This window comes from Streptomyces sp. ALB3 (genome assembly GCF_044385685.1).
In the GTDB taxonomy this organism is placed as follows: Bacteria; Actinomycetota; Actinomycetes; order Streptomycetales; family Streptomycetaceae; genus Streptomyces.
Map to the genome: position 1 here is coordinate 114,148 of NZ_JBISCE010000009.1, position 42,188 is coordinate 156,335.

25 protein-coding genes and 1 riboswitch (1 of these 26 running past the window's edge) are annotated in these 42,188 nt (G+C 71.8%); of the genes, 21 read left to right on the forward strand and 4 right to left on the reverse strand.

The features are described from left to right. From hpnE to ACHFIV_RS11050, 8 genes are all read left to right on the forward strand, one after another. Positions 1–116: the end of a hydroxysqualene dehydroxylase HpnE gene (gene hpnE / locus ACHFIV_RS11015; RefSeq protein WP_398966266.1), read on the forward strand. The gene continues 1,273 nt to the left of window position 1, outside the view; 116 of the gene's 1,389 nt are visible here — the last part of the coding sequence; its start codon lies off the left edge, out of view; it ends in the stop codon at positions 114–116. Next, positions 113–1,216 carry a polyprenyl synthetase family protein gene (locus ACHFIV_RS11020; protein WP_398966268.1) on the forward strand — a complete coding sequence of 368 codons (1,104 nt, stop codon included), beginning with the start codon at positions 113–115 and terminating at the stop codon, positions 1,214–1,216. Before hpnE ends, ACHFIV_RS11020 begins: the two co-directional genes overlap by 4 nt. 104 nt (positions 1,217–1,320) lie before the next feature. Beyond that, a complete protein-coding gene (shc, locus tag ACHFIV_RS11025) occupies positions 1,321–3,333 on the forward strand; it encodes a squalene--hopene cyclase (protein ID WP_398966270.1) in 2,013 nt (670 codons plus the stop codon). 4 nt (positions 3,334–3,337) lie between these two features. Further along, complete coding sequence (locus ACHFIV_RS11030; RefSeq protein WP_398966272.1) at positions 3,338–3,997, forward strand: phosphorylase family protein; 660 nt, start codon at positions 3,338–3,340, stop codon at positions 3,995–3,997. Positions 3,998–4,003: 6 nt separating this feature from the next. Continuing rightward, entirely contained in the window at positions 4,004–5,023 is a 1,020-nt protein-coding gene (hpnH, locus tag ACHFIV_RS11035; RefSeq protein WP_398966275.1) for an adenosyl-hopene transferase HpnH, read from the forward strand. Positions 5,024–5,194: 171 nt separating this feature from the next. Continuing rightward, positions 5,195–6,589, forward strand: coding sequence for an aspartate aminotransferase family protein (locus ACHFIV_RS11040; protein WP_398966278.1), 1,395 nt, complete (start codon positions 5,195–5,197; stop codon positions 6,587–6,589). A 62-nt stretch (positions 6,590–6,651) separates the two neighbouring features. After that, on the forward strand, positions 6,652–7,269 hold the full coding sequence (locus tag ACHFIV_RS11045; protein WP_398966281.1) for a helix-turn-helix domain-containing protein: 618 nt from the start codon (positions 6,652–6,654) through the stop codon (positions 7,267–7,269). A 99-nt stretch (positions 7,270–7,368) separates the two neighbouring features. Beyond that, positions 7,369–7,557, forward strand: coding sequence for a DUF6126 family protein (locus tag ACHFIV_RS11050; RefSeq protein ID WP_398966283.1), 189 nt, complete (start codon positions 7,369–7,371; stop codon positions 7,555–7,557). Positions 7,558–7,566: 9 nt separating this feature from the next. On the opposite strand, the gene ACHFIV_RS11055 is transcribed toward ACHFIV_RS11050, so the two are convergent. Further along, on the reverse strand, positions 7,567–8,391 hold the full coding sequence (locus ACHFIV_RS11055; protein ID WP_398966286.1) for a tyrosine-protein phosphatase: 825 nt from the start codon (positions 8,389–8,391) through the stop codon (positions 7,567–7,569). A 408-nt stretch (positions 8,392–8,799) separates the two neighbouring features. Continuing rightward, positions 8,800–8,957: riboswitch (cyclic di-AMP (ydaO/yuaA leader) on the forward strand. Between the two features lie 4 nt (positions 8,958–8,961). Here ACHFIV_RS11055 and ACHFIV_RS11060 point away from each other — a divergent pair. Beyond that, positions 8,962–9,894: a M23 family metallopeptidase gene (locus ACHFIV_RS11060; RefSeq protein ID WP_398966289.1), complete on the forward strand. Its 933-nt coding sequence runs from the start codon at positions 8,962–8,964 to the stop codon at positions 9,892–9,894. Between the two features lie 163 nt (positions 9,895–10,057). Then, a complete protein-coding gene (locus ACHFIV_RS11065) occupies positions 10,058–10,885 on the forward strand; it encodes an SGNH/GDSL hydrolase family protein (RefSeq protein WP_398966292.1) in 828 nt (275 codons plus the stop codon). A gap of 158 nt (positions 10,886–11,043) precedes the next feature. On the opposite strand, the gene ACHFIV_RS11070 is transcribed toward ACHFIV_RS11065, so the two are convergent. Further along, positions 11,044–11,655 carry a TetR/AcrR family transcriptional regulator gene (locus ACHFIV_RS11070; protein ID WP_398966295.1) on the reverse strand — a complete coding sequence of 204 codons (612 nt, stop codon included), beginning with the start codon at positions 11,653–11,655 and terminating at the stop codon, positions 11,044–11,046. A gap of 154 nt (positions 11,656–11,809) precedes the next feature. Between ACHFIV_RS11070 and ACHFIV_RS11075 the strand changes: the two genes are divergently transcribed. Together ACHFIV_RS11075 and ACHFIV_RS11080 are read left to right on the forward strand one after the other, a co-directional pair. Continuing rightward, positions 11,810–12,115, forward strand: coding sequence for a pyridoxamine 5'-phosphate oxidase family protein (locus tag ACHFIV_RS11075; protein WP_398966297.1), 306 nt, complete (start codon positions 11,810–11,812; stop codon positions 12,113–12,115). A 121-nt stretch (positions 12,116–12,236) separates the two neighbouring features. Further along, positions 12,237–13,433: an MBL fold metallo-hydrolase gene (locus tag ACHFIV_RS11080; RefSeq protein WP_398966299.1), complete on the forward strand. Its 1,197-nt coding sequence runs from the start codon at positions 12,237–12,239 to the stop codon at positions 13,431–13,433. A gap of 69 nt (positions 13,434–13,502) precedes the next feature. Here the strand turns inward: ACHFIV_RS11080 and ACHFIV_RS11085 are convergent, their stop codons facing one another. Together ACHFIV_RS11085 and ACHFIV_RS11090 are read right to left on the reverse strand one after the other, a co-directional pair. Then, positions 13,503–14,777, reverse strand: coding sequence for a PP2C family protein-serine/threonine phosphatase (locus ACHFIV_RS11085; protein WP_398966302.1), 1,275 nt, complete (start codon positions 14,775–14,777; stop codon positions 13,503–13,505). After that, positions 14,774–15,157 carry a hypothetical protein gene (locus ACHFIV_RS11090; protein ID WP_398966305.1) on the reverse strand — a complete coding sequence of 128 codons (384 nt, stop codon included), beginning with the start codon at positions 15,155–15,157 and terminating at the stop codon, positions 14,774–14,776. Before ACHFIV_RS11090 ends, ACHFIV_RS11085 begins: the two co-directional genes overlap by 4 nt. 703 nt (positions 15,158–15,860) lie before the next feature. Here ACHFIV_RS11090 and ACHFIV_RS11095 point away from each other — a divergent pair. The 9 genes from ACHFIV_RS11095 to ACHFIV_RS11135 all read left to right on the forward strand — a co-directional run. Further along, a complete protein-coding gene (locus tag ACHFIV_RS11095) occupies positions 15,861–17,024 on the forward strand; it encodes a DegT/DnrJ/EryC1/StrS family aminotransferase (protein WP_398966308.1) in 1,164 nt (387 codons plus the stop codon). Beyond that, positions 17,021–18,805, forward strand: coding sequence for an HAD-IA family hydrolase (locus ACHFIV_RS11100; protein ID WP_398966311.1), 1,785 nt, complete (start codon positions 17,021–17,023; stop codon positions 18,803–18,805). The genes ACHFIV_RS11095 and ACHFIV_RS11100 overlap by 4 nt, the downstream gene beginning before the upstream one ends. Before the next feature lie 272 nt (positions 18,806–19,077). Further along, positions 19,078–32,271, forward strand: a complete 13,194-nt coding sequence (locus ACHFIV_RS11105; RefSeq protein ID WP_398966313.1) for a type I polyketide synthase — start codon at positions 19,078–19,080, stop codon at positions 32,269–32,271. Between the two features lie 43 nt (positions 32,272–32,314). Beyond that, positions 32,315–33,937, forward strand: a complete 1,623-nt coding sequence (gene mhpA / locus ACHFIV_RS11110) for a bifunctional 3-(3-hydroxy-phenyl)propionate/3-hydroxycinnamic acid hydroxylase (RefSeq protein WP_398966316.1) — start codon at positions 32,315–32,317, stop codon at positions 33,935–33,937. Positions 33,938–33,971: 34 nt separating this feature from the next. Then, positions 33,972–34,865: an SAM-dependent methyltransferase gene (locus ACHFIV_RS11115; protein ID WP_398966319.1), complete on the forward strand. Its 894-nt coding sequence runs from the start codon at positions 33,972–33,974 to the stop codon at positions 34,863–34,865. A 62-nt stretch (positions 34,866–34,927) separates the two neighbouring features. After that, on the forward strand, positions 34,928–37,780 hold the full coding sequence (locus tag ACHFIV_RS11120; RefSeq protein ID WP_398966321.1) for a helix-turn-helix transcriptional regulator: 2,853 nt from the start codon (positions 34,928–34,930) through the stop codon (positions 37,778–37,780). Between the two features lie 43 nt (positions 37,781–37,823). Further along, the gene (locus ACHFIV_RS11125; protein WP_398966324.1) at positions 37,824–38,351 is read left to right on the forward strand and encodes a YceI family protein; all 528 of its coding nucleotides are present in this window, start codon (positions 37,824–37,826) and stop codon (positions 38,349–38,351) included. Beyond that, complete coding sequence (locus tag ACHFIV_RS11130) at positions 38,348–39,238, forward strand: ROK family protein (RefSeq protein ID WP_398966327.1); 891 nt, start codon at positions 38,348–38,350, stop codon at positions 39,236–39,238. The genes ACHFIV_RS11125 and ACHFIV_RS11130 overlap by 4 nt, the downstream gene beginning before the upstream one ends. Before the next feature lie 235 nt (positions 39,239–39,473). Then, a partial coding sequence (locus tag ACHFIV_RS11135; protein ID WP_458575928.1) for a type I polyketide synthase occupies positions 39,474–42,188 on the forward strand: 2,715 nt, incomplete at its 3' end.

Below are 42,188 nucleotides of genomic sequence, written 5' to 3' on the forward strand. Positions count from 1 at the left end.
CGACCGGCTGGCCCGCCACGATGGAGGGCGCGGTCCGCAGCGGCTCCGGTGCCGCGGACGCCGCGCTCCAGGCCCTCGGCCGCCCACACGAACATCCGCTGCAGGAGGCGGCATGAGCAGTACCACCGGAACAAGAGGAGAGTCTGTGACCCCGGCGAATCCGGCTTACGACACCGTGGCGGACACCACGGACGTCACCGCGCTTCTGGAGCGTGGAAGGGCCCTGTCAGCGCCGGTGCTGCGAGCTGCCGTGGACCGGCTGGCGCCGCCCATGGACACCGTCGCGGCCTACCACTTCGGCTGGATCGACGCCCAGGGCCGGCCGGCCGACGGCGACGGGGGCAAGGCCGTGCGCCCCGCGCTCGCCCTGCTGTCCGCGGAGGCCGCGGGCGCCCCGGCGGAGGCCGGCATCCCCGGCGCCGTGGCCGTCGAACTCGTGCACAACTTCTCGCTGCTGCACGACGACCTGATGGACGGCGACGAGCAGCGCCGCCACCGGGACACCGTCTGGAAGGTGCACGGCCCCGCCCAGGCGATCCTCGTCGGCGACGCGCTCTTCGCCCTGGCCAACGAGATCCTGCTGGAGCTCGGCACCGTCGAGGCCGGGCGCGCCGCCCGCCGGCTGACCACGGCCAGCCGCAAGCTCATCGACGGACAGGCCCAGGACATCTCCTACGAGCACCGCGAGCGGGTCACCGTCGAGGAGTGCCTGGAGATGGAGGGCAACAAGACAGGGGCCCTGCTCGCCTGCGCCGTCTCGATCGGTGCCGTGCTCGGTGGAGCCGACGACCGTACGGCCGACGTCCTGGAGGCGTACGGCTACCACCTGGGCCTCGCCTTCCAGGCGGTCGACGACCTGCTCGGGATCTGGGGCGACCCGGAGTCCACGGGCAAGCAGACCTGGAGCGATCTGCGCCAGCGCAAGAAGTCCCTCCCCGTCGTCGCGGCACTCGCCGCGGGCGGACCCGCCTCCGAGCGTCTGGGCGAACTGCTCGCGGCCGACGCCAAGAGCAACGACTTCGACAGCTTCTCCGAAGAGGAGTTCGCCGCCCGGGCGGCGCTCATCGAGGAGGCCGGCGGCCGTGAGTGGACCGCCCAGGAAGCCCGCCGTCAGCACGCGGTAGCCATCGAGGCGCTGCACGGCGTCGACATGCCGGAACGAGTGCGGGCGCAGCTCACCGAGCTCGCCGACTTCGTGGTCGTACGAAAGAGATGATCACCATCCAGATATGACTCGCAGTCGCCGGCGGGCGCCCCACGGGGCGCCCGCCGACGGAGACCCCAGCACAGCAGAGGACCAGACTGCACGAAGGGGAAGCCATGACAGCGACGACAGACGGAAGCACCGGGGCCGCGAACCTCCGCGCAGCCTCGGCCGGCGTTCCGACCGAATCAACCATCGCCGCGGACGACATCCTGGCCGTCGCGCGGCGGGCCGCGGAATGCTCGGTGGAGCACCTCCTCGGCAGGCAGGACGAGCAGGGCTGGTGGAAGGGCGACCTCGCCACCAACGTCACCATGGACGCGGAGGACCTGCTGCTCCGCCAGTTCCTGGGGATCCAGGACCCGGACACCGTCAAGGCCGCCGCCCGCTTCATCCGGGGCGAGCAACTCGGCGACGGCACTTGGAACACCTTCTACGAGGGACCACCCGACCTCTCCGCCACCATCGAGGCGTACGTGGCCCTGCGGCTGGCCGGGGACCGGCCGGACGACCCGCACATGAGACGCGCGGCAGGCTGGGTCAGGGAGCAGGGCGGCATCGCCGAGGCCCGGGTCTTCACCCGCATCTGGCTCGCGCTCTTCGGCTGGTGGAAGTGGGACGACCTGCCGGAGCTCCCGCCCGAGCTGATGTTCTTCCCGAAGTGGGTGCCGCTGAACATCTACGACTTCGGCTGCTGGGCCCGCCAGACCATCGTGCCGCTCACCATCGTGTCCGCGATGCGGCCCGTACGTCCGGCCCCCTTCACCCTGGACGAACTGCACACCGACCCGGCGTGTCCCGGCCCGGCCAGACCCGCCGCTCCCGCCGCCAGCTGGGACGGCGTCTTCCAGCGGCTCGACAAGGCGCTGCACCTCTACCACAAGGTCGCCCCACGCCGACTGCGGCGCGTCGCCATGAACAGCGCCGCCCGATGGATCATCGAACGTCAGGAGAACGACGGCTGCTGGGGCGGCATCCAGCCGCCCGCGGTGTACTCGGTCATCGCCCTGCACCTGCTCGGCTACGACCTGGACCATCCGGTCATGCGAGCGGGACTGGAGTCGCTCGACCGGTTCGCCGTGTGGCGCGAGGACGGCGCCCGCATGATCGAGGCCTGTCAGTCCCCGGTCTGGGACACCTGCCTCGCGACCATCGCCCTCGCCGACGCGGGGGTGAGCCCCGACCATCCGGCGCTCGTGCGCGCGGCCGACTGGATGCTCGCCGAGGAGATCGTGCGCCCCGGCGACTGGTCCGTACGCAAACCCGGCCTGGCGCCGGGCGGATGGGCGTTCGAGTTCCACAACGACAACTACCCCGACATCGACGACACCGCCGAAGTCGTCCTGGCGCTGCGCCGTGTGCGCCACCCCGATCCCGCCAGGGTGGACGCGGCCATCGAGCGAGGAGTGCGGTGGAACCTCGGCATGCAGTCACGCAACGGCGCCTGGGGAGCCTTCGACGCGGACAACACCAGCCCCTTCCCCAACCGGCTGCCGTTCTGCGACTTCGGTGAGGTCATCGACCCGCCGTCGGCCGACGTCACCGGTCACGTGGTGGAGATGCTCGCCGTCGAGGGACGGGCGGCACACCCCCGTACCCGGCGGGGCATCGAGTGGCTGCTCGCCGAACAGGAGCCGAGCGGCGCCTGGTTCGGCCGGTGGGGCGTCAACTACATCTACGGGACAGGCTCGGTGGTGCCGGCGCTCGTCGCAGCCGGTCTGCCGGCCGCGCACCCCTCGGTGCGGCGGGCCGTCCACTGGCTGAAGTCCGTGCAGAACGACGACGGAGGCTGGGGCGAGGATCTGCGTTCCTACCGTGAGGAGAAGTGGATCGGACACGGCAGCTCGACCGCATCCCAGACGGCGTGGGCGCTGCTGGCCCTCCTGGCCGCGGGAGAGCGGGAGAGCAGGTCCGTGGAACGGGGGGTCGCCTGGCTGGCGAAGACCCAGCAGGCCGACGGTTCCTGGGACGAGCCGCACTTCACCGGGACGGGCTTCCCCTGGGACTTCTCCATCAACTACCACCTGTACCGGCAGGTCTTCCCCCTCACCGCACTCGGACGGTACGTGTTCGGTGACCCCTTCGCCACCGCCACGGGTATCGGCGCCGGCACGGGCAAGGGGGCCTGAGCCGATGGGTGGTGCGCCGGGGCCGCCCGGTCCCGCCACACCACTGCTGATCGCCTGCGCGCTGGGCATCGAGCGCCTGGCGCTGCGTACCGGCAGGAGGGGCGGTGCCCCGGGGCCCGGCCCCGTGAGCATCATCAGGTCCGGGATGGGCCCACGCGCCGCGGAGAGCGCCGTCCGCCACGCGCTGGGACGGGACGGGGCCGGCGGCACCGCGGTCATCGCCTCCGGCTTCTGCGCCGGTCTCGAACCCGGCATGCACCCGGGCGACCTCGTGGTGGCCGAGGAGACCCGGGACGCCGGCGGCACCACACCCTGCACGGCCACGGGCCTGCTGGTCGACGCCCTCGTCAGGGCGCTGCCCGGACGCACGGTGCACACCGGACCGCTCACCGGCTCCGGCCATGTCGTCCGGGGGCCGGAACGGGCCGGGCTCCGGGCCACCGGTGCCATCGCGGTGGACATGGAGTCCGCCGCCACCCTCCGCACGGCGGTGCGGACGGGTCCACGCCCGGTTGCGGCCGTACGGGTGGTCGTGGACGCTCCAGAGCATGAGCTGGTCCGTATCGGCACGGTCCGCGGTGGAATATCGGCATTCCGTGTTCTTCGTGCTGTCCTTCCGGCTTTCCATGAATGGCACCGATCTTTGCTGCTCCCCAGGAGGTGAGCCCAGATGGCCATGCCGCTCCGTCAGTCCATCAAGGTTGCGACGTATCTCTTCGAACAGAAGCTCCGCAAGCGGGAGAAGTTCCCGCTGATCGTCGAGCTGGAGCCCTTGTTCGCCTGCAACCTCGCGTGCGAGGGCTGCGGGAAGATCCAGCACCCGGCCGGAGTGCTCAAGCAGCGCATGCCGGTCGCGCAGGCGGTCGGGGCGGTCCTGGAATCAGGTGCCCCGATGGTCTCCATCGCCGGTGGAGAGCCGCTCATGCACCCGCAGATCGACGAGATCGTGCGCCAGCTGGTGGCGAAGAGGAAGTACGTGTTCCTCTGCACCAACGCCATGCTGATGCGCAAGAAGCTCGACAAGTTCACCCCGTCGCCCTACTTCGCCTTCGCGGTGCACATCGACGGGCTGCGCGAGCGGCACGACGAGTCGGTCGCCAAGGAGGGCGTCTTCGACGAGGCGGTCGAGGCGATGAAGGAGGCCAAACGGCGTGGTTTCCGGGTCACGACCAACTCCACCTTCTTCAACACCGACACCCCTCAGACCGTCATCGAGGTACTCAACTACCTCAATGACGAACTGAAGGTCGACGAAATGATGATCTCGCCCGCCTACGCCTACGAGAAGGCGCCCGACCAGGAGCACTTCCTGGGGGTCGAGCAGACCCGCGAGCTCTTCAAGAAGTCCTTCGCGGGCGGCAACCGCCGCCGCTGGAGGCTCAATCACTCGCCGCTCTTCCTCGACTTCCTGGAGGGAAAGGCCGACTTCCCGTGCACGGCCTGGGCCATCCCGAACTACTCGCTCTTCGGCTGGCAGCGGCCCTGCTATCTGATGAGCGACGGGTACGTCCCCACCTACAGGGAGCTCATCGAGGACACCGACTGGGACAAGTACGGCCGGGGCAAGGACCCGCGGTGCGCCAACTGCATGGCGCACTGCGGCTACGAGCCCACCGCGGTGCTCGCCACCATGGGATCGCTGAAGGAGTCCCTGCGGGCGGCGCGGGAGACCATCGGCGGGAGCCGGTGACGTCGTGACGACGGGCCGGCCGGCCGTTCCGGGGTGACCGGCCGGCCTTCGCGGAGCGCGGCCGTGCGCTCCGGGGCCGGGCCGGTGGGAGCAGCCGGGACGGGAGGCGTGCCGTGCGGTGCCGCGCACCGCACGGCGGCAGCGGAGACACGCCGACGAAGGGGAACGGCCATGAAGGACCAGCCGCCGGAATTCGATCTGGCGCGGCTCCTCGCGGAACGAGGCGCCGAACGCTACGAGCTGCACACCCGGCACCTGAACCACCAGTTGCCACGGATGCTGCACACCCTCGGTTTCGACAAGGTCTACGAGCGTGCCGAGGGCGCGTACTTCTGGGACGCGGAGGGCAACGACTACCTCGACATGCTCGCCGGCTTCGGCGTGATGGGGCTCGGCAGGCACCATCCCGTCGTACGGCGGGCGCTCCATGACGTCCTGGACGCGTCACTCGCCGACCTCACCCGCTTCGACTGCCAGCCGCTGCCCGGCCTGCTGGCCGAGAAGCTGCTGGCGCACAGCCCCCACCTGGACCGGGTCTTCTTCGGCAACAGCGGCACGGAGGCGGTCGAGACCGCGCTCAAGTTCGCCCGCTACGCCACTGGTAAGCCCCGGATCCTGTACTGCGACCACGCCTTCCACGGGCTGACGACGGGCTCGCTCTCCGTCAACGGCGAGAAGGGCTTCCGCGACGGGTTCGCGCCCCTGCTGCCCGACACGGCCGTCGCGCTCGGCGACCTCGACGCGCTGCGACGCGAACTGAGGCGGGGCGATGTCGCCGGACTGGTCGTGGAGCCCGTCCAGGGCAAGGGGGTCCATGCCGCGCCGCCCGGTTTCCTGCGGGAGGCGCAGGAGCTGCTGCGCCGGCACAAGGCCCTGCTCATCGCCGACGAGGTGCAGACCGGGCTCGGCAGGACCGGCGACTTCTACGCCTATCAGCACGAGGAGGGAGTCGAACCCGACCTCCTCTGTGTCGCCAAGGCACTCTCCGGCGGATACGTGCCGGTCGGTGCGACACTCGGCAGGGACTGGATCTTCAAGCGCGTCTACTCGTCCATGGACCGGGTCCTCGTCCACTCCGCGAGCTTCGGATCCAACGCCCAGGCCATGGCGGCCGGACTGGCCGTCCTCTCGGTGATGGAGCGGGAGGAGACCGTCGCGAACGCCCGCCGCACCGGTGATCTGCTCCGTGAACGGCTGGCCTCGCTCGTCGGCCGCTACGAACTGCTGCACGAGGTGCGCGGCCGTGGACTGATGATCGGGATCGAGTTCGGCCGGCCGTCCTCCCTCAAGCTCCGCAGCCGTTGGACGATGCTGCAGGCGGCGCGCAAGGGGCTCTTCGCGCAGATGGTGGTGGTGCCGCTGCTGCAGAAGCACCGGATCCTCACCCAGGTGTCAGGTGACCACCTGGAGGTGATCAAGCTGATTCCGCCGCTCGTGATCGGGGAACCGGAAGTCGAACGCTTCGTGTCCGCCTTCACCGCCGTCATGGACGACGCGCACAGCGGAGGCGGACTGATGTGGGACTTCGGCAGGACTCTCGTGAAGCAGGCCGTCGCCAACCGCTGAGGTGTGTTTGCCTCCGAGGCAAAAGATTTGCCTCAGAGGAAAGATCCTGGCCCAATGGAGGAATGAATCCTCCCGAAGCGGTGGCGGACGAGCTCCCGGGGATCGCGCCGCGCCTGCGCGACCTGCGCCGCAGCCGTGGCCTCACCCTGGAGACGGCGGCGGGACGCGCGGGGCTGTCCCCGGCCCACCTCTCCCGGCTCGAGACGGGCCGGAGGCAGCCATCGCTGCCGATGCTCCTCGGACTGGCCCGTGTCTACGGTACGACCGTCTCCGAGCTCCTGGGCGAGATGCCTACCGATCGTGACGCGATCGTCCGCGGCGGTCCGCCCGAAGGGGCGCCGCGCGGTACGGAAGCGGGCGGCTGGCTCTACCGGCAGGCCGGTGGGCCGGGCCGCGCCATGCAGGCCCTGCGGGTCCGTGTCCCGTACGGCGCTGAGGACGATCTCGTACGCGTGCATCCCGGCGAGGAATGGCTGTACGTCCTCGACGGCCGGCTGCGGGTGGTGCTCGGGGAGACCGTGCACGACCTCGAGCCGGGGGACAGCGCGCACTTCGACTCGCTCACCCCGCACCGCATCGCCGCGCTCGACGCCGACGGGGCGCGCCTGCTCTTCGTCCACACGCTGCTGCAGAGCCCGGCAGCCGAGCTGTGCCTGGGTGGCGGAACGCACCGGCTCTGATCCCGCACGCTCACCGCGCGCATTCCTCGCCACCCGCGCACCCTCGTCACCGCGCTCCCTTCGTCACCCCGGCCCGAGAGGCCGGAAGAGAGGAAAGCCATGTCGGATCCGGAGTACTACGACCCCGAGTACTATGACCCGCTCACGCCGCGCAGGCCGAAGACCGGGGACACGCAGGAACGCCGGATGCCCCGGGGGCTCGTGATCCGGCTCATCGCCTACCTGGTCGCCGGGCACGTCGTCGCGGCCTTCCTCTTCCTGCTCTTCACCGTTGCCGGCAAGGGATGATCCCCGGCGTCACGCGCCGTCGACGAGGCGCTCGCGCAGCTTCGCACGGGTCTCGTCGCTGATCTTCAGACCGTCGCGGAGGTAGCGGTCCGTGCTGCCCCAGATCTCCGCGATGGTGGCGAACGCCGCGTCCAGGTACTCGGCGCGGGCGCCGAAGAGCGGGTTGAGCAGTTCCATCACCTCGTCGGACATTCCTGCCGACGACATGTCGCTGCGACGGACCTTGTAGCGGCGGTGCGCGTCGTTCGACTTGAGGTAGTCGGCCTCGATGGCCTCCTTCTCGACCCCGACCGCGAGCAGCGAGACGGCGACGGACAGGCCCGCCCGGTCCTTGCCGGCCGCGCAGTGCATAAGCGCCGGGACGCTGTCCTCGGCAAGTGCGTGCAGCACGCGGCTGTGTTCGGCGGTGCGGTCCCTGATGATCGAACGGTACGAGGCGATCATGCGCTCCGACCCCTTGCCGTCGGCGAGGATCGAGCGCAGCTGCTGGATGTTCCCGTCGCGCACCAGCCGCCAGAACTCCGCGCCGTCGGCCGGGTCGGACAGAGGGATGCTGACATTCCGGACACCGGGGAGTTCCACGTCGAGTCCGTCGAGTTTGTGGTCCGCCGCGTTGCGGAAATCGAAGATCGTGTGCAGGCCGAGCCCGGCGAGGAACGCGGCGTCGGCCTCGGTGGCGTGGGCGAGGTGGCCGCTGCGGTAGAGGCGTCCGTAGCGCACGGTGCGGCCGTCCACCGTCGGAAGCCCCCCGACGTCACGGAAGTTGCGGACACCGGTCAGGCTGACCTCTGTCGGCTCGGGGCCGACCGGCGGGACCTCTGGCAGCTGCGTCACAAGGGCTCCTGGGGTGTCGGGCGCCGGCGCCGCTCGCCGACGGGGGCACGCCCGCGACGATACGACACGGCTGCAGTGGGCATGTGTCTCGGTCGCCCTTCGAGGCGTCAGGGGTGGCAGCCATGACATGTCCGTATTGGTGTATTTAGGCGAACATGCCCTGCTTGTGCGGCAGATGGTGTGAGGTGGGTGAGCGGGATCATATCCGTGACGGTGCGTGGTGAAGGCGCCGACGGGTATTCCTGATGCCGTGCGGAAATCCAAGATCCCTTATCCACGGAGTGTGACGGGAATTCCGTACCGGAAATGAAGCATGGATTCCGGTACGCATTCCGCGGCTTGTTCGTGGGGACCCGGCTCGCTTACGGTCACGGTCAATCCGGACGGAACGCCTAATCCTGCCGCCGCCCGGAATCCGCACCGACTCACGTGTGGCAGGAGCGGGGGAACCAGGTAGGCCGCCGGCCGGAGGGATCCGGACGGCTCGGGGTCAAGTCGCGCACCGCGCGGCCGGGCAGCTCCAGTCCGAACCCGACAGCTCACCTCGCAGGCGCCGGAGAGGAATGCCCCATGCCCGCAAAAGGCAAGCACCGTCGTACGAAGACCGGCCCGATCTCCCGTGGCGTTCTTGCCGCAGGGACCGGCGGCGCCGTTCTCGCCCTTCCGCTGATCGGCGCCACCGGCGCCCACGCGGCGGAGCAGGCGGCACCGGCCGCCACGTCCGTCGCCGCGCACAGCGCCCCCGCGTCGGCGGCGAAGGCCACCCCGAAGACCTATTCCGTGGTCTCCGGCGACTACCTGGCCAAGATCGCGGCCGACCAGAAGGTCAAGGGCGGCTGGCAGAAGCTGTACCAGGACAACCGTGACGTCGTCGGCGAGAACCCGAGCCTGATCTTCCCGGGCATGAAGCTGACCCTCGCCGCCAAGGCGTCGGGACCGGCCGAGAAGCCCGCCGAGGCGGCTCCCTCGAAGGCGAAGTCCGCCGCCCCGGCCGAGAAGTCCGCGGCTCCGGCCGAGAAGGCCGCCGCCCCGGCCGAGAAGGCGGAGGAGAAGGCCGCGGCGACCACCGGATCCGGTGCCTCACAGAGCAGCGGCTCCGGCTACGTGAGCCCGGTCGAGAACGGCGGCGTCAGCACTCAGTACCGCGCCTCCGGCGCCAGCTGGTCCAGCGGCTACCACACGGGCTCCGACTTCCAGGCGGCCTCCGGCACCAGCGTCCGCTCCATCGGCCCGGGCACCGTGGTCTCCGCGGGCTGGAGCGGCTCGTACGGCAACGAGGTCGTCATCCAGCACACCGACGGCATGTACTCCCAGTACGCGCACCTGTCCTCCCTCGCGGTCTCGGCCGGACAGACGGTGACCGGCGGCCAGCAGATCGGCCTCTCCGGCTCCACCGGCAACTCCACGGGCCCGCACCTCCACTTCGAGGTCCGGACCGGCCCGAGCTACGGCTCGGACGTCGACCCGATCGCCTACCTGCGTTCGCACGGCGTCTCGATCTGAGGCACAGCACCTGACGGTGCGTGAAAGGGGCGGTGCGCTGCGGCGCACCGCCCCTCTCCTTATTCCGGCTTTACCAAAAACTGACCGGGTGGTCTTTCTCACCACCCGTCAACCCCTTATTACGGTCGCGTAGGTCACATTCGAGGGTGCAGGATAAGCCCTTGTGGCAGACGATTCGAGAAACAGACAACGAGGCACCATCGGGTCGTACGCAGCGATCGGCGACAGCTTCACCGAAGGGGTCGGGGACCCGGGCCCCGGCGGGACGCTCGTCGGCTGGGCGGACCGGCTAGCGGTCCTCCTCGCGGACCAGCTCCCCGTCCCCGGTGCGGTGGTGGGCCCCGCGGACGACACGCACGGAAATTTCCGGTACGCCAATCTCGCCGTACGCGGACGCCTCCTCGACCAGATAGTCGAGGAACAGGTCCCCCGCGCCAAGGAGCTGGCACCTGACCTGGTGAGCTTCTGCGCGGGCGGGAACGACATCCTGCGTCCCGGTTCGGACCCGGACGACGTGGCGGAACGCTTCGAGCGCGCGGTAGCCGAGCTCACGCAGGCGGTCGGCACCGTCATGGTCACCACCGGCTTCGACACCCGTGGGATCCCCGTGCTCAAGCATCTGCGGGGCAAGATCGCCATGTACACCGCACACGTGCGGTCCATCGCGGACCGCTACGACTGCCCGGTGCTGGACCTGTGGTCCCTGCGGTCCGTGCAGGACAGGCGGGCCTGGGACAACGACCGGCTGCACCTCTCCGCGGAGGGGCACACCCGGGTCGCGCTGCGCGCCGCCCAGGTGCTCGGGCTCGACGTACCGGCCGACCCCGATCAGGTGTGGCCTCCGCTGGCGCAGCGTGGAGCACTCGAGGTCCGGCGCGACGACATCCAGTGGGCGCGTGAGTACCTGGTCCCGTGGATCGGCCGCCGACTGCGGGGCGAGTCCTCCGGGGACCACGTCGCGGCCAAACGGCCCGATCTGCTGCCGCTCTGACCTGCCGTCCGCCGAGGCGCGTCAGCGGGTGACGAGGGGGGTGGGGTGCCGGGCGGTCCGCGTCCGCCCGGAGCGGGCTCACGCGCCGGGCGGGCGGACACCCGCTCCAGCACACCGCCCGCGAGCCCCCTGGGGGACGCAAGCCGCGTCCGGCGGCCTCAGGCGGTCAGGACCTCGTGGTCGATGCCGAGTTCGCGGGCGAGGGCCTCTTCCGTCCACTGCAGCATGGTGGCCCGGGAGAGCGGACCGGCGTACGAGGTCATCTGGACGGCCAGCCCGTCCAGGAGGGCTGTCAGCCGCCAGGCCACGGACATCGGATCCTCGCAGTGGAACTCACCCGCCGCCGCGCCCTCCTCGATGACCTCGGCCAGCTCCGCCTTCCACTGCTGGTCGAGGTCTCCGGCCACGTCGCGCAGCACCGGATCACGCAGGGAGGACGCCCAGCCCTCGATCCACAGCCGCCACCCCTTGGCCTGCCCGGTCGGCGCGTACCAGCGGACGGCCGCCCTGAGCCGGCGGACCGCGCTGGTACGGCGGGTCAGCAGCTTGCGAAGATGGGCGAGATCGGCTTCCGCGGCGTAGGCGAACGCGGCGGCGACCAGCTTCTCCTTGGACGAGAAGTGGTACAGCACCAGGGCGTTGCTCACCCCGAGAACAGCGGCCACATCGGCGATCCGGACCGCGGAGACGCCGCGCACCTCGATCTGCTCGACGGCAGCGCGCAGGAGCTCTTCACGACGCTCCGCCACGCTCAGCCGTACTCTTGCCACCCGGTTACCTTAGCCAACGCCGTGGACGTGGCCGCCGCCCCGGTCCCCGGCCTCCACCGGCACCACCCGAACCGCTCCGCCATGACCGGCAGCCGGGCCGCGGCGAGCACCCCGGACGCGGAATCCTGCGGAGTGTGTGGACGTTGGAGTCGGCATGACGGACTTCGAACCAGGGCGCGCGGCGCTGCTCCGCATCCTCGGGGAGTACGACGGCGGGGTGCCCGTCACGCTCAAGCCGGACGGCAGGCCCCGGCTGTCCAACGTGCATCACGCCTACTACCCCGAAGGCGGGCTGATCCGTGCGTCCGTCACCGAAGGCCGGGCGAAGACCCGCGACCTTCGCCGGGATCCGCGAGCGAGCCATCACGCGCTGGACCGTCGCCGACGGGGTGACGGTTCAGGACGCGGAGTGGTCCTGACCCTGCGGATCGACCACGTCCACGGCCGGCCGGCCGCCTGACGCGGCACCTCCTGCGGGACGGCCGCGGGAGTGCGCCCCGGGACGCACCCTCCCCGGTCGGACTCCCGCCCCGCCGAACCTCCCGACCATAATGAGAAGACCGACTCCCTCAGGAGATGCTGTGACCGGCGCCGACCACCAGTCCTCGCTTCGTACCCGACTCCGCTCGCTGCGCCCCGACGCCTTCGGAGCGGACCCGGCCGGAGCCCGGATGGAGCGGATCCGCCGCTCGCCCAACTTCGCCGACGGAGTGTTCCAGAACCCGGAAGGGGCGCGGACCAGGCCCTCCGGCTCCATGCTCGAATTCGCCAAGGTGTACTTCCGCAAGGAGGAACGGGTCCGTAGGTCCCCGCTCGGTACCGTGCCCGTCCATGCCACGACCCTGGCCGATCTGGCCACGCCGCCGGCGACGGGCCTGCGGGTGACCTGGCTGGGCCACTCCAGCGTCCTCGTCGAGATCGACGGCCGCAGGGTGCTGTTCGACCCGGTGTGGGGCGAGCGCTGCTCGCCCTTCCCGTTCGCCGGACCCAAGCGGCTGCACCCCGTCCCACTGCCGCTCGCCTCGCTCGGGCCCGTCGACGCCGTCGTGATCTCCCACGACCACTACGACCACCTCGACCTGCCCACGATCAGGACTCTGGCCGGGACGGACACGGTCTTCGCGGTGCCCCTCGGCGTCGGTGCCCACCTGGAGCGGTGGGGGGTGCCCGTGGAACGGGTCCACGAGCTCGACTGGAACGAGACGGCGCACGTCGCGGGTATCGGCTTGACGGCCACCCCGGCGCGGCACTTCTGCGGGCGCGGTCTGCGCAACCAGCAGCACACGCTCTGGGCGTCGTGGGCCGTCGCGGGCCCGGAGCACCGTGTCTTCCACAGCGGGGACACCGGCTACTTCTCCGGTTTCCGTGAGATCGGGGCGGAGCACGGCCCCTTCGACGTGACGATGATTCAGGTCGGCGCCTATGCGGAGTACTGGCCCGACATCCACATGACTCCGGCCGAGGGCATGCGTGCCCATCTGGACCTCCAGGGCGGGAAGCCGCACGGCGCGCTGCTGCCGATCCACTGGGGCACCTTCAACCTGGCCCCGCATCCGTGGGCGGAACCCGGGGAGTGGATGAAGGACGCCGGGGAGGAGTCAGGGCAGAAGGTGGCACTCCCTCAGCCGGGGGAGCCGTTCGAGCCGGCGGGCAGTGTTCCCTCGGACCCCTGGTGGCGGGCGGTCTCCACCCCTGTCGCACATCCGTGGCGTGGCGCCGGGGTGACGGACGCCGTACCCGTCCACAAGGAAGAAGTCGACCTCGCGGGCGAGCGATGACGGAGGGCAGCCGGAATTTCGGCGAGCTCGTTCGGTCCCTGGGTGACATGCCGTCGGTCAGTCGCCGGCTCACTGCTGCTCATCACCGGGAGCTCGGGGCACGTTGATGGCGAGAACGGCGGTGTCGGCGTCCACGCCGGTGCCGAAGGTGTCGAGCAGGTCGCGGACCGCGTCGATCGTCGCTGTTGCGGTGGTGGGCGCGAGGCTGCGGCCGAAGTCGAGGAACGCGTCGTCGCCGTAGCGGTCCCCGCGGCCGGTGGTGGCGTGGACGTGGGCCTCGGTGAGTCCGTCGGTGTGCAGGAGCAGGGTGTCGCCCGGGTCCAGGCGCAGGGTGGTGGTGGTGATGCGGGCGTCGGGCAGGACGCCGATGAGCTGTCCGCCGGGGGTGGGGAGGAAGTCGGCGGTGCCGTCCGCGCGCATCAGCAGGGCCGGGGGGTGTCCGCCGCTGGCCAGGGTGATGCGGAAGCCGCCCTGGTCGCCGTCGGGTGTGAGCACGCCGAAGATCACGGTGCAGAAGCGTGGGTCGGTGCCGTTGTACTCGTGGTTCAGCACGGTGTTGAGGTTGCCGAGTACGGCCGCCGGGTCGGGGTCGTAGACGGCGGCGGCGCGCAGGGTGTAGCGGGCCAGGGAGGTGATGGCCGCGGCGGCGGCGCCCTTGCCGCACACGTCCCCCAGGAAGAGACCCCAGGTGCCGGCCGCGAGAGGGAAGAGGTCGTAGAAGTCGCCGCCGACCTCGTCGGCGGAGGCTATGTGGTAGTGCGCGGAGACGTCCAGGCCGGGCACGTTCGCCAGGGCCGGTGGCAGGAGAGTCCTCTGCAGGGTGGTGTTCAGGGCTCGGAGGCGGTCGCGTTCCTTGTCGGCTTCCTGGCGGGCGCGCAGCAACTCGGTCTCGTAGGCGCGGCGGTCACGGGCATCGAAAAGGGTGGTGCGGATCAGGAAGGGCTGTCCCTCGCTGCCCGTTCTCACCGTTGAGGTGACCAGTACCGGTAGGCGGGTGCCGTCGGCGGCTTCGAGCTCCAGGGCGACGCCGCTGATCTCACCGTGCATCCGCAGCGTGGGAGCGAAGTGGGTCTCGTAGTAGAGGCGGCCGCCCACGGTCAGCAGGTCGGAGAAGTACTTGCGGCCGACCACGTCGTCGCGTCGGTAACCGAGCCAGTCCAGCAAGGTCGTGTTGATCTTCGCGATCTGCCCGTCCAGGAGGGTGGAGAGGTAACCGCAGTGCGCGTGCTCGTACAGATCCTCCGCGCTGTCCTCCAGTAGGGCGGAGAACTCGGCCTGCTCCTGTGGTGGCCTGTCCTCTTCCCCCGGTGCACCGTCTTCCCCGCCGTTCGTCCTGCTCGTCACCAGGTGGCTCCCGCGAAGGCGGCGACCACCGCGGCGGTCCTCTCCGGGGCCGTCTTCACGTGGCCGCACGCGCCCGCCTCCGGCCGGGCGACGGCATCGCTGGAACACCGGGACACCAGGGCCGGCACCCGCACGTGGGGGAGGTCAGCGCGGTCGTCGGACAGGAACGTCACCCGGGGGAACGCCCGCGCGACGTCCGGATCGGTGCGGCCCAGCCCCAACTCCCTTACACCACCGGCTTTCCCGTCCAGCGAGACATACGGCTCCCGGGCCACCGGACGCCACATGTCCTGGTCGCACCCGCGCCCGTGCGCGAGCGCGACCACCGGACCACCGGTCCGCCCGGTCACCCGCCCGTGACTCCCGCTCCGCACATCCATACGGCATATCGTCGCAGACACGTCCCGAGCCACTTCGCCCGCTCTCGCGGCAGCTGCCCGCCAGGCGCGTGACTCGTACCGCGGTCGCAGGCGTCCGGTGCCGTCGACAGGTGGGCAGGCCCGGTCTGCGCCATCGCGGGCTCCGGACGGGAGGTGGTCATCACCGTCCGGGCCCGTGACTCGCGCTCGGGACCGCGGGCCTGCGGTAGACAGGTGGTCCGATACGCCGACCACGACCGCGACTACACCCTGGTCACCGGAATCCGGCAGACCGTGCGGCTGGAGCCGGTCGACGAGACGCACCTGCGGCGCCCACGGACCACCCCGGACCCGGCCGGATCCGCCTGTCGTCCGGAGCTCCCGCTGTCCGGCGACCTCCCGGGCCACCGGGTGCACGCGCCGACCTCGACCACGCGCCCCCGACTCCCCCCCGTCCCCGCCGACCGGAGGCGCGAGCGGGCCCCGGCGGCCCGCACCTCCACGGCCTCCTGCTCGAATCCGGAGCCGGGCCCGGGCGGGGCGGGGAGTGGGACACCGCGGGCTCGGCAGGTCTCCGCCCGAGCTCCGCATAACGCGCTCACCTTGTGCCGTGGCGTACGGGGATAGGGGGGTGATAGGGGAAAGCGAAGGGGGAGGCCGGAGTGAATTGCTGCGATAGCGTCACGCCCCGCATCGACCCCTTCGCTGAAAGAGTGTGCAATTCATGGGACTTTCTCCGCAGTCATTCGAATTCCCCGCCTGGCCGCAGTACGGGGACGAGGAGCGGACGGCGCTGCACCGTGCTCTCGACCAGGGGCAATGGTGGCGCATCGGAGGCAGTGAGGTCGACACCTTCGAGCAGGAGTTCGCCGATTACCACGGCGCCCCGTACGCCCTCGCGGTGACCAACGGGACGCATGCGCTGGAGCTGGCGCTGCAGGTCCTCGGGGTCGGTCCCGGATCCGAAGTCATCGTCCCCGCATTCACTTTCATCTCCTCCTCGCAGGCGGCGCAGCGGCTGGGTGCGGTGGCCGTTCCGGTGGATGTCGACCCGGACACGTACTGCATCGATCCGGCCGCCGTCGCCGCTGCGACAGGCCCCAGGACCAAGGTCGTCATGCCGGTCCACATGGCGGGCCAGGTGGCGGACATGGACGCGCTGGACAAGCTGGCCGCCGACGCGGGCGTGGCGATCCTGCAGGACGCGGCGCACGCCCACGGTGCGCGGTGGCAGGGGAGGAAGGTCGGCGATCTCGGGTCCGTGGCAGCCTTCAGCTTCCAGAACGGCAAGCTCATGACCGCGGGCGAGGGCGGCGCGGTGACCTTCCCGACGCGTGAGCTGTACGACAGGGCGTTCCTGCGGCACAGCTGCGGGCGGCCCCCGACGGACCGCAAGTACTTCCACAACACCTCGGGTTCCAACTTCCGGATGAACGAGTTCAGCGCGTCGGTGCTCCGCGCGCAGCTGGGGCGGCTGGCCGGCCAGATCGACACGCGTGAGGAGCGCTGGCCGCTGCTGGCGAGCCTGCTCGCCGAGATCCCCGGGGTCGTACCCCAGAAAAGGGACGGGCGCAACGACCGCAATCCGCACTACATGGCCATGTTCCGGGTCCCCGGACTGGGCGAGGAGCGGCGCAACGCCCTCGTGGACGCACTGATCGAGCGCGGACTCCCGGCCTTCGTCGGCTTCCGCGCGATCTACCGCAGCGACGGCTTCTGGGAGTCCTCCGCCCCGGACGAGTCCGTGGAGGACATCGCCCGCCGCTGCCCCAACTCCGAGGCGCTCACCCAAGACTCCGTGTGGCTGCACCACCGGACACTGCTGGGCACCGAACAGCAGATGCACGACATCGCGGCTGTCATCGCCGAGAGCATGGCCAAGGCGTGAACGGGCCCGTCCGTGTCGTGGTGGTCGGGATGGGCTGGGCCGGCCGCGAGATCTGGCTTCCACGGCTGAAGGAGCATCCCGGCTTCGAGGTCGTCGCCGTGGTCGATCCGGCGGCAGGTACGGCGGATCCGGGAGTACCGCTGCTGGGAGACGTCGCGGAGATCGCGCCCGGGACGGTCGACCTCGCGGTCGTCGCCGTGCCGAACCACCTCCACGCCGTCATCGCCGAGGAGCTGCTGCTCAGGGGCGTCCCCGTCTTCCTGGAGAAGCCGGTGTGCCTGACGTCGGCGGAGGCCGGCCGGCTGGCGGAAGCGGAGCGGAGCGGAGGCGCCGTACTGCTCGCCGGCAGCGCGGCCAGGTACCGGGCCGACGTCCGGGCGCTGTACGAGCGGACGGCGGAGGTCGGACAGCTCCGGCACATCGACGTGTCCTGGGTGCGGGCCCGTGGCGTTCCCGACTCGGGTGGCTGGTTCACACAGGCGCAGCTCGCGGGCGGCGGCGCGCTGGTGGACCTCGGCTGGCACCTGCTGGACAGCATCGCGCCGATTCTGGGCCCGGCCGCCCTGACACAGGTGGCCGGCACGCTGTCCGACGACTTCGTCAACGCGTCGGGTGCGCGGGCCGGATGGCGTGACGCTCCAGTGGCGGCGGGCGCCGGAGCGGGAGGCGGAGACGTCGAGGACACGGTCCGGGCCTTCCTGGTCACGGAGGACGGTGTCTCGGTGGCGCTTCGCGCGAGCTGGGCGTCGCACGAGGCGCGCGACGTCACGCTGATCAGGGTCGAGGGCAGTGCGGGTGTGGCGTCGCTGCGCTGCACGTTCGGGTTCAGCCCCAACCGCGAGGGGGGATCCGCCCTGACGTTCACCAGCGGCGGAGAGACGACCCGGGTGCCGTTGACGGCCGAACCCATCGGTGCCGAGTACGACCGGCAGCTCGACGAACTGCCCGGGCTGCTGGGCGAACCGGCCATGGCAGGACGGGCGGTGGCGGACGCCCGGCGGAACATCGGGGTCATCGAGCGCCTCTACGCCTGCGCCCGCCAGAACAACTCGGACGACGAACCGATCAGGGAGTACCAGATGGACAGGCGCATGACGGGGCTCACCGGCGACACGCCCGCTGTCGGCCCGCTGGAGCACCCCAGGAGCGTGGTCGTGTTCGACCTCGACGGGGTGCTGGTGGACAGCACCGAGGTGATGCGCGAGGCGTTCTCGATCGCGTACGCGGAGGTCGTCGGCGAAGGACCGGCGCCGTTCGCGGAGTACAACCGGCATCTGGGCCGGTACTTCCCCGACATCATGCGGATCATGGATCTGCCCCTCGCGATGGAGGAGCCGTTCGTGAGGGAGAGCTACCGGATGGCTCATCTGGTGCCCATGTTCGACGGGGTGCCGGAGATGCTGCACACACTGCGTGAGCGGGGCATCAGGCTCGCGGTGGCGACGGGGAAGAGCGGGCCGCGGGCGCGGTCGCTGCTGTCGCAGCTGGGGGTGCTCGACCTCTTCGACCACGTGATCGGGTCGGACGAGATAGCCCGTCCGAAACCGGCTCCTGACATCGTCCTGCGGGCTCTGGAGCTGCTCGGCGCCGAGCCCGACGACGCGGTGATGGTGGGAGACGCGGTGACCGACATAGCGAGTGCCCACGGTGCGGGAGTCGCGGCCCTGGCGGCACTGTGGGGGGAGACCGACGAGCCGGCGTTGCTCGCCGCGGCGCCGGACGCGGTGCTGCAGAAGCCGGGCGACCTGCTCGCGCTGTGGCCGGCCGCAGTCGCCGGCTGACCGGCCCCTCAGCCGGCCGCCGGCGTGCGGTGGCCGGCCGGCCCGGCCATGGCGGCGCCCTGCTTCCCGGTCGCGCATCCCGACGGGCGGCACCCCCACCCGCCGGCCCGGAACGGCCCCGCATCCCACGGAGTTAGGGATGCCCTAGGGGGCCGGTAGGGGTAGGGCGCGAGGTGGACGCGCCCGACACTGGGCAGTGACTCGCCCACTGCCGTGGGTGGCAACGGATACCGGCTCGCGCGAGGTGCCTCGCCGGCCGGCGGAGTGGTGAGATGCTGCGTACCGAACTGATACGGCCGCTGCCCGAACTCCTGAAGGCGCACGCCGACCGGTTCGGAGACAAGGTCGCCTTCCGGGACGCCCGCCGGAGTGTGACCTATGCCGAGCTGGAACGCCGCTCGGGGAGGATCGCCGGCCACCTCGCCGACATGAGGCTGCAGCCGGGTGACTGCGTGGCCCTCTACCTCGGCAACTGCGTCGAGGTCGTCGAGAGCTACCTGGCCGTCGTCAGGGCCGGCGCCATCGGTTCGCCGTTCAATCCCCGTGCCACCGACGCCGAGCTCCGCTACCTGCTCGACGACAGCAACGCGCGCGTCGTCATCACCGACGCGGCCCACGCCGCCCAGCTCGGGCGGGTCCTGTCGGACCGGACCGACGTCCGCGTCGTCGTCACGGGCGACGCGCCCGCGGGGGCGTTGCGCTTCGAGACGCTCGCCGGCACCGAGCCGGCCGTCGGACCGCGCGACGACCTGGGCCTCGACGACCTCGCGTGGATGCTCTACACCTCGGGGACCACCGGCCGGCCCAAGGGGGTCCTCTCCACCCAGCGCAACTGCCTGTGGTCGGTCGCCGCCTGCTACGCACCCGTACCCGGACTGAACTCCGACGACAGGGTGGTGTGGCCCCTGCCGCTGTTCCACAGCCTGTCCCACATCGCGTGCGTCCTCGGTGTCACCGCGGTCGGGGCGACGGCCCGGATCGTGGACGGGTTCGAGGCCGACGAGGTCCTGGACGCGCTGCGCGAGGACTCGGCGACCTTCCTGGCCGGTGTGCCCACCATGTACCACTACCTGGTGCGGGCGGCGCGCCGGCAGGGCTTCGAGGCACCCCACCTCCGCATGTGCCTCGTCGGCGGCGCGATCACCACGGCGTCGCTGCGCCGCTCGTTCGAGGACGCCTTCGGTGCGCCGCTGCTCGACGCGTACGGATCCACCGAGACGTGCGGTTCCATCACGATCAACTGGCCCACCGGTGCCAGGGTGGAGGGTTCCTGCGGCCTTCCGGTGCCCGGTCTCGGGGTACGTCTCGTGGACCCGGAAACCGGCGAGGACGTTCCCGCGGAGCGCGAGGGCGAGGTCTGGGTGAGCGGGCCCAGCGTGATGGCCGGCTACCACAACCAGCCCGAGGCCACCGCCGAGGCGATCCAGAACGGCTGGTACCGCACCGGCGACCTGGCCAGACGGGACGCCGCCGGGTACTTCACCGTGACCGGGCGTATCAAGGAACTCATCATCCGGGGCGGGGAGAACATCCACCCCGGGGAGATCGAGGAGGTTCTGCGACGGGTCCCGGGCGTGGCGGACGTCGCCGTGGTCGGCCGGCCGCACGAGACGCTCGGAGAGGTGCCGGTCGCCTGCCTGGTCCCCGGGCCGGAGGGGCTGGACCCGCAGGCCCTGTTCGCGGCCTGCCGCAAGGAGCTCTCGTACTACAAGGTGCCCGAGGAGCTGTACGAGATCGCGCAGGTGCCCCGTACGGCGTCCGGCAAGATCACCCGGCACGTCCTGCTGGAACAGCCCGCCCGGCTGCGGGCGGCCGGCGTCAGCCACTACGAGTCGCTGTTCCGGCTGGACTGGATCCCGCTGCCCTCGGTACCACCGCCGCCCGTGGTCCCCGGCCGGTGGGCGCTGGTCGGCCCGGGTACGGAAGGGCTGACGCAAGGACTCCTCGACCAGGGCATGCAGGTCGCGCACCACTCCGGCCTGGCCGCACTGCGGGACGCCGTGTCCGCCGACGCCCGGACGGCGCCGGACGTCACGGTGCTTGCCCCCGTCGTGGGGTCAGCCGACGGCGGGTCGGTGCACGAGCTGACCCGGACGGCCGCCGCCTGGACGGATGACGAACTCCTCGGCGCCGGACAGCTGCTGCTGGTGACCGGGCGCGCGGTCGCCACCGCGTCCGACGAGGAGATCCCCGACCTGTGGCAGGCCGCGCTGTGGGGCGGGCTGCGTGACATCCAGAGGCAGCACCCCGGACGCGTCGTCCTCGCCGACCTGGACGCGCCCGACGCGCGGGCGGGTGCGGTGCTGCCCACCCTGCTGCCGGGCGACGAACCGCAGTTCGCCGTCCGCTCCGGTGTCACACTGGTGCCCAGGCTGACGCGTGCCGCCGCGCCCGCGCCCGGCGAGCGGGAACCCGCGCCGGACCCGCGCCGCACCGTCCTGATCACCGGCGCCGACGGTGCCGCCGCGGCGGCAGCCGCACGGCACCTGGTCATCGGGCACGGGGTCCGCCACGTGATGCTTCTCAGCGAGGGAGGCCCGCGCGACCGAGCCGCGGTCGAGCTCGAGGACGAGCTGACCCGCGCAGGGGCCCGGGTCGTGCTGGCGGCCTGCGACCTCACCGAACGGGCGGCGCTCGCCGACGTACTGACCCGAGTCCGCCGCCCCCTCACCGCTGTGGTGCACACCCCCGGGGCAGGAGCCGGGACCGAGGAAGACCCCCTGCGCTCGGCGGCCCTGCGGGCCCTGAACCTGCACGAGCTGACCCTCGACGCCGGCCTCGACGCCTTCGTCCTCCATTCCTCGGCAGCCGGTCTGCTCGGGGCGGCCGAGCCGCCCGGCCAGGGCGCTGTCGCTGCCTTCCTCGACGGACTGGCACAGAACCGCCGTGCCGCCGGCCACGCCGCGCTGTCCCTGGCCTGGGGCCCCTCGGAGGGACACGGCGACGGCCCGGGGACACCGACGCCCGCAGGCGTCGGCCGGCTGACCGCGCACGACTGGCGCGCCATGTCCGACGCCGCCCGGACGGTGGACCACGCCGTCCTCGTGCCGATGCGACTCGACTCCGGGACGCTGCACACCGACGACGTCCCCGCGCCGCTGCGCGGCGTCATCGAGGTGACTCCCCGCGCGGCCGCTCCGGACGAGGCAGGCGGCGCCGCACTGCGCGCACAGCTGCTCGCCGTCCCGGACAACGAACGCGGACGGGTGCTGCTGGAGCTCGTGCGTACCCGCGCGGCCCGCGTGCTGGACCTGCCGGAGGGCGCGACCGTCGGCGCGGACAGGGCGTTCAAGGAACTCGGCTTCACCTCCGTCGCGGCCGTCGCCCTGCGGGGCGCCCTGACCCGGGCGACCGGCCTGCGCATGTCGGCGACCGCCGCCTTCGACCACCCGACGCCGACGGCTCTCGCCCGCCACCTGCAGGCCCTGCTGACCGACGAGGACCCGGCCGACATCCCGTCCACGCCCGCGACCGCTGCCTCCGCGGAGCCGGTCGCCATCGTCGCCATGGGCTGCCGGCTGCCCGGCGGAGTCACCTCTCCCGAGGAGCTGTGGCAGCTCGTCGAATCAGGCCGGGACGGCGTCACCGACTTCCCCGACGACCGCGGATGGGACATCGCGGCGCTGTACGACCCCGATCCCGACCGGCAGGGCACCACCTACGTCCGCGAGGGCGGTTTCCTCCATGACGCCGGCGACTTCGACGCGGACTTCTTCGGCATCTCGCCGCGTGAGGCACTGGCGATGGACCCGCAGCAGCGACTGCTCCTGGAGACGTCGTGGGAGGTCTTCGAGCGGGCGGGCATCGACCCCACCTCGCTGCGCGGCGAGAACGTCGGCGTGTTCTCCGGGCTCATGTACCACGACTACGGGACCGACGCCGCGGACGCCCCCGAAGGCGTGGGCGGGTACATCGGCACGGGTACCGCGGGCAGCGTCGTCTCGGGCCGGGTCGCCTACACCCTGGGCCTCGAAGGCCCCGCGATCACGGTGGACACCGCGTGCTCCTCGTCGCTGGTCGCCCTGCACCTGGCGGCGCAGGCCCTGAGGTCCGGAGAATGCTCGATGGCACTGGCCGGCGGGGCGGCGGTCATGGCCAGGCCCGTATCCTTCATCGAGTTCTCCCGGCAGCGTGGGCTGGCACCGGACAGCAGATGCAAGGCCTTCGCGGCGGCGGCCGACGGCACCTCGTGGGCCGAGGGCGTCGGCGTGCTGCTCCTCGAACGCCTCTCGGACGCACAGCGCAACGGGCACCGGGTGCTGGCCCTGCTCCGTGGCTCGGCGATCAACCAGGACGGCGCGAGCAACGGCCTGACCGCGCCCAGCGGACCCGCGCAGCGCCGGGTCATCCGCCAGGCGCTGGCCAACGCCCGCCTGGCGGGCCACGAGGTGGACGCGGTAGAGGCACACGGAACGGGCACCACACTGGGCGACCCGATCGAGGCGCAGGCCCTGCTGGCGACGTACGGACAGGACCGGCCCGCCGACCGGCCGCTGTGGCTGGGCTCGCTGAAGTCCAACATCGGGCACGCCCAGGCCGCCGCCGGGGTGGCGGGCGTGATCAAGATGGTGATGGCGATGCGCAACGGCGTGCTGCCGGGGACCCTGCACGTCGACGCGCCGTCCCCTCACGTCGACTGGGCGTCGGGCGCGGTGGAACTGCTGACCGAGGCCCGTGACTGGCCCGCCACGGGACGCCCGCGCCGGTCCGCGGTGTCCTCGTTCGGGGTCAGCGGTACGAACGCCCACGTCATCCTGGAGCACGTTCCCGAGACCGTCCGGGGGAGCGAGCGGGAGGGAGACACCGGCGGCGGACACCGGACCCTGCCGCTCCTCGTGTCCGGACGCGGGGCCCCGGCCCTCGCCGCCCAGGCGGCCCGCCTCGGCGGACATCTCGCGGCCCACCCGCGGGCCGACCTCGGCGACGTCGCCCACGCACTGGCGACCACCCGCGCCGCGCTGGAGCAGCGGGCCGTCGTGGTGGCCGACGACATCGACGAGGCACGGTCCGCCCTGGACGCGGTCGCCGCCGGCCTGCCGTCGACGTCCGTGGTCGCGGGCAGCGCCGTCACCGAGGGCAAGGTGGTGTTCGTCCTGCCCGGCCAGGGCTCCCAGTGGGCCGGTATGGGCGCCGAACTCCTGGACGTCTCACCGGTGTTCGCCCACCACATGGCCCTGTGCGCGGAGGCACTCGCCCCGCACGTTGACTGGTCGCTGTCCGATGTGATCCGACAGGTTCCCGGAGCACCCACGCTCGACCGGGTGGACGTCGTGCAACCGGTGTCGTTCGCCGTCATGGTCTCCCTCGCACAGGTGTGGCGGTCCCACGGAGTCGAACCCGACGCGGTCGTCGGTCACTCGCAGGGGGAGATCGCCGCGGCATGCGTCTCCGGCGCGCTCTCCCTGCCGGACGCGGCGCGGGTCGTGGCGCTGCGCAGTCGCGCCATCGCCCAGCACCTCGCCGGCCGGGGCGGCATGATGTCGGTGGCCCTGTCCGCGGAGGAGGCGGACAGACGGCTGGGCGCCACCCCGGACGGGGAACTCTCGCTCGCCGCGGTCAACGGGCCGTCGTCCGTGGTCGTCGCGGGAGAGCCCGCAGCACTGGACGCCCTGGCCGGCGAACTGACGTCCGAGGGCGTCAGGGTGCGCAGGATCCCCGTGGACTACGCCTCCCACTCCGCACAGGTCGAGCGCATCGAGGCCGATCTCGCGAGCGCACTGGCTCCGATCACCCCCCGCCGCTCGGACGTCCCCTTCTACTCCACCGTCCACAACCGCTGGATGGACACGCAGGACCTGGACGCGGACTACTGGTACCGCAACCTCCGGGGAACCGTACGGATGGAGGAGGCGGTCCGAGCCCTCCTGGCGCAGGGCTTCGGATTCTTCGTGGAGGTCAGCTCCCACCCCGTGCTGGTTCCGGCGGTCCAGGCCACCGCCGAGGACGCGGGCGGCGGCTCCGTGACGGTGGTCGGCACACTGCGCCGCGACGACGGCGGCACACGGCGACTGCTCACCTCGCTCGCCGGGGCCTGGGTGCGCGGCCTGGCCGTCGACTGGCCCACCCAGCCCGCGCGGGGTGCGGCGGCAGACCTGCCCACCTATGCGTTCCAGCGCCGCCGTTTCTGGCTCCAGGCGTCGTCCGACCGCGACACCCACCCGGCCGGCACGTCGTCGGACCCTGTGGAGGCGTCGTTCTGGAAGGCCGTCGACAGCGAGGACCTGGAGGCACTGACCGCCTCGCTGACGGCGGGCGGCCGGGAGGACGCCGAAGGGATCGGCGCGGTGGCCGACGCGCTGCCGGTGCTGGCCGACTGGCGCCGGCGCCACCGGGAGAGGTCCGCCGGCGACACCTGGCGCTACCGGGTGACCTGGAGACGACTGGCCGGCGCCGGCCGCGACGAACTGCCCGGCAGATGGCTCGTGGTGACGCCCGACGCGTGCGGCGGCACCGGCCGCACCGACGCCGTGCTGGAAGGGCTGCGCGCCCGTGGCTCGCAGTGCGTACGGATGGACGTGAACACCCCGGAAACCGGCCGGGACGAGCTCGCCGCGCGCCTCCGGGAGGAAGCCGGACAGCCCGGCGGAATCGATGGCGTACTGTCCCTGCTGGCCTTCGACGAGCGGCCCCTGGCCGGAGCCCCCGCACAGACCGCAGGCCTGGCCGCCACCGTCACACTCCTGGCGGCGCTCGACGCGAGCGGTCTCGACGCCCCCCTCTGGGCGCTCACCTGCGGCGCGGTCGCCACGGGCCCCGGTAGCCCGGAGACCAGCCCGGCGCAGGCGATGGTGTGGGGACTCGGCAGAGTCGTCGCACTGGAACAGCCGCGCCGCTGGGGAGGGTTGGTGGACCTTCCCCACGCCCTCGACGAACGGGCGCTGCGCCGGCTGGCCGGCGCCCTGAGCGGCACGGACGGCGAGGACCAGCTGGCCGTCCGCCCGACCGGGGTGTTCGCACGCCGCCTCGTGCCGGCACCCACGGGCGCGGCCCCCGCCACCCGCCGCTGGGCCCCTCGCGGGACCGTCCTGGTGACCGGCGGCACCGGGGGCGTCGGCGCCGAAGTGGCCCGCCGGCTCGCGTCCGAGGGCGCCGCTCACCTGGTCCTGACCGGCCGACGGGGCCCTGACGCTCCCGGAGCGGAGCAACTGGCCGACGAGATACGTGCCTCGGGGGCGAACGTGACCCTCCGCGCGTGCGATCTCGCCGACCGGGAAGCGGTGCGCAGCCTCCTCGCGTCGCTGCCCGGCCCGCTCACCGCCGTGGTGCACGCCGCGGGAGTGGGACAGAACAGCCTGCTCGCGGACACCGCCCCCGACGAGTTCGCCGACGTGCTCGCGGGCAAAGCGGCCGGTGCCGCACATCTCGACGAGCTCCTCGGGGACACCGACCTGGACGCGTTCGTCCTGATGTCGTCCAACTCCGGCGTCTGGGGCGGCGGCGGCCAGGGCGCCTATGCCGCCGCCAACGCCTTCCTGGACGCGCTCGCGGAACAGCGCCGCGCCCGGGGCCGCACCGCGACGTCGGTCGCCTGGGGCGCGTGGGGCGGGGGCATCGGACTCGGAGCACGGGACGGGGCGTCCGAACGGCTCAGGCGGGCGGGTGTGCTCGAGATGGAACCGGGCGCGGCCGTCTCGGCGCTGATACGCGCCGTCGAGCACGACGACACGTGTGTGTCGGTGACGCACATGGACTGGCGGCGGTTCGGCGCCGCGTTCACCATGACCCGTCCCAGCCCGCTCATCGCGGACATCCCCGGGGTACGGGAGACGGGGACGGACGAGGAGGAGGATCGGGAGACCCCGGGCACGGCCGGGCGTCTCGCCGGGCTCACAGGCCCGGAGCGCGACACGTTGCTGCTCGAACTGGTGCGTGCCCAGTCCGCAGCCGTCCTCGGCCACCCGGGGCCGGCGTCCGTGGACCCGGCCCGCGCCTTCCGGGACCAGGGCTTCGACTCCATGACCGCGCTCGACCTGCGCAACCGCCTGGCCGCCGAGGCCGGCGTCGCCCTGCCCTCCACCATCGTCTTCGACCATCCCACCCCCGCCGCCCTCGCCACCCGTCTGCGCGACCTGCTTGTCGGGGAACACACCGCGACTCCGGCCCCCGCCACCGGTGCGGCACCCGACGACGACCCGATCGTGATCGTCGCCATGAGCACCCGGCTGCCGGGTGGCGTCGCCTCCCCCGAGGACCTGTGGAAGCTCGTCGCGGCCGGCGGCGACGCCGTGTCGGACTTCCCGGACGACCGTGGCTGGGACGTCGAGAACCTCTTCGACCCGGACCCCGGGCGGACCGGCAAGTCCTACGTGCGGCACGGCAGCTTCCTGTACGACGCCGGAGACTTCGACGCCGCCTTCTTCGGCATATCGCCGCGCGAGGCGTTGGCCATGGACCCGCAGCAGCGCGTGCTGCTGGAGACGGCCTGGGAGGTGGTGGAGCGGGCAGGCATCGACCCCGAGTCCCTGCACGGCAGCCGGACAGGCGTCTTCGTCGGCGCCATGCACCAGGACTACGGCACGGGGCAGAGCCCTGCCCGGCGCGGAGCCGAGGGCTACTTCGTCACCGGGAACGCGTCCAGCGTGCTGTCTGGCCGGGTCGCCTACACCCTCGGCCTCGAAGGTCCCGCCGTCACGGTGGACACCGCCTGCTCCTCCTCCCTCGTGGCCCTCCACATGGCCGCCCAGGCCCTGCGCTCCGGCGAATGCGACCTGGCGATGGCCGGTGGGGTGACCGTCATGGCCACACCCGACGGGTTCGTCGAGTTCTCCCGCCAGCGCGGGCTCTCCACCGACGGCAGGTGCCGCGCATTCGCTGCCTCGGCCGACGGCACCGGCTGGTCCGAAGGAGCCGGACTCCTGCTGGTCGAGAGGCTGTCCGACGCCCGCCGCAACGGACACCCCGTCCTGGCCGTGGTGCGCGGGACAGCGATCAACCAGGACGGTGCGAGCAACGGACTGACCGCTCCGAACGGGACGTCCCAGCAACGGGTCATCCGTCAGGCCCTGGCCGACGCCGGTCTCACCGCGCCGGACGTCGACGTCGTGGAGGCCCACGGCACGGGGACGACACTGGGCGACCCGATCGAAGCGCACGCGGTGCTGGCGGCCTACGGCCAGGACCGGCCCGAGGACAGGCCGCTGTGGCTGGGCTCCCTGAAGTCGAACATCGGGCACACCCAGGCGGCCGCAGGCGTGGCCGGCGTGATCAAGATGGTCATGGCGATGCGCCACGGCGTACTGCCCCGCACCCTGCACGTCGACGAACCCTCTCCGCACATCGACTGGGCGTCGGGCGCGGTGGAACTGCTGACCGAGGCCCGGGAGTGGCCCGCCCTCGACCGGCCCCGGCGAGCCGGCGTGTCGTCGTTCGGGATCAGCGGCACCAACGGGCACGTGATCCTCGAGCAACCACCCGCCGCCGGACCGGCCGCACCCCGGGCGCGCACCACCCCGCCCGCCACCCCGTGGCTGCTCTCCGCGCGGACCCCGGACGCACTGTCCGCCCAGGCCGCACGCCTGGTGGCCCTCCTGGAACAGCCCGACGCCCCCGCTCCTGCCGACGTCGCGTACTCCCTCACCGCACGCCCGGCCATGGAACACCGCGCGGTCCTCGTGGCCACGGACGGCGAGGACCCGCTGCCGGGGCTGCGCGCCCTCTCCCACGGCGAGACCGCCGCCACCCTCGAGCGGGGCGTACGCGCCGACGGTCCCACCGCCGTCCTGTTCACCGGCCAGGGCGCGCAGCGCCTGGGCATGGGGCGTGAACTCTACGACTCCTATCCCGCCTTCGCCGAAGCCTTCGACGCGGTGTGCGCGGAACTCGATCCGCGCCTGGGGCGGTCCCTGCACAGTGTGCTCCTCGGCAGCGATCCCGCGCCGCTGGAACAGACGGCGATGGCCCAGGCGGCGTTGTTCAGCGTCGAAGTGGCCCTGTTCCGCCTGATGGAGACCTGGGGCGTACGGCCTGACGCCATCGCCGGACACTCGGTCGGTGAGATCGCAGCCGCGCACGTCGCCGGGATCCTCTCACTGGCCGACGCCTGCGCACTGGTCGCCGCCCGCGGGGCACTGATGCAGGCCCTGCCCACGGGCGGCTCCATGATCGCCGTCGCCGCTCCCGAGGACGAGGTGCTGCCCCTGCTCGCCGGTCTCGAGGACCGGGTGAGCATCGCGGCCGTGAACGGACCGTCCGCCGTGGTGCTCTCGGGCGACGAGCAGGCCGTCCAGGAACTGGCGGCGGAGTTCGCGGGGCGCGGCACGGACACCAGGAGGCTCCGGGTCAGCCACGCCTTCCACTCGCCGCTCATGGACCCCATGCTCGACGCGTTCCGGGCCGTGGTGGAGACGCTCGACTTCCGCGCGCCCCACATCCACGTCGTGTCGACCAGCGCCCCCGAAGCGGCCGGCGCCGACGTCCTGTGCAGCCCGGACCACTGGACCGACCAGGTGCGGAGGCCGGTACGGTTCCACGACGCGGTCCGGACCCTGCACGGCCGGGGCGTCAGGACCTTCCTCGAACTCGGTCCGGGCGGTGTCCTCACCGCGATGGTCCAGGACTGCCTCGGCGACGTCGCGGAAGGCGTCGTGGCCGTGCCGACCCTGCGACGGGACAGATCCGAACCGCAGGCGGTCCTCACCGCGCTCGCACGCCTCCACGTCCGGGGCGTCCCGGTGGACTGGGCCGCTCTGTTCGAGGGCAGCGGCGCCCGGACGGTCGATCTGCCCACGTACGCCTTCCAGCGCCGCCGTTACTGGCTCGAACCGTCCGGTGCCGCACCGGACGCGGGTGCGGCCGGTCTCACCGACGCCGGTCACCCGCTGCTCCGGGGAACCGTCACCCTGCCGGACAGCGACGGGGTGCTCGCCACCGGCAGGGTGTCCGTGGCCACCCACGGCTGGCTCGCCGACCACGCGGTGGGCGGGCAGGTGCTGGTGCCGGGTACCGCGCTCGTGGAGGCGGCCGTGCGGGCCGGCGACGAGGCCGGTTACCCGGTCCTCGACGAACTCGTCATCGAGGCTCCCCTCGTACTGCCCGGCCACACCGCCGTACAGCTGCAGGTCGCCGTGTCCGCGCCGGACGCGACCGGCCGCCGCCCCGTGGGCATCCACTCCCGTCCCGCCGACGCGGACCCCGACGCGCCCTGGACCAGACACGCGGGCGGCCTGCTGGCCACCGGCGGAACGGAGCCGCCGCGCGGGACGGGGGCGTGGCCGCCGGAGGGCGCCGGGCCGGCCGACGCCGAGAGTTTCTACCCCTCCATGGCGGAGGCGGGCTACGTCTACGGCCCGGCCTTCAGAGGCCTGCGGTCCGTGTGGACCCTCGGTGACGTGATCTACGCAGAGGTCGCGCTGCCGGAGGAACACCAGGAGGAAGCGCGGCAGTTCGGCATCCACCCGGCCCTGCTGGACGCCGCCCTGCACGCCGCCGGCTTCGGGGCCCTCGGCGGCACGGAACAGGGCATGCTCCTCCTGCCGTTCGCGTGGACCGGCGTCACCCTGCACACCTCGGGCGCCTGCGCCCTGCGCGTCAAGGTGACCCCGGCGGGCCCGGACTCCTTCTCGCTGGAGGCCACCGACGCGGACGGCGTACCGGTGATGTCCGTCGAGTCCCTGACCTTCCGCCCGGTCCCCGCGGACCGGCTGCGAACGGGGCCCGCTGCCCACGACCGCCTGTTCCACCTCGACTGGCCCGCCGCAGCCCTGCCCGGACAGCCGGTCCCGGCACAGCCGCTGGAGTACGCCGACCTGACCGGGACCCCGAACACCGAGGAGGGCCCCGCCCGGGTACGGGAACTGCTGGGACGGGCCCTGCACGCCGTACGGTCCTGGCTGGACGAGGACAGGCCCGCCTCCGCACGGCTCGTGGTACTCACCCGCAACGCGTGCCTGCCCGGTACCGACCCGGCGGCCGCCGCCGTGTGGGGCCTGGTACGTGCCGCCCAGTCCGAGAACCCGGACCGCATCGTCCTCGCCGACATCGACGCCGAGGAGAGCTCGCGGCTCGCCCTGCCGCAGGCCGTCGCCTCCGGGGAGGCGCAGCTCGCCATCCGGGCCGGTGAGGTCCGGGTGCCCAGACTGGCGCGCGTCCCCTCCGATGCGCCGGCCGAGGGACGCCCGCCGAACAGGCAGGGCACCGTACTGATCACCGGCGGCACCGGGACCCTGGGCTCACTGGTCGCCCGCCACCTGGTCGCCGAACACGGCGTACGCGGCGTCGTGCTGGTCAGCCGCAGCGGGGGAAGCGGTACCGGGGCCCGCGCGCTCGAAGCCGAACTGGGCGGACTGGGCGCAGAGGTGACGTTCGCGGCCTGCGACGTCGCCGACCGTGCGGCGCTCGCCGCCGTCCTCGACGCGATCCCCGCCGAACGGCCCCTCACGGGTGTCGTGCACGCCGCGGGCGTCCTGGACGACGGTGTGGTCACGGCGCTCACCCCCGAACGCCTGGACACCGTGCTACGCCCCAAGGCGGACGCGGCCTGGCACCTGCATGAGCTGACCCGGGAAGCGGACCTGGCGTTCTTCGTGCTCTTCTCGTCGGCCTCCGGCCTCCTCGGAACGCCCGGCCAGGCCAACTACGCGGCGTCCAACGCCTTCCTGGACGCTCTGGCGGAGTACCGCAGTTCCCTGGGGCTGCCCGCCACCTCCCTCGCCTGGGGGCTGTGGGCCGAGGCCTCCGCCATGACGGGCGGCCTCAGCGGTGCCGAGATGGAGCGCGGCCGGCGCGGCGGCATGGACGCCCTGACGTCCCGTGAGGGCGTGGAACTGCTGGACGACGCACTGCGTCTGGGGCACGCGAAGCTGATGCCCGCCAAGCTGACCTCCGGTGTGGAGGGCACGGAGACCGCAGCCGTACCGCTGCTGCTGCGCGGCCTGCTGCGTGTCACCCGTAGGAGCTCGCGCGGCGGTGCCTCCGCCCCGGCAGGCGCACCGGCACGGGAACTGACCCGCATGGACGAGGCCCAGCGTGCGACCGCGCTGCTGGAGCTGGTGCGCGGCGAGGCGGCGGCCGTGCTCGGCCACGGCGCCGCAGGCGCCGTCGACTCCGAGCAGGCGTTCAAGGACGTGGGGTTCGACTCCCTGACCGCAGTGGAACTCCGCAACAGGCTCGTCGCCGCCACCGGGGTGCGGCTGCCGGCAACGCTGGTCTTCGACTACCCGACCCCCCTGGCGCTGGCGGGGTGCCTCGCCGAACGGCTCCGCCCGGAGCCCGCCGACGTGCCGGCCGCCGGCTCGCAGCCGTTGATGCTCGCCGCCGAACTGGACCGCCTGGAAGCGGCGTTCGCGCACGCGGACCCCGACGAAGAGCTGAGGGCCGACCTCATGTCGCGGCTGTCCCGACTGGAATCGCTGACCGCCTCATGGGGGTCCGCGGGCCGCCTCGACCACGAGGAGGACGCCTTCGACTTCGACACGGCCTCCGACGACGAGATCTTCGGGCTCATCGACAAGGAACTGGGGTCGTCCTGAACACCGTTCGGGCCCCCGCTGCAGCGTTCAGGGAGATACAGACGTGGTGAACTCCGATGTGCTGATCGTCGGATACGGTCCGGTGGGCCAACTGGCGGCGATCCTGCTGGCCCAGCACGGCCGCACGGTCACCGTGGTCGAGCGCTGGCCGCAGCCCTACCCGATGCCCCGCGCCGTCGCGTACGACGGTGAGGCGGCCCGCATACTCGCCGCCGCCGGTGTGGCCGACCGTCTCGAGGGCGTACGGGAACCCACCGGTGAGTACGTCTGGGAGAACGCCCGCGGACAGACGCTGATCCACATGGAGGTACCGGGCAGGAGCCCGTCGGGCTGGCCCGAGTCGACGTCCATGTACCAGCCCGGTCTGGAGGCCGCGCTCGCCGCGCGCGGCGCGGAACTGCCCGGCGTCACCGTGCACCGGGGCCGCACGGCGGTCGGACTGACCGACTACCGGGACCACGTGGAGGTGGTCGCGGAGGACGAGGACGGCAACCGCTCGACGTACGGGGCCCGCTGGGTCATCGGCTGCGACGGAGCCAACAGCTTCGTCGGCCGGCACATCGAAACGACGGTCACGGACTACGGGTTCGCGCACGACTGGCTGATCTGCGACGTCGTGACCCACGACAAGCGCGAGTACACACCGAACAACCTGCAGATCTGCGACCCTGCCCGCCCCAGGACCGCCGTCTCCGCAGGACCGGGGCACCGGCGCTGGGAGTTCATGCGGATGCCCGGCGAGACGATCGAGGAACTCGGACAGGAGAAGACCGTATGGCGGCTCCTGGGACTGTTCGGCCTCACCCCCGACAACGCCAGCCTGGAGAGGCACGCCGTCTACACCACACAGGGCACCTGCGCCGACCAGTGGCGCTCCGGAAGGCTGCTCGTCGCCGGCGACGCCGCGCACGTCATGCCGCCCTTCGTCGGGCAGGGCATGTGCTCGGGCTTCCGCGACGCCGCCAACCTGGCGTGGAAGCTTGACCTCGTCCTGGGTGGTCTCGCGGGCGAGGAACTGCTGGACACCTACACCCTCGAACGCAGCGCACACGTGCGGCCCGCCATCGAGACCTCGATCGCGCTGGGCAACGTCATCTGCCAGACCGACCGTGCCGCCGCCGCCGGACGCGATGCCTTCATGCTCGCCGCCCGGATGCGCGCCCGGGGCGGCCGTGACCAGGCAGCCCCCGGCGGGCCCTCGCTGGCCGACTCCCTCAGCGACGGCTTCCTGCGCACCGGTGCCCCCTCCGCCGAAGGGGCCCCACGGCCGGCCGGCCGGCTCGTCCCCCAGGGGGAGGTCGTGCGCGGCAGTTCCCGGGGGCTTCTCGACGAGGTCGTCGGCACCGGCTTCGTCCTGCTCTGCTCCGAGGACCCGCACCTGCTCCTCCCCACCGCGGACCTGGCCTTCCTCGACACCCTCGGCTGCCACCTCGTGCACGTACTGCCCGTGGAGACCCCACCGGAGAAGGCGGGGGAACACGCGGTCGTCGACGCCGAGAACCTCTATCTGCCCTACCTGGCCGGGCTGTCCGGCCCAGGGCCGGACGGGGCCATCGGCATGCTCGTACGCCCCGACTTCTACCTCTTCGGGGCCGCCCACGGCCCCGACGACCTGGTCGCGCTCATCGACGAGCTACGCGCCCGTCTCGGCCGGACCACCGCCTGAACCTCCACCCCACCTCACGAAAGGCACCACCTCCATGTTGGAAGCGGCCAAACAGTTCGGGAAGCTCATCCAGATGATCTCGACGGGCGACCCCGTCAAGAGGACCCGGCGCCTCTACCAGTTCATGCCACCCAGCTTCGAGTTCGTCGACCGCACCACCACGTACTGCAACTTCGGTTACTGGAACGACGGATGCGTCAGTCTCGACGAGGCCGCGGAGGAGCTCGCCACCCGGCTGGGCGACGCCGCCGGCATCGAGGCCGGTGACACCGTGCTCGACCTGGGCTTCGGCTACGGCGACCAGGACTTCTCCTGGATCCGCAACCGCCAGCCCAAGAAGATCCACGGGCTGAACATCACTCCGCACCAGATCGAGGCCGCCCGGGCCCGGGCCAAGGCGGAAGGGCTCGAGGACCGCCTCGAATTCCAGCAGGGCTCCGCAACGGACATCCCCTTCCCGGACAACACGTTCGACAAGGTCGTCGCCCTCGAATCCGCATTCCACTTCTACCCGCGCAGCGCATTCTTCGAGGAAGCCTTCCGGGTCCTGCGGCCCGGTGGCGTACTCGCCGTCGCGGACGTCCTCCCCACTGACGACACAGTCGTACGCAAGGAACTCAAGTCCCGTGCGCTCAGCTGGATCCTCCTCAGTTACGACGAGGAGAACTGGTACACCTCGGGCGTCTACGCCGACAAGCTGGCCGAGGCGGGATTCGAGGAGAACCGGGTCGATTCGATCCGGGACCGGGTGTGGGAGCAGTACCGCACGTTCATGGTGGAGAAGATCGAAAGCCCCGGCTACAAGAACTTGGTCACTCCCACCCAGTACAAGGGGATCAGCCAGAACTGGAGTGACCAGGAACTGCTGAAGAAGGAGCTGGACACCATCGACTACGTGATCGCGGTCGCCAAGAAGCCGACGATCTGAGCATGACCCGGAAGCGGGACGCGCCGGGACAGTGACAACCGTGCAAGGGCAGGGGTGGAAGGGTGCGTTTGGTCGAGCGTGACGAGCACGTGCGGGCTCTGGACGGGCTGCTGGACGAGTGCCGCGGGAGACGGGGGCACGTCGTCGTACTGGACGGCCCGGTCACCACGGGCAAGACCGAGCTCCTGCGCGTCTTCACCGAGCGGGCCCCGGCCGACGTCGTCGTGCTCCGCGCGACCTGCTCGCGTGCTGAGCGCACCCTGCCCCTCGGAGTCCTGACGCAACTGCTGCACAGTGCCAGTCTGCCCCTGGACATCGCCGACCGGGCCGCTCAGTTGCTGAAGGAGGGAGCGGCCTCCGAGGCCCTGCCCCGGACCCGCCACGACAGCGTCGAACCGGAGGCCGTCCAGATCTTCCAGGGCCTCGGCGCCGTACTGCTCGACCTCGCCGGGGAGTCACCGGTGCTGATCGCCGTCGACGACGTCCAGCACGCCGACGACTCGTCGTTGCACTGCCTGCTCCACATCGTGCGGAGAATAGGGTCGGCCCGGATCATGGCGGTCCTCACCGAGGACGCGGAACTCGGGGCGCAGCACTCCCCGTTCCGCGCCGAACTCCGGCGCCAGTCCCGGTTCCACCGGTTGCGCCTCGCACCGCTCACCCGGGAGGGCGTCGCCGAGGTGCTCCGCGACCGGCACTCCGGCCACTCGGCCGGGCCGGCGGACCCCATCCCGTCGCAGCAAGCCGAGCAACACGCCTCCCCGTGGGGCGTGGACGACTTCTTCCGGATCAGCGGCGGCAACCCCCTGCTCCTGCACGCCCTCATCGAGGACCACCACATCGCCGGTGAGGCACGGGCACAGGGCTACGGGCTGGCCCTGCTCAACTGCCTGTACCGGGACAAGCCAGTGATCACGTACGTCGCGCGCGCCCTGGCGGTGCTCGACACGGAGGGGGACGTCAAGGCGCTGGCACAGCTGGCAGGAGCCGACCAGGAAGCGGTCGGCCGCGCCCTCCACGACATGGAGGCGGCCGGTCTGACCGGCAACGGCGTGTTCCGGCACCCGGTGGCCCGCTCGGCCGTCCTGGACGGACTTCAGGCCCCGGACCGGGCGGCCCTGCACCGCCGCGCCGCGCAGCTCATGCACGCCCGGGGCGCACCCGCCGCGACCGTCGCCCGCCACCTGGTGGAGTCCAGGCACACGCAGGGCCCGTGGGCGGTCCAGGTGCTGCTGGAGGCCGCCGATCACGCGCTCCTCGGCGGCAGGACCTGGTTCGCGACGGAATGCCTCGCACTCGCCCACAGATCGTGCGGTGACGAACAGGAACGACCGGGTATCAGGGCACGGCTGGCCCAGGCCGAATGGGAACTCAACCCCTCCGCGGCAGCGCGGCACCTCACCCCGCTGGCCGCGGCGGCCGGCGCCGGCCGGCTCGCGCACGCCGACCTCCTGGTCCTGCTCAGACACCTGCTCTGGCACGGCCGTACGAGCGAGGCGCAGCCCGTCCTCGAACAGATCCGCAGCAGCCCCGAGACGGGTGGGACCTCACAGGCGGCACTGACGCGTAACACCGAGCTCTGGCTGGCCGCCACACATCCTCAGCTCGCCCGCAGACACCAAGCGCCCGTCCCCGCCGACGACGGCTCCGCCGCCCTCGCCGACCCCCGCGGTGATCCGTGGCTGCGGTCGGCAGCCGAACTGGCCGGTCTGCTGACACACGGGCCGGGCGACCCGGCCGCGGACCGGGCCGAACGCGTCCTGGACGGCCTCGGCCTCGGCCTGGGCCGCACGTCGCCCTGGACCGAGGAAGCCGTGCAGCTGGCCCTGCTCGGCCTGATCTGCGCGGGACGCCTGCGCAGCGCGGCCGACCGGTGCGACAAGCTCCTGACCGAGGCGGACACACGGGAGGCCCCCGTCCGGTCGGCGATGGCCTCCGCCACACGCGCGGAGATCGCGGTCAGGCAGGGCGACCTGGCAGCGGGCGCCGCATACGCCCGGCAGGCGCTGACACAGCTGCCACCCCAGGCCTGGGGCGTCGCGATCGGCTTCCCGCTGGGCAGCCTCATCCTCGCCGCGACAAGGATGGGCGACTACGAGGAAGCCGCGAAGCACCTCACGTACTCCGCTGCCGACGGCATGTTCCGCAGCCGCTACGGGCTGCACTACCTCCATGCCCGCGGCCACTACTACCTCGCTACCGATCACCCGCACGCCGCGCTCGCCGACTTCATCTCCTGCGGCGAACTCATGCGCAACTGGGGCCTCGACGCAGTCGCTCTCGTGCCCTGGCGGACCGGCGCGGCCGAAGCCTGGATACGGCTCGGCAACCGGGACCAGGCCAAGCGGCTCCTCCACGACCAGCTGACCTCGGCGGGGACCGACAGGCCGCGCCTGCGGGGCTCCGCCCTGCGCCTGCTCGCGGCGGCCGGTCCCACGGCCAGGCGCCCCGACCTGCTCACCGAGGCGCTCGACCTGCTGGAGGACTGCGGCGACCGCTACGAGCAGGCCAGAGCCCTCGTCGACCTCAACCGCAGCTACTACCAGATGGAGGAGTACCGGCGGGCCCGCATGGTCTTCCGGAGAGCCTGGCACGTGGCCGACCTGTGCGGTGCCGGTCCACTGACGAAGGAACTCCTCGCAGCAACAGGCGACTTCAACGGCCCGGAGACGACCTCCGGCAGCGCCGACGGAATCCCCTCCCTCACCGGCTCGGAACGGCGCGTCGCCTCCCTGGCCGTCATGGGATGCACGAACCGTGAGATCGCCGGCAAGCTCCACATCACCGCCAGCACGGTCGAGCAGCACCTCACCCGCGTCTACCGGAAGCTCAAGGTGAAACGCCGGAAGGACCTGCCAGTGGATCTCCGCAGCGATGTGGTCAAGACTGAACGAGCCCAACTCGACTGCGGCTGAATCCACTTCTCCGCACACCCCCCGAACCCCCAGAGGTAGCAACGTGTCCCAGACAGCGGCGAACTCCCTGACCGTGCCGGCCCCCGGCACCTACACCATCGACCCCGGCCGCAGCAGCATCACCTTCCGCACCCGGCACGTCTTCGGCCTCGCGGGCGTCGACGGCTCCTTCTCCGTGCTCAGCGGCCGCATCCGGCTCGCGGACGAGGCCGCGGAGTCCGACGCGACGGCCGTCATCGACGCCACCAGCTTCACCACGGGCAACGACACGCGCGACAAGGTCGTACGCTCCGACAAATACCTGGCCACCGGCACGCACCCGCACATCTCGTTCACCTCCGACGCGGTACGGGAATCCCAGGGCGACTACGCCCTGCACGGCGAACTGACCGTCCGCGGCACGACCCGCCCGGTGGAGCTGCTCATCGAGCACTCGGACACCAGGGCCGGCGAGATCATTTTCCGCGCCACCACGAAAATCGACCGGTACGCCTTCGGCGTCACCGCCGACAAGGGCATGACCGCCCGGTACCTGAACCTCACCCTCGACGTCGTCGCCTCACCGGCGTGACGGTCCTGGGGATCGACGTCGGTGGCACGAAGGTCGCCCTGCGGACCGACGGCAGTACACCGTCACGCAGCGCCGTGTTCCCCTGGCCGCGTACGGGCAGCGTCGCGGACGACCTGGAAGCTCTCACCGGGAACATCCGCGCGCTGCTCGACGGCTCTCCGCAGCCCCTCGACGCGGTAGGCGTTGCCATGCCGGCGACCGTCGGCCCGGACGGGCTGGTCACCACCTGGCCGGGCCGCCCCAGCTGGACCGGGCTGGACCTCCGTGCCACGTTCCGCTCGCTCTTCCCCGGGAGCCCGGTGCTCTGGGGAGACGACGGAGACCTCGCCGCCCTCGCCGAGGCCCACGACGCGGACTGCCAGGATGTCGTCTACCTCGGAGTCGGCACCGGCATCGGCGGCGGCATCGTCCTCGACGGGCGCCTCTGCCCCGGGACCACCCGCGGCTCCTGCGAGGTCGGCCACGTGATCGTCGACCCGCACGGACCGCACTGCGACTGCGGGCGCCGCGGCTGCGTGCAGGCTGTCGCCTCCGGCCCGGCCACACTGCGCCGGGCCGGCCGCCTCCGCGGAACCGCTGTGAGCTTCGCCGAACTCGCGGACGGCCTTCACCACGACCAGGACTGGGCCACCACGGCGATCGGAGAGACCTGCGACGCCCTCGCGGTGGCGATCGTCAACCTCAACGAACTCGTCCGTCCCGCACTCGTCCTGATCGGCGGCGGATTCGCCGACGGACTCCCCGGCTTCGCCGGCACAGTGGCGGAAAGGGCGCACGCGCTCGCCAGACCGGGCCACCCCGTCGCCCCCGTACGCGCCGCCTCACTCGGTGGCCTGTCGTCCCTGCACGGCGCGGTCCTCCTCGCCCGGGGCACACCCCCCGGGTAGGGGGCTGCGCGGTAGGGGGCCGAGCCAACCCCCTAGGGGTTGTCCGGTTCTGCGGACCCCCCGTAGATTCCCCGAGTAAGGGGAACAATTCGAATGCTGCGGAGTGCTTCGGAGTAGCGCCACCGCGAAACAACCGTAAGGAAATCGCGCTGACGCTGAGCCGATTTTCCGTGTTGACGGACCTTTGACGGTGGGTCGAAATTCACCTGCTGACCGCCGCGACGGGTTGGGTTGAGTGGACAACGAAGAGAAGCTCCGTGAGTACCTGAAGCGGACGACCGCAGATCTGCGCCGCACGCGACAGCGCCTCCGCGACATCGAGGCCCAGGATCAGCAGCCCATCGCCATCGTGGGAATGAGCTGCCGCTATCCGGGTGGAGTGACCGGCCCCGAGGATCTGTGGCAGCTCGTGGCCGCCGGCACCGACAGCATCTCCGCATTTCCGGCCGACCGTGGCTGGGATCTCGGCAACCTTTATGAGGCCGACTCCGGACAGGACGGGAAATCCGCCACCGAAGAAGGCGGATTCCTCCACGACGCCGGTGAATTCGACGCCGGTTTCTTCGGGATCTCCCCGCGCGAGGCGCTGGCGATGGACCCCCAGCAGCGCCTGCTCCTCGAAACCTCGTGGGAGGCGCTCGAACGGGCGGGCATCGACCCGGCCACGCTGCGCGGCAGCCGCACCGGTGTGTTCGCCGGGCTGATGTACCACGACTACGCGGCCCGTCTCGCGGCGGTGCCCGAGGGCGTCGAAGCGTTCCTGGGCGTAGGGAACTCGGGCAGCGTCGTCTCCGGCCGAGTGGCATACACCTTCGGCCTCGAAGGCCCCGCCGTCACGGTCGACACGGCGTGCTCGTCGTCACTGGTCGCCCTGCACCTGGCGGTGCAGTCGCTGCGCAAGGGCGAGTGCACGATGGCTCTGGCCGGTGGCGTGACGGTGATGGCGACGCCCGGCACCTTCGTCGACTTCAGCCGCCAGCGCGGTCTCGCGGGTGACGGGCGGTGCAAGTCGTTCTCGTCGACCGCCGACGGCACCGGGTGGTCGGAAGGCGTCGGCGTCCTGGTGGTGGAGCGGCTGTCGGACGCGCGGCGCAACGGCCATGAGGTCCTGGCCGTGGTACGCGGATCGGCCATCAACCAGGACGGCGCGTCGAACGGCCTGACCGCGCCGAACGGCCCGGCACAGCAACGGGTCATCCGCCAGGCCCTGACCAGCGCGGGCCTGAACGCGGCCCAGGTCGACGCGGTGGAGGCGCACGGCACGGGAACCAGGCTGGGTGACCCGATCGAGGCCCAGGCCTTGTTGGAGACCTACGGCCAGGAGCGTCCGGAGGGCCGGCCGCTGTGGCTCGGCTCGGTCAAGTCCAACCTCGGCCACACCCAGGCCGCCGCCGGTGTGGCCGGTGTGATCAAGATGGTGATGGCGATGCGGCACGGCGTGCTGCCGCAGACGCTGCACGTCGACGAGCCGACACCGCAGGTGGACTGGGCGTCCGGTTATGTCTCTCTGCTGACCGAGCCGGTGGCCTGGCCGGAGACCGGCGAACGGCGACGGGTGGGTGTGTCGTCCTTCGGCGTCAGTGGGACGAACGCGCACGTAATCCTCGAGCAGGCGCCGCAGACGGAGGCAGTGGTCGAGCCCTCCGACCCTGCCACGGTGCCGGTGGTGCCGTGGGTGGTGTCCGCGAAGACGGCCGGGGCGCTCGACGCGCAGGTGGAGCGGTTGTCGGCGTTCGCCGAGGGCCGGAACCCGGTGGATGTCGGGTTCTCGTCGGTGACGACGCGTGCGGTGATGAGTCATCGGGCCGTGATGATCGGTGACCGGGTCGTACGGGGTGCTGCCGCGCCTGGTGGCCTCGCGGTGTTGTTCTCGGGTCAGGGTGCGCAGCGGTCGGGTATGGGCCGTGAGTTGTATGAGGCGTATCCGGTGTTCGCGGACGCGTTCGACGCGGTGTGTGCGGAGTTGGACCGGCATGTGGAGCGGCCGGTTCGTGAGGTGGTGTTCGAGGGTGGCGAGCTGCTGGATCAGACGCAGTTCACGCAGGCGGGACTCTTCGCCCTGGAGGTGGCGCTGTTCCGTCTGGTGTCCGCCTGGGGTGTGAAGCCCGACTATTTGCTCGGACACTCGATCGGTGAGTTGTCGGCCGCACACGTGGCCGGGGTGTTGTCCCTGGAGGACGCGGCGCGGCTGGTGGCCGCCCGAGGCCGTTTGATGCAGGCGTTGCCGGTGGGCGGCGCGATGGTCTCCCTCCAGGCTTCCGAGGACGAGGTCCTGCCGCTGCTGGTCGACGGCGTGTCCATCGCCGCCCTCAACGGACCCTCCGCGACCGTGGTTTCAGGTGACGTGGACGCCGTGCTCGCCATCGCCGCCCATTTCGAGGCGGAGGGCCGTAAGACCAAGCGGCTGCGGGTCAGTCACGCGTTCCACTCACCGCGCATGGACGCCATGCTGGAGGAGTTCCGCACGGTCGCCGAGAGTCTCAGCTTCCATGCTCCGCAGATCCCCGTGGTCTCCAACGTGACCGGCCAGGTCGTGACCGGCGACGAGCTGTGCTCGGCGGACTACTGGGTGCGCCATGTCCGTGGTGCGGTGCGTTTCGTCGACGGTATGCGGGCGTTGCAGGACCAGGGCGTGACCACGTACCTGGAGCTGGGCCCGGACGGTGTCCTGTCCGCGATGGGCCTGGACTGCGTCGAGGACGCGGCGTTCGCGCCCGTGCTGCGCAGGGACCGTGACGAGGCGACCACCCTGGTCACCGCCCTCGCCGAGCTCCACGTACGTGGGAAGTCCGTCGACTGGGCGGCGTACTTCGCCGGCACCGGCGCCCGCCGTGTGGACCTGCCCACCTACGCCTTCCAGCGGGAGCATTTCTGGCTGGCGTCGCTTGCGGCGGGTGGGGTGGATGGGTCGGGGTTGGGTGCGCGTGCGGTTGATCATCCTCTGTTGAGC

Coding starts and splice junctions, on each gene's coding strand:
- ACHFIV_RS11090 (WP_398966305.1), bottom strand. CDS start 15,157: ATGGATGTGCGGAGCGGGAGTCACGGGCGGGTGACCGGGCGGACCGGT.
- ACHFIV_RS11115 (WP_398966319.1), top strand. CDS start 33,972: ATGTTGGAAGCGGCCAAACAGTTCGGGAAGCTCATCCAGATGATCTCG.
- ACHFIV_RS11050 (WP_398966283.1), top strand. CDS start 7,369: ATGTCGGATCCGGAGTACTACGACCCCGAGTACTATGACCCGCTCACG.
- ACHFIV_RS11075 (WP_398966297.1), top strand. CDS start 11,810: ATGACGGACTTCGAACCAGGGCGCGCGGCGCTGCTCCGCATCCTCGGG.
- hpnH (WP_398966275.1), top strand. CDS start 4,004: ATGGCCATGCCGCTCCGTCAGTCCATCAAGGTTGCGACGTATCTCTTC.
- ACHFIV_RS11045 (WP_398966281.1), top strand. CDS start 6,652: ATGAATCCTCCCGAAGCGGTGGCGGACGAGCTCCCGGGGATCGCGCCG.
- shc (WP_398966270.1), top strand. CDS start 1,321: ATGACAGCGACGACAGACGGAAGCACCGGGGCCGCGAACCTCCGCGCA.
- ACHFIV_RS11060 (WP_398966289.1), top strand. CDS start 8,962: ATGCCCGCAAAAGGCAAGCACCGTCGTACGAAGACCGGCCCGATCTCC.
- ACHFIV_RS11030 (WP_398966272.1), top strand. CDS start 3,338: ATGGGTGGTGCGCCGGGGCCGCCCGGTCCCGCCACACCACTGCTGATC.
- ACHFIV_RS11040 (WP_398966278.1), top strand. CDS start 5,195: ATGAAGGACCAGCCGCCGGAATTCGATCTGGCGCGGCTCCTCGCGGAA.
- ACHFIV_RS11105 (WP_398966313.1), top strand. CDS start 19,078: ATGCTGCGTACCGAACTGATACGGCCGCTGCCCGAACTCCTGAAGGCG.
- ACHFIV_RS11095 (WP_398966308.1), top strand. CDS start 15,861: ATGGGACTTTCTCCGCAGTCATTCGAATTCCCCGCCTGGCCGCAGTAC.
- ACHFIV_RS11020 (WP_398966268.1), top strand. CDS start 113: ATGAGCAGTACCACCGGAACAAGAGGAGAGTCTGTGACCCCGGCGAAT.